Source organism: Rhodococcoides kyotonense, from assembly GCF_900188125.1.
GTDB classification, from domain to species: Bacteria; Actinomycetota; Actinomycetes; order Mycobacteriales; family Mycobacteriaceae; genus Rhodococcoides; species Rhodococcoides kyotonense.
The window spans coordinates 1-50,580 of record NZ_FZOW01000030.1; the positions used below are offsets into that span (position 1 = coordinate 1).

52 protein-coding genes and 1 tRNA gene are annotated in these 50,580 nt (G+C 63.5%); 28 read left to right on the top strand and 25 right to left on the bottom strand.

Annotation, left to right across the window (positions count from 1 at the left end; all coding sequences use genetic code 11):
* Positions 1–1,002: 1,002 nt before the first annotated feature.
* On the bottom strand, positions 1,003–1,578 hold the full coding sequence (locus CHB96_RS27805) for a hypothetical protein (RefSeq protein WP_089252468.1): 576 nt from the start codon (positions 1,576–1,578) through the stop codon (positions 1,003–1,005).
* Positions 1,579–1,819: 241 nt separating this feature from the next.
* Between CHB96_RS27805 and CHB96_RS27810 the strand changes: the two genes are divergently transcribed.
* The 10 genes from CHB96_RS27810 to CHB96_RS27855 all read left to right on the top strand — a co-directional run bounded on the left by CHB96_RS27810 (position 1,820) and on the right by CHB96_RS27855 (position 9,871).
* A complete protein-coding gene (locus CHB96_RS27810) occupies positions 1,820–2,215 on the top strand; it encodes a GntR family transcriptional regulator (RefSeq protein ID WP_089252551.1) in 396 nt (131 codons plus the stop codon).
* 1 nt (position 2,216) lies between these two features.
* Complete coding sequence (locus CHB96_RS27815; RefSeq protein WP_089252470.1) at positions 2,217–3,053, top strand: ABC transporter ATP-binding protein; 837 nt, start codon at positions 2,217–2,219, stop codon at positions 3,051–3,053.
* Positions 3,053–4,096 (top strand): ABC-2 membrane transporter-related protein, encoded by a 1,044-nt coding sequence (locus CHB96_RS27820; RefSeq protein ID WP_089252472.1) that lies wholly within the window; start codon positions 3,053–3,055, stop codon positions 4,094–4,096. Before CHB96_RS27815 ends, CHB96_RS27820 begins: the two co-directional genes overlap by 1 nt.
* A gap of 92 nt (positions 4,097–4,188) precedes the next feature.
* Positions 4,189–4,518 carry a hypothetical protein gene (locus CHB96_RS27825; RefSeq protein WP_089252474.1) on the top strand — a complete coding sequence of 110 codons (330 nt, stop codon included), beginning with the start codon at positions 4,189–4,191 and terminating at the stop codon, positions 4,516–4,518.
* A 286-nt stretch (positions 4,519–4,804) separates the two neighbouring features.
* Entirely contained in the window at positions 4,805–5,368 is a 564-nt protein-coding gene (locus tag CHB96_RS27830) for a hypothetical protein (protein ID WP_089252476.1), read from the top strand.
* 312 nt (positions 5,369–5,680) lie between these two features.
* Complete coding sequence (locus CHB96_RS27835) at positions 5,681–6,613, top strand: ATP-binding cassette domain-containing protein (RefSeq protein ID WP_089252478.1); 933 nt, start codon at positions 5,681–5,683, stop codon at positions 6,611–6,613.
* A gap of 70 nt (positions 6,614–6,683) precedes the next feature.
* Positions 6,684–7,415: an ABC transporter permease subunit gene (locus tag CHB96_RS27840; RefSeq protein WP_176444537.1), complete on the top strand. Its 732-nt coding sequence runs from the start codon at positions 6,684–6,686 to the stop codon at positions 7,413–7,415.
* A gap of 420 nt (positions 7,416–7,835) precedes the next feature.
* Positions 7,836–8,321 (top strand): TIR domain-containing protein, encoded by a 486-nt coding sequence (locus tag CHB96_RS27845; RefSeq protein WP_245866272.1) that lies wholly within the window; start codon positions 7,836–7,838, stop codon positions 8,319–8,321.
* A complete protein-coding gene (locus tag CHB96_RS27850) occupies positions 8,318–9,211 on the top strand; it encodes an HIT domain-containing protein (RefSeq protein ID WP_089252484.1) in 894 nt (297 codons plus the stop codon). Before CHB96_RS27845 ends, CHB96_RS27850 begins: the two co-directional genes overlap by 4 nt.
* Positions 9,212–9,289: 78 nt before the next feature.
* Positions 9,290–9,871, top strand: coding sequence for a toll/interleukin-1 receptor domain-containing protein (locus CHB96_RS27855; protein ID WP_089252486.1), 582 nt, complete (start codon positions 9,290–9,292; stop codon positions 9,869–9,871).
* 421 nt (positions 9,872–10,292) lie between these two features.
* Here the strand turns inward: CHB96_RS27855 and CHB96_RS29890 are convergent, their stop codons facing one another.
* Positions 10,293–10,559 (bottom strand): hypothetical protein, encoded by a 267-nt coding sequence (locus CHB96_RS29890; protein WP_176444538.1) that lies wholly within the window; start codon positions 10,557–10,559, stop codon positions 10,293–10,295.
* Between the two features lie 15 nt (positions 10,560–10,574).
* Between CHB96_RS29890 and CHB96_RS29895 the strand changes: the two genes are divergently transcribed.
* The 4 genes from CHB96_RS29895 (at position 10,575) to CHB96_RS27875 (ending at position 12,886) form a co-directional block, all read left to right on the top strand.
* Positions 10,575–10,838, top strand: coding sequence for a hypothetical protein (locus CHB96_RS29895; protein WP_176444539.1), 264 nt, complete (start codon positions 10,575–10,577; stop codon positions 10,836–10,838).
* A gap of 81 nt (positions 10,839–10,919) precedes the next feature.
* Positions 10,920–11,342, top strand: a complete 423-nt coding sequence (locus CHB96_RS30480) for a helix-turn-helix domain-containing protein (RefSeq protein ID WP_176444540.1) — start codon at positions 10,920–10,922, stop codon at positions 11,340–11,342.
* The gene (locus tag CHB96_RS27870; RefSeq protein WP_089252492.1) at positions 11,339–11,776 is read left to right on the top strand and encodes a hypothetical protein; all 438 of its coding nucleotides are present in this window, start codon (positions 11,339–11,341) and stop codon (positions 11,774–11,776) included. Before CHB96_RS30480 ends, CHB96_RS27870 begins: the two co-directional genes overlap by 4 nt.
* Positions 11,777–12,259: 483 nt before the next feature.
* Positions 12,260–12,886 carry a hypothetical protein gene (locus tag CHB96_RS27875; RefSeq protein ID WP_089252494.1) on the top strand — a complete coding sequence of 209 codons (627 nt, stop codon included), beginning with the start codon at positions 12,260–12,262 and terminating at the stop codon, positions 12,884–12,886.
* A gap of 198 nt (positions 12,887–13,084) precedes the next feature.
* On the opposite strand, the gene CHB96_RS27880 is transcribed toward CHB96_RS27875, so the two are convergent.
* The gene (locus CHB96_RS27880) at positions 13,085–14,362 is read right to left on the bottom strand and encodes a hypothetical protein (RefSeq protein WP_089252496.1); all 1,278 of its coding nucleotides are present in this window, start codon (positions 14,360–14,362) and stop codon (positions 13,085–13,087) included.
* A gap of 40 nt (positions 14,363–14,402) precedes the next feature.
* On the opposite strand from CHB96_RS27880, the gene CHB96_RS29900 reads away from it, so the two are divergent.
* A complete protein-coding gene (locus CHB96_RS29900) occupies positions 14,403–15,437 on the top strand; it encodes a DUF6924 domain-containing protein (protein WP_176444541.1) in 1,035 nt (344 codons plus the stop codon).
* Positions 15,438–15,563: 126 nt separating this feature from the next.
* Here the strand turns inward: CHB96_RS29900 and CHB96_RS27890 are convergent, their stop codons facing one another.
* Together CHB96_RS27890 and CHB96_RS27895 are read right to left on the bottom strand one after the other, a co-directional pair.
* Positions 15,564–16,724: a site-specific integrase gene (locus tag CHB96_RS27890; protein ID WP_371829062.1), complete on the bottom strand. Its 1,161-nt coding sequence runs from the start codon at positions 16,722–16,724 to the stop codon at positions 15,564–15,566.
* A 436-nt stretch (positions 16,725–17,160) separates the two neighbouring features.
* Positions 17,161–17,235: transfer RNA gene (locus tag CHB96_RS27895), tRNA-Thr, on the bottom strand.
* An 89-nt stretch (positions 17,236–17,324) separates the two neighbouring features.
* On the opposite strand from CHB96_RS27895, the gene CHB96_RS27900 reads away from it, so the two are divergent.
* Positions 17,325–18,812, top strand: coding sequence for a threonine/serine exporter family protein (locus tag CHB96_RS27900; protein ID WP_089252498.1), 1,488 nt, complete (start codon positions 17,325–17,327; stop codon positions 18,810–18,812).
* On the opposite strand, the gene CHB96_RS27905 is transcribed toward CHB96_RS27900, so the two are convergent.
* Positions 18,809–19,063: an MbtH family protein gene (locus CHB96_RS27905; protein ID WP_068425313.1), complete on the bottom strand. Its 255-nt coding sequence runs from the start codon at positions 19,061–19,063 to the stop codon at positions 18,809–18,811. The two genes, CHB96_RS27900 and CHB96_RS27905, sit on opposite strands and share 4 nt — an antisense overlap.
* A 107-nt stretch (positions 19,064–19,170) precedes the next feature.
* Positions 19,171–19,980 carry an alpha/beta fold hydrolase gene (locus CHB96_RS27910; RefSeq protein ID WP_089252500.1) on the bottom strand — a complete coding sequence of 270 codons (810 nt, stop codon included), beginning with the start codon at positions 19,978–19,980 and terminating at the stop codon, positions 19,171–19,173.
* A gap of 114 nt (positions 19,981–20,094) precedes the next feature.
* Here CHB96_RS27910 and CHB96_RS27915 point away from each other — a divergent pair, with 114 nt between their 5' ends.
* Positions 20,095–20,640 (top strand): prolipoprotein diacylglyceryl transferase, encoded by a 546-nt coding sequence (locus CHB96_RS27915; RefSeq protein ID WP_089252557.1) that lies wholly within the window; start codon positions 20,095–20,097, stop codon positions 20,638–20,640.
* Complete coding sequence (locus tag CHB96_RS27920) at positions 20,637–21,275, top strand: hypothetical protein (RefSeq protein ID WP_089252502.1); 639 nt, start codon at positions 20,637–20,639, stop codon at positions 21,273–21,275. Before CHB96_RS27915 ends, CHB96_RS27920 begins: the two co-directional genes overlap by 4 nt.
* Positions 21,276–21,319: 44 nt before the next feature.
* Here the strand turns inward: CHB96_RS27920 and CHB96_RS27925 are convergent, their stop codons facing one another.
* Positions 21,320–22,282: a GlxA family transcriptional regulator gene (locus tag CHB96_RS27925; protein WP_176444542.1), complete on the bottom strand. Its 963-nt coding sequence runs from the start codon at positions 22,280–22,282 to the stop codon at positions 21,320–21,322.
* A gap of 71 nt (positions 22,283–22,353) precedes the next feature.
* On the opposite strand from CHB96_RS27925, the gene CHB96_RS27930 reads away from it, so the two are divergent.
* Positions 22,354–23,139: an NAD(P)H-dependent oxidoreductase gene (locus CHB96_RS27930; RefSeq protein ID WP_089252504.1), complete on the top strand. Its 786-nt coding sequence runs from the start codon at positions 22,354–22,356 to the stop codon at positions 23,137–23,139.
* A 13-nt stretch (positions 23,140–23,152) separates the two neighbouring features.
* On the opposite strand, the gene CHB96_RS27935 is transcribed toward CHB96_RS27930, so the two are convergent.
* Positions 23,153–24,922: an ABC transporter ATP-binding protein gene (locus tag CHB96_RS27935; protein ID WP_089252506.1), complete on the bottom strand. Its 1,770-nt coding sequence runs from the start codon at positions 24,920–24,922 to the stop codon at positions 23,153–23,155.
* The gene (locus CHB96_RS27940) at positions 24,919–26,613 is read right to left on the bottom strand and encodes an ABC transporter ATP-binding protein (RefSeq protein ID WP_176444543.1); all 1,695 of its coding nucleotides are present in this window, start codon (positions 26,611–26,613) and stop codon (positions 24,919–24,921) included. Before CHB96_RS27940 ends, CHB96_RS27935 begins: the two co-directional genes overlap by 4 nt.
* Before the next feature lie 166 nt (positions 26,614–26,779).
* On the opposite strand from CHB96_RS27940, the gene CHB96_RS29905 reads away from it, so the two are divergent.
* Both CHB96_RS29905 and CHB96_RS27945 read left to right on the top strand, forming a co-directional pair.
* Complete coding sequence (locus tag CHB96_RS29905; RefSeq protein WP_176444544.1) at positions 26,780–26,953, top strand: hypothetical protein; 174 nt, start codon at positions 26,780–26,782, stop codon at positions 26,951–26,953.
* A 35-nt stretch (positions 26,954–26,988) separates the two neighbouring features.
* Positions 26,989–28,449: an alpha,alpha-trehalose-phosphate synthase (UDP-forming) gene (locus tag CHB96_RS27945; RefSeq protein WP_089252508.1), complete on the top strand. Its 1,461-nt coding sequence runs from the start codon at positions 26,989–26,991 to the stop codon at positions 28,447–28,449.
* 26 nt (positions 28,450–28,475) lie between these two features.
* On the opposite strand, the gene CHB96_RS27950 is transcribed toward CHB96_RS27945, so the two are convergent.
* Both CHB96_RS27950 and CHB96_RS27955 read right to left on the bottom strand, forming a co-directional pair.
* The gene (locus CHB96_RS27950; RefSeq protein WP_089252509.1) at positions 28,476–28,955 is read right to left on the bottom strand and encodes an Rv1363c family protein; all 480 of its coding nucleotides are present in this window, start codon (positions 28,953–28,955) and stop codon (positions 28,476–28,478) included.
* Positions 28,952–29,578 carry an Rv1363c family protein gene (locus tag CHB96_RS27955; protein WP_089252511.1) on the bottom strand — a complete coding sequence of 209 codons (627 nt, stop codon included), beginning with the start codon at positions 29,576–29,578 and terminating at the stop codon, positions 28,952–28,954. The genes CHB96_RS27950 and CHB96_RS27955 overlap by 4 nt, the downstream gene beginning before the upstream one ends.
* Positions 29,579–29,747: 169 nt before the next feature.
* On the opposite strand from CHB96_RS27955, the gene CHB96_RS27960 reads away from it, so the two are divergent.
* A complete protein-coding gene (locus CHB96_RS27960; protein ID WP_089252513.1) occupies positions 29,748–30,689 on the top strand; it encodes an alpha/beta hydrolase in 942 nt (313 codons plus the stop codon).
* Between the two features lie 3 nt (positions 30,690–30,692).
* Here CHB96_RS27960 and CHB96_RS27965 read toward each other — a convergent pair whose 3' ends face one another.
* From CHB96_RS27965 to CHB96_RS28010, 10 genes are all read right to left on the bottom strand, one after another.
* Positions 30,693–32,126, bottom strand: coding sequence for an MCE family protein (locus CHB96_RS27965; protein WP_089252515.1), 1,434 nt, complete (start codon positions 32,124–32,126; stop codon positions 30,693–30,695).
* Positions 32,123–33,316, bottom strand: coding sequence for an MCE family protein (locus CHB96_RS27970; RefSeq protein ID WP_089252517.1), 1,194 nt, complete (start codon positions 33,314–33,316; stop codon positions 32,123–32,125). Before CHB96_RS27970 ends, CHB96_RS27965 begins: the two co-directional genes overlap by 4 nt.
* Positions 33,313–34,509: an MCE family protein gene (locus CHB96_RS27975; RefSeq protein WP_089252519.1), complete on the bottom strand. Its 1,197-nt coding sequence runs from the start codon at positions 34,507–34,509 to the stop codon at positions 33,313–33,315. The genes CHB96_RS27970 and CHB96_RS27975 overlap by 4 nt, the downstream gene beginning before the upstream one ends.
* A gap of 1 nt (position 34,510) precedes the next feature.
* Positions 34,511–35,566 (bottom strand): MCE family protein, encoded by a 1,056-nt coding sequence (locus tag CHB96_RS27980; RefSeq protein WP_089252521.1) that lies wholly within the window; start codon positions 35,564–35,566, stop codon positions 34,511–34,513.
* Entirely contained in the window at positions 35,553–36,581 is a 1,029-nt protein-coding gene (locus CHB96_RS27985; protein ID WP_089252564.1) for an MCE family protein, read from the bottom strand. Before CHB96_RS27985 ends, CHB96_RS27980 begins: the two co-directional genes overlap by 14 nt.
* Positions 36,578–37,726, bottom strand: coding sequence for an MCE family protein (locus CHB96_RS27990; protein WP_089252523.1), 1,149 nt, complete (start codon positions 37,724–37,726; stop codon positions 36,578–36,580). Before CHB96_RS27990 ends, CHB96_RS27985 begins: the two co-directional genes overlap by 4 nt.
* A 7-nt stretch (positions 37,727–37,733) precedes the next feature.
* On the bottom strand, positions 37,734–38,585 hold the full coding sequence (locus tag CHB96_RS27995; protein ID WP_089252525.1) for an MlaE family ABC transporter permease: 852 nt from the start codon (positions 38,583–38,585) through the stop codon (positions 37,734–37,736).
* Between the two features lie 11 nt (positions 38,586–38,596).
* Positions 38,597–39,361 (bottom strand): MlaE family ABC transporter permease, encoded by a 765-nt coding sequence (locus CHB96_RS28000; protein WP_089252527.1) that lies wholly within the window; start codon positions 39,359–39,361, stop codon positions 38,597–38,599.
* 99 nt (positions 39,362–39,460) lie between these two features.
* The gene (locus CHB96_RS28005; RefSeq protein ID WP_089252529.1) at positions 39,461–40,387 is read right to left on the bottom strand and encodes a 3-oxoacyl-ACP reductase; all 927 of its coding nucleotides are present in this window, start codon (positions 40,385–40,387) and stop codon (positions 39,461–39,463) included.
* Positions 40,388–40,421: 34 nt separating this feature from the next.
* Positions 40,422–40,610, bottom strand: a complete 189-nt coding sequence (locus tag CHB96_RS28010; RefSeq protein ID WP_089252531.1) for a ferredoxin — start codon at positions 40,608–40,610, stop codon at positions 40,422–40,424.
* Positions 40,611–40,768: 158 nt separating this feature from the next.
* Between CHB96_RS28010 and CHB96_RS28015 the strand changes: the two genes are divergently transcribed.
* Genes CHB96_RS28015 through CHB96_RS28025 form a run of 3 tightly spaced genes read left to right on the top strand, consistent with a single transcriptional unit; the run spans position 40,769 to position 44,602 of the window.
* Positions 40,769–41,950, top strand: coding sequence for an acyl-CoA dehydrogenase family protein (locus CHB96_RS28015; RefSeq protein ID WP_089252533.1), 1,182 nt, complete (start codon positions 40,769–40,771; stop codon positions 41,948–41,950).
* A 16-nt stretch (positions 41,951–41,966) separates the two neighbouring features.
* Positions 41,967–43,049 carry an acyl-CoA dehydrogenase family protein gene (locus CHB96_RS28020; RefSeq protein WP_089252535.1) on the top strand — a complete coding sequence of 361 codons (1,083 nt, stop codon included), beginning with the start codon at positions 41,967–41,969 and terminating at the stop codon, positions 43,047–43,049.
* On the top strand, positions 43,049–44,602 hold the full coding sequence (locus CHB96_RS28025; protein ID WP_089252537.1) for an AMP-binding protein: 1,554 nt from the start codon (positions 43,049–43,051) through the stop codon (positions 44,600–44,602). The genes CHB96_RS28020 and CHB96_RS28025 overlap by 1 nt, the downstream gene beginning before the upstream one ends.
* A 251-nt stretch (positions 44,603–44,853) precedes the next feature.
* Here the strand turns inward: CHB96_RS28025 and CHB96_RS28030 are convergent, their stop codons facing one another.
* Positions 44,854–45,087, bottom strand: a complete 234-nt coding sequence (locus CHB96_RS28030; RefSeq protein ID WP_176444545.1) for a hypothetical protein — start codon at positions 45,085–45,087, stop codon at positions 44,854–44,856.
* Between the two features lie 232 nt (positions 45,088–45,319).
* Here CHB96_RS28030 and CHB96_RS28035 point away from each other — a divergent pair, with 232 nt between their 5' ends.
* Complete coding sequence (locus tag CHB96_RS28035) at positions 45,320–46,237, top strand: glycosyltransferase family 2 protein (RefSeq protein ID WP_245866274.1); 918 nt, start codon at positions 45,320–45,322, stop codon at positions 46,235–46,237.
* A 9-nt stretch (positions 46,238–46,246) separates the two neighbouring features.
* On the opposite strand, the gene CHB96_RS28040 is transcribed toward CHB96_RS28035, so the two are convergent.
* Complete coding sequence (locus CHB96_RS28040; protein WP_089252543.1) at positions 46,247–47,362, bottom strand: NAD(P)H-dependent flavin oxidoreductase; 1,116 nt, start codon at positions 47,360–47,362, stop codon at positions 46,247–46,249.
* Entirely contained in the window at positions 47,363–48,997 is a 1,635-nt protein-coding gene (locus tag CHB96_RS28045; protein ID WP_089252545.1) for an acyl-CoA synthetase, read from the bottom strand.
* A 57-nt stretch (positions 48,998–49,054) separates the two neighbouring features.
* Between CHB96_RS28045 and CHB96_RS28050 the strand changes: the two genes are divergently transcribed.
* Both CHB96_RS28050 and CHB96_RS28055 read left to right on the top strand, forming a co-directional pair.
* Positions 49,055–49,864 carry a crotonase/enoyl-CoA hydratase family protein gene (locus CHB96_RS28050; RefSeq protein ID WP_089252547.1) on the top strand — a complete coding sequence of 270 codons (810 nt, stop codon included), beginning with the start codon at positions 49,055–49,057 and terminating at the stop codon, positions 49,862–49,864.
* Between the two features lie 109 nt (positions 49,865–49,973).
* Positions 49,974–50,552 carry a hypothetical protein gene (locus tag CHB96_RS28055; protein ID WP_141136593.1) on the top strand — a complete coding sequence of 193 codons (579 nt, stop codon included), beginning with the start codon at positions 49,974–49,976 and terminating at the stop codon, positions 50,550–50,552.
* Positions 50,553–50,580: the final 28 nt, after the last annotated feature.

The following is a 50,580-nucleotide window of genomic DNA, read 5'->3' on the forward strand; positions in this document are numbered from 1 at the left end:
CGACTACGAAAACGAGTACCGTCAGCAGTGCTCGGCAGCCACCTCCGATCGCGAGGTGGCTTGAACCAGGTCTCCATCAGATCCAGGACGGTTCAGTTGTGCCGCAATATTTCCGACGCCTGCCAGCACCGCCGAAGGGATCGGAACTACACCACTTGGCCCGATACCTGCCCTGTATAGGCATCAGTACTGTTCAACTTCTCGTGCACGGCTGTCCGGCTCATGCCACATAGAGGGTCATGGAAACTCGTCGGTAGTGCGGCACGAGATCACGCCGGTAATCGATATCTCCCGCTCCGGTCCTGCCGTGGGCATGGTTGCAGCGAAACTAACGCTCCCCGAACCGTTGTCGTAGTCAAGGTGCACCGTCAGTCGATCTTGCGTGTGAAGTGTGTGGTGCACTCCGTCGCCTGTAACGTAGGACAGCCACACAGCATTGGAAGGCTGGATGCTCGACTGGTTCCGCGTCGCCGACGCACCGGGTGCGCCTGCGATGTACAGCTCGACCGAAAAGTCCTCGCCTGGGCGGATGCTTCCTGCGTCGAACTGCGAAAAGTCACTGGTGACTGCCTGATATGAGCGCGAACCGGAGGCCGGATTATTTCTGCACACCACCGATTCGTCCGGAGCCGTAAGCAGAGGTGAGCCAGCGCGACCGGTTTCGAACTTGACGTACGTGCGCTGCTGAGTCGAATCACCCAGATCAGGAACGGGATACAACGCGCCGGGCCCGTCGGCGGCGGATGTCGATGAGACAACTGTAGGAGTCGGTGTCTGCGTCGCCAGGGTTCGTGATTCGTTGCCGTCGCCATGAATCACACACGCGGACAGGGGAAGTGTCAGGAGCACCGTCACCGACAGCCATCGGCGACTCACCGCGCGAGCACCGAGCATTCCGATCCCTCCTCGATGCTGTGTTGCGAGCCTGCCACTGCTGTCTGCTGTAGCGCTGTCGGATGTCTTTGCCGTCGCCGATCTTTCACACGACCTCACGAGCTCAGGCTACAGTCCGACTGCCGAAACGAACTTTCGAGTCTCTTGTACATACGTCAACGTACCGCCCACGAGGATTGCTATCCCCAGACACGCCACACTGATTGGGGCGCTCCAGATACCGAAAACAGCGTCGGAGGCCGAATAGTTATTCGTTGCCGCCTGCGCGGCAACTATGCCTACCGCAGCGGCCAGAACACCAGCCGCACACACCTGCCACGAGCGTTCGCGTAGACCGAGTACGAGGAAACCGGTTCCGAGCACGGTGATCCCGCCTGTGTGCGAGGTGAGAACCGGTAGCCCAAAGGGCAGAGCGAGAATCGACGCAGCGAAGACCAAGGCGTAGCTTTTCCTGAGGCCTTGCGGATCATCACGTGCGCCGTGCCGATACATCACGATGCACAGTGCGCCGAAGCAGGCCGGGATCGTTGCAGCGGACAGCATCAGCCAATATACGCTGTCTCCCAATGCTTCCCACGCCGCCGCGTACATCACCGTGGTAAGGCCGAGACAGAACAGGTTGGCAGAGTCGGGGCGTCGGAGCCTCACACTGCGGTGGTCGGCGCGCGGCGCTCGGTTCCTCATGTCGGTGGTCTGTCGAATTCGGACATCAATACACCTTGTAGTGAAAGGCCAGCTCTCGTCAACAGCGTGCGCACGCGCGAGGTGGGTTGGACACCGCCCGCGCGGGTCGGACACGGACAGGGTCACCAACCCTCTACGGGCGCCGACGTGCCGGACCGAATGGGGCCAGCAGTCAGAGTCCTGTTGACTTCCGAACCAACGTCTGGCACTAATTACCTACAACCTTAGTGAAAGGGTGTTGGTGATCGAGTTCAGGATCGACCGGAAGTCGGGTATCCCGACGTACGTGCAGCTCGCACTGCAGGTCAGACACGCGCTCCGGCGCGGTGACCTGGCTGTCGGCGACAAACTGCCGACAGCGAAAGACGTCGTATCCACCCTCGCGATCAACCCCAACACCGTGCTCAAGGCATACAAGGAGCTCGAGCACGACGGGCTCGTCGAGGGCAGGCCCGGTTTGGGCACCTTCGTCGTCGGCTCGCTCGCCAAGTCAGGAATGGCCGAGAAGGCCGCTCTCGCACACGAACTCGATGCCTGGGTCGGTCATGGCGCAAACGCCGGGCTTGCCCGTTCCGATCTCGAAGCGCTCGTCGCTGCTGCGTTAGACCGCGAATTCCCCGAACCGGAAGGACAGTGACGTGACCGAAACAGTGCTCGACGCGTCGGAGGTGAGCAAGTCGTTCCGCGGCAAGACAGTCCTGGACGCGTGCTCCTTCTCGCTTCAGCGAGGATCGATCACCGCGCTGGTCGGATCCAACGGCGCAGGCAAGACCACCTTGATGTCGGTGATGGTCGGCCTGCTGAAAGCCGATTCGGGAGCAGTGACCGTTCTCGGTAGCACTGTAGGAGAACGCGGGATTGCACCTGGCCTGTCCTACCTCGCTCAGCACAAACCACTGTTCACACGTTTCACCGTCGCCGAGATCCTCCGCTTCGGCCGCGCCACCAACGACCGGTGGGATCACGCATACGCGTCGAGCATCGTCGATGACGCCGGTGTCTCGCTGTCCAGCAGAGTGAAGACGTTGTCGCCGGGTCAGCGGACCCGCGTTGCCATTGCTCTTGTGCTGGGACGACTTCCGGAGATCGTTCTGCTCGACGAGCCCCTCGCAGACCTCGACCCCGTCGCCCGACGCGCGGTCGCTCGAACCTTGATGCTCGACGCCGCCGAACGCGGCACGACCATCGTGCTGTCTTCGCATGTACTGGCCGAGTTGGTGGATGTCGCCGATCGCCTCCTGTTGTTGCGAAGCGGCCGTATGCAATTGGATGGGGAGACAGAGCAGATCGTGAACGACCACTACGTCGTGACCACCGCAGCACGCTTCGACGCAAGCGGCGGCGAGATCGTGGGGTACACACTGGGATCGAAGTCGAACACCTACGTCGTACGTGGACCACGGCCAGCGGGCTCGCACGTATCCCCGGCCACCCTGGACGATGTCGTTCTCGCTCACCTCGGCGAGGTGAGCTGATGTTCTGGGCAACGTATCGCCAGTTCCGTACAACTCTTTTCGGCGCTCTGGCGGTCATCACGCTGGTCGCCGTCGTCACATTCCTGGCAGCGTGGACCCTCCGCAATGTCTCGTACGCAAGCTCTTTCGGAACATTCGATCTGTGCTTCGGAAGTCAATCGTCGGCGTGCATCACCCAAACAGCCTTGACTGCAACGACATTGCTGACCGTCGCGTTGCCGGTGTTGATCGGACTGTTCGTCGGCGTTGCGGTGTTCGCACGCGACATCGAACGTGGGACACACGTACTGTCGCTGTCTCAGTCCGTCGGCCGGCTCCGCTGGTACTTCTCCCGAGTGCTGGTCGTCTTCGTCCCGGTGATACTTGCGATGCTGGTGCTCGGCATCGTCTTCACCGCATCGCGCTCCCTCAGCAATGCATGGTGGCAGACGTTGTCCGGATATGGCGACTCGCGCTTCGCCTTTCCGATTTTCGAGACTTCGGCCCTCATGCCGGCTACCTACACCGTGCTCGCGCTGATCATCGGAAGCTTGTTCGCGTTATGGGTGCGCCACACCATCGCGGCCATGGTCTTGACCTTGGTCACCGTTGTCGGCCTGTTGGTTCTCGTGTCGGTGGGCATCCGACCGCACTATGCAGCGCCGCTCGTCCAAGTCAGTCCCCTGTACGACGTGGCCGGCACCGGTGAGTACATCGGTGGTTCCGCGCGCTGGATCGTCGATGCCAACTACGTCGACGCCGCCGGAAACAAGTTGACCATCGACTACTCCCTGTGCGACGGCGGAACGTACTGGAACGAGGCCGAACAGCGCCCCGACGAGACCTACGCCGAGTGGCAGGTGCGCTCCGACGCGATCAACCAGCGGGAAATCACTCGGTACTCCGAATGCATTGCCGCCCAAGGCGCCGACCGCTTCGAAACCGAATACCACGAGAACAATCAGTTCTGGCGATTCCAGTGGACCGAGGCGGCATTACTGCTGTCGGTGTCCGCCCTGGCACTCGGCGCTTCGACCCTGGTGGTACGACGACTCAGGCCGTGACCTTCGCGCGACCCGCCCTACTGGCTGCGACCAGTCAGCAGAACGTGCAGCGACAACGTCATAGTTTACAGACCCTGCGGTACGGTCAGGGGATGATCATCGTCGCCGTTGTCCTGCTTGTTGCCGGGGCTACGTCCGCGACAGCGTTCAACACTCGGTTGTCGATACTCAACCGCGGTCACCGACTTCCGTGGCTGAGCGGCAGATACCCAGTCGCACCGCCCCTGCGTGTGCGCGCCTTGGCCGGAGCGGCCACCGGAGCGAGCCTGCTGGGTGCGCTTATCGTCTCGCTGCACGCCGAGGCGTCCGGTCCACTCGCAGCGGCGGCAGTCAGCGGCATCGTCACGGTAGTGCCACTGTTGCTACCGCACGTCGCGATTACGTTCTGGCACAACAAAACCACACGTGCCGAGGCGTCATGACGGAGCCGACAACACCCAGGACGCTCGAGAACAACCAACACCGAGAAAGCTGGCAGACTCGAAAAATCGAGGCGGGAAGACGGACTGCAGGACCGTACCCCCGTCGAAGGGCGCTGCGACACCAAGCGGCGGCCGCGAAAACTCCTGTACCCGCATTTTCGGCAGGCGGTCACATGGTCATCGTCGAGCGCGGATCGAGACCGAAAGCGAGAAACATTCTGATCGACAACATGGTTCGCACTCGTGGTCGGGGCATCAGCGCCACCCTCAGCGAAAAATTCGCCCGGTGAGTCGTCCCACGGTGGGCGGTCGGCGCCGCATCATCGCCACCGTTGCGGCACTGACTGCCACGATGCCCGGTATTGCGTCCTGTTCCCTGACAGGAGACGTCGCCGTCGATTCGACATCATGCAGCACTCCGGCGACCGCGCCGTACACCCACTACGTCGATACCGAAACGCGGCCACCGTGGGCGACGAACTGGGCGCCGCCGATTCAGGGAGCAAGCGGCGGCGTCGAAGCCACAGACGGCGAAGGATCCGATGACACGTTGTTCCGTCTCACCTTCGAATGTGCAGGTTTGACCGATCTGCACTGGATAGACCACACGGATACGGACCGCCGACATCAACAGGCCGAGGTGGTCGTCGGCGTTCAGCGGTACCTCTACCGGACTGCCAACGTCCCGTCGGACGGCAGCGGATTCGTTATCGCAGTGGCGATTCAGCGAGCAAGCGACACGTCCGCACGGTTCGGCGTACTCGCATTGCACGTCCACGGAGAATTCTCTCCGGTACCACCCGACGGAGCAGACGTGGTGCAATCACTTAGAAGTCACGGCCTGCTGTGACGGGCGCGCGAGCTGCTCAGATGGACCGGGGAGCGCGTGAGCAGTGCACAGTATTTCGGCATCGCAGTCCTTGCCACCCGGATCGTTCGGCAATAGGCGGCGGCGCGAGCGTGACCTTTGGCAGACGGTGTTTCAGCTTGTATCCGATGCCAGAGCGGGCGATGGGTTCCAGGACAACACTTGTCGTCCTCGACAACGCGACTTTTTCGTCCTGGGTCTCATCCACAGGGATCACCCGGACAGTGCATCGATTGCGGTGCGGTCCGGAAACGTTCAACACTCATGCAGCACTGATGATAGGAGGGCGACGCCGTGATCGAGGCTCACCGGCTGACGAAGCGGTATGGATCAACGCTTGCTGTCGACGATCTGACATTCACCGCTCGCGAAGGCCGCATCACCGCGCTTCTCGGTCGCGTGGGAGCAGGTAAGTCGACGATCCTGCGGATGCTGCTGGGACTGGCGCACCCCACAAGTGGTCACGCATTCATCGATGGCCACCATCCAGCGGACCTGGCATTGCCAGCAACGACAATCGGAGCACTGCTCGATGCGGGCTGGGTGTATCCACATCGGTCCGCCCGCACTCATCTGAGGTGTGCGGCCCTGTCCGGCGGGCTCCCCACGCGAAGCGTGGACGAAGTTCTAGAGCAGGTTGATCTCGGGGATGCCGCCGGCATGAAGATCGCTGCCTTCTCCAGTGGGATGCTGCAACGTCTCGGCATGGCGGCGGCACTTCTCGGAGACCCACCGATGGTCGTCGTCGACGAACCTTTCAACGAAGGCGAGCCCGCAGATGTTGCGTGGACCCGTGGAATGTTGGCCCGACTCGCCCGCGACGGGCGGACCGTGCTGGTGGCCAGCCGTTCAGCATCGGAGATCGCGCTGCTGGCCGACGATCTGGTGATCATCGACGATGGTCGCCTTCTCACACGGTGCACGAGCGAGGAGTTCGTCGCACTGACAGGTGGCACCATGCTGCATATCCGGTCACCACAACTGTCGAAACTCGAAGAAGCACTACTGGCCAAGGAAATCCCCACGTCCAGAGACAGCAGTAGACACACCGAGCGTGGCACAGAGCAGGTGCCAAGTCTGTTGGTAGCAGCTGCCGAACGTCGAGAGATAGCCATGATCGCCGCGTCACACGAACTCGTGCTCTCAGAGGTCACAACCGACCGTGGTTCCTTCGAGGACGTATTTGTGAATCTGATCAGAGATGCTGCGGGAGCAACACATGATTGACAGTCGAATCGGAGACTTGAGAGGTGTAGTGCTGCGCATGGTGGCAGCTGAACTCCTCAAACTCATCTCGATGCGATCCACCCGATGGTGCAGCACCCTGATCGTGGCCGTCGCAGTCGGCCACGCACTGTTGTGGGCAGACCTCAATCGCCTCGCATCGGATCACAACATTTCCCGGTCGGCCATTGCATCCCAGATCGGACTTGTTCCCGGCTTCGTGCTCATCGTGATCATCGCAGTCCTTGCCGCTACGGCCGAATACCGAACCGGAACAATACATCTCACCCTCCAAGTTGCGGACAATCGGACCGCGGTCGTACTCGCCAAGGCCGCGGCCGTCTGCGTTCTGGCCTTGCTGATCGGCGAAATCGCCTCCTGGCTCGCCTATGGAACTGCCGCACTCGTTCACCCTGGCGGCGTCGAGTCAATTACAGACGGTGCGCAGCTGCGTGTCGTCGCAGGTTCGGGACTGATCTATATGGTGGGCGCTGCGGCCGCCGTAGCGGTCGGAATGATCGTACGAAACACAACTTCGGCAATAGCGCTCATCGCGTTCTACGCCTTGATCGTCGAGAACTTCGTCGCCGATATCCCTGCCGTCAGTTCTGCCATTCAGCCGTGGATGCCCTTCACGATGGCTACGCAATTCCTGCTCGACGGCGGAATCGAAGCATCCACGGCGCTGCCGTGGCTGGACACCGCAGCGGCCCTTCCGCCCTGGTGGGCACTTCTGTACCTCACAGCCATCGCGACAGTCCTTACTGCAACCGCAGTACTCGTAGTCAGAAAGCGGGACACATAGATTGCGGGCGAGGTTTGAGCCGAGCCAGACGTTCCGGCCGCCACCGAATCACGGGGTACATGGCTCCACCGGGGCTCGGGCGTGCACCGGTCAGGGCGGTTCGATCGCGTTGGCTGACCGAAATAGGGCGTCGAGTGGGACGCCCGGGTCCATATTTTGCGTAGCGCTGAGGGGGTGCGGGGCAGCGCACACGCCATCGCCGACAAGTTCCATACAGAAAGTTTGGCAGTTGGTCTACCTAGCCGGGTCCGAACTGCCTTCGATCTAAGGATGCGGACTTCTAGGTCAAGCAACCGCGCAGGTATGCAACTAGAGGTACTGCCCCGAGGTGGCTCTCGCCTGCGTTACTTGTCGGTGGCCACAGGTACGCTCCGAGCGACAGATGCAGAGCTCACCGTTACTGCCGACACAGGGGGCACCGTGGCCAAGACCGTTTTCTATAGTTTCCACTACACCCGAGATGTGCACCGAGTGCAGCTGGTCCGCAATGTGAACGCTCTGGAGGGTCAGCCTCTGCTCAATGCCCAGGAATGGGAACAGGTCAAGGGTCGAGGCGACGGGGCGATCGAAAACTGGATCGACGACAAGATGAAGTACAAGCGAGCAGTCGTCGTTCTTGTCGGTCAGGAGACTGCTGATCGGCCATGGGTGCGCTACGAAATCAGCAAGGCATGGCGTGACTGCAAGCCGCTGCTCGGGGTACGAATTCACGGGCTGTCGGCGATGGGAAAGATCGATCGCGCCGGTTCCGATCCGTTCAAGGCAGCAGGAATTACCGACACGGTTCCAATCTTCGATCCGACCCGACTCGACGGTTACGGCCGAATCGACTCCCAGCTGACGTACAACACACTGCGCAGCAACCTCCAAGCCTGGTCTGAACGCGGTCTGTCGAGACGTTCGTGAGCAACGACGGACCTGACTGTGCGTTCTGCGAGATCGTGGCGGGCAATGATCCGAACGTGCGGGAGGTGTACCGAGACGATCGGGTGGTTGCATTCTTCCCTCTAGAACCTGCTACGCGCGGACACACCCTGATCGTGCCGCACCGGCACGTCCCGGACGTGTGGGGTCTCAAATCCTCGGAGACTGCTGCCCTGTCCGAGTCTGCGATTTCGATAGCTCATGCGCTGCGGGGGGCTCTGTCACCGGACGGGCTCAATCTCATCCAGTCCAACGGCCACGCCGCGACCCAAACGGTCCCGCACGTACATGTGCATGTCGTGCCACGCTGGGACGGCGACAGGATGCCCGCGCTGTGGCCGACTGGATCCACGGAAAGCGCGAGCTCGCTGGACAGCGCCGCACGTGCGATTCGGGAAGCGCTCGAAACCGACTCCACACGCACCCCGCCCTCGGCGGAGGACCGCCGCCAGCATCTGTCCTTCATACAATCGGTCATCACAAGGATGTCGCAAGCTTCGGCAACTGCAAAAACGTGGGCTCTGCCGATCGTGACCGCAACATATGGATACGCACTGACCCAAAGTTCACCTCTCGTCGCGATCGTGGGCATATTGGCTCTGTTGGTGTTCGGGATCCTCGACGCGAATTACTTGAAACAAGAACGTGCATTCCGCACGCTTTACGACGAGGTCGCATCCGGCGACAATGTGCCTCTGTTTTCGATGAACCCCGCACTTGCCGGTACCGAGGGCCGAAACAGAAATTACTGGCCGGATCGCCGCGATATCTTGTCCTGGGCCGTAGCGCCAGTGTACGGGCCGCTTCTACTCGCCGGCCTCGGAATTGTGCTTACGCCGTGGCTCGCGAGCCTCATCTCACGATGTTCATGAGGACAGCCCACTACCCGCGCACATGTCGGTCCCAAAATTCGTTCCCTGTGGAGAAAATGCGCCAGTTATGGTCGAATCATGCCCTCCTACTACACCGAAGCCGAACTGTCGGCTGCATCCGGACTGCGCACAGCCAGCGACGCCTCGGCACGCCTGAACCAGTTTTCGAAATCGTTGGTGGGGCCGATCGACGTCTTTCTCAGCCACAGTGTGCTCGACGCCCGCGTGATTCTAGGACTGCATTCTCTCCTTTCATCGCAGGGCCTGCGGGTATATGTCGATTGGATCGATGATCCCCACCTTGATCGAGCCGCCGTGTCACCCGCCACCGCTGTCAGGCTTCGAAAGAAGATGTCCGATTCTCGGAGCCTTATCTACGCGACGTCGAGGGCTGCCAGCGCATCGAGATGGATGCCGTGGGAGCTCGGATACTTCGACGGACTCCGAAACAGCAATCGTATTTCGATCCTGCCGATCGAGAACCCCTCCAACAATGCGTTCGTAGGACAGGAATATCTTGGCTTATACAGGACTATAGAGAAAGTGCTGGACGGCGGACAGTACGCGCCATTCGCAGTGCGACACACGCGAACTCACGGAGAGGCTTTAGGGTCCTTCGCCAGGGGACTTGGTCAGTTCGTACAACTGACTCAAACGTAGATCGCTCTTCAGCGGCGAGGACCGACGCCGACGCCGACGGCCAGGCGCAGCTTCTTGACCCAAACGGCCGTCGGCGCGTTCTTCGACTCCATCTTTCCAATAGATGTGTGCACACTGTCTGACCCGACGTGGCCGATTCATTCGATCGGCGACATGTGTCACAAGTCAGGACGGGCCGAACGAGCCCCCCCGACACCCGCCCGCTTCACGGCACACGAACGTCCCAACCACCGCGAGCAAGACCGCTGCTGACGCATACGCAGCGAGTAGGTTCCGCCACCGCTGCGACCGACCGGTGGCCACACTGGTTCCACGCAATGCGCACTACGCGCCACCTCAGGCCATATGGGGCCTGAGATAGTGTCTCCGCAACGGGCTCGGACGGGCCGGTGCCTGGAACCTCCCAGTCTGCGAAGGGACATCAGCGGTGACGCAGCAGCGCAGACACCGCATTGGTGCTGTCCCTGAGCATCTCAGAGTCAGCCGAATCCACACACCCGGTTGCGATTGGGACTTCACCGACGCATGCAAAGCTGAACTTGCCGAGCTGAAAGCCACCGACGCGGATGCCTACGAAGTGCTCGCTGCACTCATCCTCGACGCCTTCGAGATTGGCCTCGATGCAGACGATAATGGGGGCAGCTCCTATCTCGTGCCAGTCGGCCAGGCGGTCGATCAGCGCAGGCACTTCACTCGCAAGTCCATGCCGTGGCTGGGCGAGTTGAAGGCAGAAGGCACCCGCGGACTCACGCCGCAGGACTTTCGCCTCTACTTCCTCGAAACGACATCCGCCCCGAACGAAGTGACCACTCTCATCCTGGCGTCGTCCCTCCCTACGGCAGGTAAGGGCGTCGCGGGCGCGTACGACAAAGCTCAGCAAACCGAACACATGCGCGACGCGATGTGGCGAGGTATTCACTGGTGCGAGAGGTACCAGCCTGCGCGATACTGGCGGACCTGGAACTAAACGACTGCTATCCTTGCGTTATAAGGCAAGGATAGCAGCGCAAACTGATACGAGGTGGTGGCAGCAATGATTATTCCCGGCATGGAGACCGCCGATGCAACCGAGCTTCTCGGCGTCGACCTTGCGCGCGCTCAAAATGAGCTGGTGCGCCAGCTGCGAAACCGACGAGTCGAGCTCGGCCTATCCGGCTCGCAAGTAGCCGCACGCATGAACGTCGACGCGAGTGTGGTGTCGAGATTCGAGCAAGGCGGCACCAACGCCACCCTTGCCACCATCAGACGTTACGCAAAAGCGGTCGAAGCAATGGTGACCTACGACGTATGCTCTCGGACGGAGCATAGGAAAAGGACGGTGGGCGCAAGGGCAGACGCTTTCATGGCCACTTGGACAGCGGCCGAGTCGCCGGAGCCTGACTCTAGAGCGACTACTCCAGTCCCGTCGGCAACTGTTCTGCGGCGGCAGTTCTCAGCCCACTCCTTCTCTACCGCGGTCTCGACAGCATGACCGTCAAGCTTGCCGCTCTGGCTCTGCGCCACATAGATCCGGTGAAGCTCCTACTCGAACGCGACTACCCGCACGTTGATTCGTCTCCTTCCTGGTATGAGGAAATGTCCGAAGGTTCGGCGACGGTGCGCGGATGGACCAACGGTACTGTCCTTGCAACGCTAGAGACTCGTTTTCATCGGCCGGACCTGATGTACGTCGGGGTCGCAGTGACAGGTCTTTACGCAAACGAGCAGCAGGTCGAGCAAGGCAATCAAGGCGATCTGGACTCATCGACGCTCGACGAGGCCACCGACGAGGAGAAGTCGGCGTTCATCGAAGCAGCTTTGATCGATCTTTACCCGGCACTACGCGCTGAACTGCAGATTCTGTCTGGCCGATTCAGTGGGATTCCAGGTATTTCGCTGCAGCCGACCCCATCCCTCAACAGCTGACGACGTCCAACCCTAGCTGTCGGCAACGGTCCGCCCGAAAGCGTCGCTGACGATGTCGCGGTTGGATTTACGCGTGACTGCCGACGTCGCGCCATACGGTCTGATACTGGAGGCAACGAGCAAATGTCTCATACTAGGTGCCACCCTTGCGCATCGCGACCTAGCTCGTTTTGGACTTCGATGCCGTAACCCGTTGTCTTAGTATAAATTACGTTCGGTTACTGGCGAAGGTGCAATATTCGAACCTGCAGTATTCCCACGACGCACGACGTCCCGCCCGGCGGCTAGTCCTGCAGAGTGAAGGGGCACTTTCGCCCGACCCAACCGGTTCGGCATTCGTTGGACGCCGTACACGCAGACTTGTGAGCGACTCGGGACGTGGACGCCCGCAAATGATGCTGCGTAGTGCCAGGATTTCCGTGTGCCCGTTCATGGGAGGATGTCACCTAACTTGCGGACAGCCACCAACTTTGACGGGACAGCATGAACAACGCGGGACCGCGTAGGTCTGCATCGGCCTGGTCGACAGCAGGAGTTATCGTCGCTGTCGTTGCCGTCGGCATCGTCGCGGGAGGTCTACTGAACGATCCGCAGTCGGATCCCGAGACAATCCCCGGCTGCGATGAGGTAGTTCAGCCCGACGCCACGCACCACATCGACTATGCATTCATCGAGGACAAGCGCTACGCGAATCCCGATTACGGATGGTTCTCGGAAACGAAGGCGCTGACAATGACGGATGCTCTCCGCGCGGCACTACCGAGAACCACGGAAGTCCTCCCCTACTCGCTCCACACCCCGCTGCAATTTCAACCATTCGGAAGCGAGACCACCGCACAGGGACTCGTATCGTTCGGTGGCGAAGAGGGCAACCTGACCGTCGTCGTGCAACAGTCCACCGAACGGGCAGGACCATGCATCATCGGGTACGTGGACGAACGCCACGTGCTCGACGATGGCACCGTTGTCGACACCTCCGATGGAGGGCACGGACGCCGCGCACGCGCGTATACCCCAGACGGAAGTCTGATCGACGTTTCTATCACCGGTGCATTCACAGTGGAGCAACTGGCCGACATTGCATCAGCGCCCGGGCTTCGAACCGGATGAGTGGAGTCTCGCAAACGACTGACCCGGTTTACGGAACACCGCATAGCCTGGTCTCGAACCAAACTTTCTCAAACCCGTTGCTTGTCAGTGCATTCTGATCACTCTACTGGTGAAGGTGCAGTATTCGAATGTGAGGTATTCGTCTGACGCTGCGCGGCCACGGTCGGCCGTCCGTTGGTGTCGCCGATGAGCAGAGTGCTAGGAACTGAAGCTGGCGCGTTGACCATTCGTCGCGGTCGGCCTCGCCGTTGCCACACCGGCGACCACGATCGCCAGGGTCGCGATGAGGATACCGATCGGCAGCGGGGACACCGCGGCCACGACCGGCAGCTGCGGCGAGCTTTCTGCACCGTTACTCCAGTAGAACGTCGCAGGTGTGGCTGGGGCAGACACCGAGAACAGCGCTACCGACAAGGGGATCGTCGACCCGAATACGGCTGCTGCCGTTCCCTTGGGCACCGACGATGCGGCGGAGTATCCCACCGCGGCAGGGAACACCACCGCGTACGCGATGGTGGGGATGATGTCGAGCGAGGCGCTACCGGTGAGCAATCCGCTGATCGTCACTGCTGCCAACAGGAGAATCCCCAGCCATGGGCGCCGCGTCCAGTTGGCGACGCAGATTCCGGCTGCGAGAGCGGCCACGCCGACTACGACGACCCACCAGGAGCCCTGGTTCCATGCCAGCCCGCTGACTGACGCGGCGGCAACCCCGAACCCTGTCCACACAACTGTGCGGTCCCGCACGGGAAGCAACCTGGTTGCCACCGTCGTCGCGGCACCGACGACGATTACGCTCACGATCCACACCGGCGTCGAGGACATCTTCGAACCCAGGAAAACGTAGACGAGAAGGAAAACGCTGGACACAGCGAGCAGCCCAGCGATCGCCCGTCTGTCCGGACCGACGACTCCGATGTCGCCGCGACGAGCTGCAAGTGCGATGGCTACTGCGGTGAAGGCGAGAATGATCGGGTGGACGGCGGCATCGACAGGACTGGGGCCTAGCGTGACCATCCACCGGTTTTCGTCGGCCGGAATGTGCTGGTGGATGGCGCCCCAGAAGAGCACTCCACTGAAAACACCGACGATCACGCACAGTTGTGTACACCGGTTCGCTACCGCTACCAGCGTCGATGCGGCCAGCAGGAGGCCGCTGCCGGCAGCCGTTACGGTCACCGCTTGGTTCGCCATGATCGGGACCACGGACGGCATGGCGATGACAGCCGCGCCAGTGAGTGCGGCTGCAATAGGAAGTCGGCGCCCATTGTTGTTCCGCTGCAGGAGAATCGCGAGTAGTGCCGTTACGACAACGACGAATCCAGACCACTGTGGGGTGACGAAATGCTTGAACCACAGGTCGCTTTGCTCGATCTGGGTCGAGTCGTAGCCCAACGACAACTTGGACGCCACCACTGCAACGAAGCTAGCCAGCAACACCGCCGCTGCGGATCCATAACGATCGAGAACGTTCACCAGTCGACGTTATCGGAAGGGCCGCAGTACTCTTCGACTCATGTCCAATGCGTTGCCCCCGGGGCAGTCTCTGCTCGTCCGGACCGACTTTTCCAACGAGAGCACGTGGCAACAGGTCTCGACGGATGTGCAGGCTGAGCAGCGTCTGCCAGACGGAGCGCGGGCGCAGGGATTCTTCACCGTGGTCGACAACCGCGCCTACGAGCGGACGACACCGGAAGATCTCCTCGCTCTCGCGTCTGCCCCGGTCAGCTACATGTTCATCGTCGACGAGCTGACAATTACGCGACCTGAGCATCCAGTACTCGTAGTCAGGCCTGGACGAACCGGAAGCGCGGAGGACGAGGCGATAGTCAGTTTCCGCGCCGTGCCCCGCGAACTCGCGTCGATCGAGAACAATCTGTCGATCGGCAACCTCGATTTCAGTGACTACCAACCGCACCTCGACAACGAGGGGATCTATCGCGGCCTGCCCACCCCACCTCGTCAACGTTTCGTCGGAATCGTCGAATTGGTCGAAGCGGCTGCCACGAACGTCTCGACGACTGCGCTAGCGCGGTTCCATCAGACACTGATCAAGAACAGCGCAACACGCCAACACCAGGTCACCGAAGTCGGCGATGTGCGCGAACTACATGACGGCGTGCGTGCCAACGACTACAGCAAGGTTCACGAGCTCCTCGGTCGTGACGAGTTGCTCGACGTGACCGAAGCCGGGGGCCCGGCCCTGACACTTCATTTGAACGTCACCCGGGGCTACTGGTCCGCGGTCCTCGACCCTCAGACATTGGTCCCGCGAGCGGCGATGCTGGTGCAAGGGGCGCTTCCAGATCCCGAGCCCCGCACGACCGTTGCCACCGTCCGTTCTTGGCACACAGAAGGCAGATTCGGCGTTCTCGATGCGCCCGATCTTCCAGGCGGGTGCTGGGTGTTCTTCCACTGCATCGTCGACGTCTACGGAACGAGCAACTTCGAACTGCGCGAGGGCCAACAGGTCGAGGTCGACTTCGTCGCCAGCACCAGTGCCGGCATCCCGAACCCGTTCAGAGCGGTCGAGGTCCGCCTTCAGAGCTGACAGCACCAATAGACACCGCATTCGATTCAGCTGCAGGAGAGGGGTCTGCGCCTTCAGCCTGCAGAGGGTGTCTCGGTCAGAACTGTTGCACTGGCGTATCGAACGCAACTCCGCCTAGTTTAATTACTACAGGCCGATCTCGGTGACCGCATTGCCCACTAGTGGTGCGTGTTCGCGGCGGTAGACCTCGATGGAGTCGAGGCGGGTGTGTCCGGTCTGGCGCGCGATGGCGGTGCTGTCGGCGCCGTTGCGGGTGCTCTGGGTGACGAAGCCGGCGCGGAGGGAGTGCCCGCCGAGCTTGGTGAGTGCGGCGGGGTCGTATCCGGCGTGTTCGGCGCGGCGACGGATGGTCTTGTGAATTGCGGCCCCGGACAGCGCCGTTGCGCCGAGGTTGCCGTTCTGGGCGATGGCCCGCAGCAGTGGCGCTCGGGCGGCGGTGCGGGGCACTCCCCCACGGCACGCATGTTCGATGAATGGCTCTCGCTTACGCAGGAGCCGGATTACGGACGGCCGGCCCCCGATGTCGTAGGCAGCGACGACCTGCACCCACCGGACGTACGCGCAGGGCGGGCAGGTCTCGTGGGAGTCGGTGTACGGCAGCGCTTTCACCGCACCCCGGCCTTCCTGGTCGGTCTTCGACTTCCGCATTCGAATGTGCAGGCCGTCGAGGCGATGGAGAGTCACATCCCCACACAGCAGCTCGGACAGTTCGCTGCGGCGGAAGGCGCCGGCGAAGCCGAGCAGCAGGATCGCCGAGTCCCGACGTTCGAGGACATCGTCGGCCCAGCCGCGGCACCGCTCGCGCGCGGTGTCGACGAGGACCTTGATGTCGTCGACCAGTAGCGGGGCTCGTCGGTTCTGCGGGCGCTCCCCTGCGGTCGCGTATTCGCGGCGGATGCCGGACAGGGTTGCGGTGACGAGTTCGTGCGCCGTTGGGGACAGGTGCCCGGTGGTGCGGTGTTGATGGTTGATCGCGGCGATCCAGGTGCCGAATGTCGCGGCGGCGTAGGCCCGCTCCCCCGTTTCGGTGCGGGTGTCGGCGGCGTCGACGAGGTACGCGGCGACGGTGACCGGGTGCGTCGGCAACGAGGCATGGCCTTCCCGCTCGCACCAGCCCGCGAAGCGACGCCAGCCGGCGGCATAGGTGCGTCGAGTCCCCTCGGACCGGGACGACTCGACCGCCTGCGCGATCCGCTTGGCGACGGCGGGCGGGATCTCGGGTTCCACGGCCGTCGATACCTGCGCTGGATTGCCTGCCGCAGGCATTCGAGCTGGTGGGAAGTCCATGTCGGCAGCCTAGCGCAGGTGACCGACAGATCTCCGGACCAAAAACTGTGCTGAACTGGCGTTTCAGCCACGCTGGTACGGAAAATGCAATTTACGTCGCCGACTTCCGAATGTCCGAATTCTCTTCTCGTACGGACTCGAGTAGTCGCCCGAGGCCCTCGGCTGTCGTACTTCGACCGCGACGCAGTTGCAGTTGCCGCTGTCAAGTGCGACCGACAATCTGCAGCCTGGACGGTCCGTCGACAATTACGGCCTCTAGAGGCTGCCCAGATCCCTGGTTCGTCCGCACAAACTCGGCCGAGTTCGCGCGCGTCCAGACACCCGCTCAAGAGTGAGTTTTCAGTGACTTGTGACATTCTGTGACACTGAGCCACTTTCCGGCAATGGTTGTCATGTTCCAGAACCAGAAAAACCCCTGCTCAGCAGGGGTTTTTGGTGGAGCCCCCTAACGGGATTGAACCGTTGACCGCTCGCTTACAAGGCGAGTGCTCTACCGCTGAGCTAAGGAGGCGTTGTGCGTCAGCCACTATATCCGTTCACAATGCCATCAGTGTCAGCAGGTACCTTGAGCGTGGATCACACCAGCAACAGAAAACGGACATGACCTTCCTGCACGACTTGACGGCCTCGCTCAGCCGTCTCACCGGTGAGCGCCGCGCCACCATCGATACTCCGACTGCAGCGCCGTCGCCCCTGCAGCCGATCGACCTCACCGACGATGCCGTCGTCGCCGAGGTTCTCGACCTGGCTGTACGCGTCGGCGAGGTCCTTCTCGCGTCGGGGACGTCGGCGATGGATACGACGACTCAGGTGCAGTTCATCGCCGCAACCTACGGTCTGGCTCGTTGCGACGTGGACGTCACGTACAACTCGATCACCATCAGCGCCCACCGCGGCCCGACGCGTCCGCCGTCGACGACGATGCGCATCGTTCATTACCGCTCGATGGACTTCACCCGATTGGCGGCGGTGGACCGTCTGATCCGCGGCATCCGTATGAAGATGATTCCGCCACCGATCGCGCGCGAGACGTTGGACAGCATCACCACCGCCCCGCACCCTTACAACCGGTGGATCGCGACGTTCGCGTGGGCGGGCATGGCCGCATCGATCGGCGTGCTGCTCGGTGGTGGCGTGCTGGTGGCCGTCGTGAGCTTCTTGACGACGATGGTCATCGACCGCATCGGCCGCGTGCTCAACCGCGCGGGCCTTCCGTTCTTCTTCCAGCAGGTCGTCGGCGGCTTCGTCGCTGCGACGCCTGCCATCACGCTGTACAACTTCCAGGATCAGCTGGGCATCAACATCTCGCCGTCTCAGGTCATCGCCGCGGGAGTGACGGTGCTGCTGTCGGGACTGTCGCTGGTCGGCTCGGTGCAGGACGCCATCACGGGAGCGCCGATCACGGCGTCGGCCAGATTTTTCGAGGTCCTGATGATGACGGGCGGCATCATCGCAGGTGTCGCGACGTCGTTGAAGATCGCTGCGATCATCGGCAGCGATCTGCCCCTGATCAGCAACACACCGCCGCCGGACATCACCGAGGTGCCCACGAAAGTCCTGGCAGGTGCGGCGGCCTCACTGTTCTATGCGCTGGCCTGCTACGCCGAGAAGCGTGCACTGACGGCGGCATTCCTCGGCGGTTTCGCCGGAGCCCTGGTGTACCTGGTGATCCAGACGCTCGCGACTGGTCCGATCATTGCGTCGGCGTTCGCTGCTACGGTGGTCGGCTTCGCGGGTGGTCTGATGGCTCGTCGAGCACTCATTCCGCCGTTGATCGTCGCGGTCGCAGGTATCACGCCGCTGCTGCCCGGTCTGTCGTTGTACCGCGGCTTGTACGCAATGCTCAACGACCAGCTTCTGATCGGCTTCAGCTCGCTTCTCGCGGCCTTCGGCATCGGCTGCGGACTGGCCGCAGGCGTGACTCTCGGTGAGTGGGGCGCTCGAACGCTGCGTCGTCCGCGCATCCTGGCCCGCACCGAGGAACTGCTGCGTCCGACGCTTCGGCGCAAAGAAGAACCGCGCCGCCCGACGGTTCGTCGGCGACGCGGTTCTCTGGAAAAGGCCACTCCGAAGGAGCGCCGGGCCTAGGCCTCGGGCTTGCCCTCAGCGGACTGACGTGCGGCTGCGTCGGCCTCCATTGCTTCGCGGAGGCTGCGCGGACGCATGTCGGTCCAGTTCTTCTCGACGTACTCCAGGCATGCTGCGCGGCTGTCTTCTCCGAAAACGACTCGCCATCCCTGCGGGACGTCGGAGAACGTCGGCCACAGCGAGTGCTGATCTTCGTCGTTGACCAGCACGAAGAAGCGTCCGTCTTCGTCATCGAATGGATTGGTGCTCATCTCGCCTCACTCGTCACAAACGTCTTGTTTATCGGCAGTCTTCTGTGTGAAGTGCCCCCCGACCCTAGCAACGCACAGTATCGCACCGGGGGACCAGCTTTCTCAGCTCAGCTGCGCAGAAAGTCCAGGATCGCGTCGTTGATGGCGTCGGGCCGCTCGAGATAGCCGTAATGACCGACGTCGGGGATCTCGACGTACTGGGCGCCGGGGATCGATTTCGCCAGCTCCGCACTGAGGTAGGCCGGGATCATCCGGTCGTGCTCGAAGCCGACGGACAGGCAGGGCACGGTGATTCTGTTGTAGACGGTGCTGCGGTCGAATCGATCGTTCATGCCGAGCTGAGCGCGCACACCGGGCGTTGTGGGTGCCGTCGAGAATTCGAACAGGTCGAGCCAGTCGCGCGCGGACCGGGAGTCGGCGAGGGTCGTCGGCGACAGGTTCATCACTGCGGTCACGGCGGCCGCGTATTGCGGCGGCAGCGCAGTCTTCGCGTCGGCGAGCGCGCGCTCGCCGTCGCCGAGGGTCTTCTGGAACTCGTCGAGACGAGCGTGCCCGGCCAGGAAAACGGCCTTGCGCAACAAGTCGGGACGCGTCAGGGCAAGCTCTTGCGCGACGCGCGCACCCATCGACGTTCCGACGACGTAGGCCTTCTCGTCGCCCTCACGCACCAGTTCGATCAGTGCTGCGGTGTCGGCGACCATGTCGTCGATGGAGATGCCCTGTGCGCTCTCGAACGACGGAGCGATCCCGCGGTTGTCGAAATAGCAGACGCGATAACCGGCCTTCACGAGAGCAGGGACCTGATGCAGCTCCCAGACACGGCCCGGGCTACCCGTGCCCATGATGAGCACGACCAGGTCGCCGGTTCCCTTCACCTGGTAATTCAGCGAGATCCCGTTCACGGTCGCAATCGGCATGAAACTCCTTCGTCTGTCTGGTGTTGCTCGCGAAGAGCTTACGGCGGGTTTCCACCGTCGACCACGGGGTAGTCCTGCCCCGACCGGATCGCGAGTATGCGAGGAGCAGCCCAGATGACCGAGGACAGAGCATCCGACCAGGCCCGAAAGAGCCTGTTCGACGCGGCCAAGGGGAAGGCCAAAGAGGTAGTCGGCGCAGTCACCGGCAACGACGAGCTCACCACCGAGGGCCAACTGCAGAGCGCACAGGCACGCGAACGCAAGGAAGCGAAGGCGACCGAACTGGCCGCCGAGGCCCAGGCGCAGGACGCCGCCGAGAAGTTGGCGTCGGCGAAGAACACCGCGGACGATCAGCGGGAAGCAGCCAGCGACAGCGCGGAGGCAGTCGAAGAGAATGCGCGACGCGTACAGCAGCGACAGCATGTCGCGGCCGAGCAGGAAAAGCATCGGGTGATCGCCGACGAGGCCGCCGACGCCGAGGTCGACGCTCGAGCCGAACAGGTGGAAGCCGTCGCCGAAGGGCAGTCCGACGCCGCCGAGGCGACCCGGGACGAACTGAACGCCATCCGCGAGCACAGCGAGGACATCGCCGACGCCGACGCATTGCGAGCCGAAGCCGATCGCGCGCGGCGCACCAGCCGACAAGGAGATCTTCCATGAATGCACTCAGCATCCCGTTGTCCATACTTCGGTTGCAGTACAAGATCGTTCGGATTCCGTTCCAGCTGTTCGAGACCAACGTCGTTCAGCGCAGGGATGCCGAGGATCCGGCGCGGCTGGCGTACGAGCGAACCGTCGGGACGCTCGAGAAAGTGATCGGCGGAGTTCTCGGCGATCCCGACGTCGAACATCGAGGCAAGGCCCTCGTCGATCGCGCCGAGGATCTGGAACTGGCGCGCACACTCGATGCCGCCGCCGACGAGAACGAGAAGCAGGCGGACCAGAAGCTGACTGCGGCCCGCGAAGCTGCGCACAAGGAACGCGCGGCGGCAGCGGAGGCAGCCGACGAGGCGGCGCGTGAGGCGCGTCAGGACGCCGAGGAGCGTAAGCAGCAGGCCGCCGCCGACGCCGAACAACGCGCCGAAGCCGAGAAGAAGCGGGCGGACGAGGTTGCCGAGGCCCGAACCGAGCAAGCGCACGTCGCCGAGCAGAAGCAGCACGACGAGATTTCGAAGGTCGAGGACATCGTCTCTGCGCCAGCCGAATCCGAGCTCGCCGACGCCGCCGAGCGTCAGGAGGAAGCGGAGGCGAAGAAGGACGAGGCCGAGCGGATCGAGAAGTTGTTCAGGCAGTAGTGCGGCTGCGCCACCCGTGCGTGGGTAGTTGGTCTCTTGTGTAACTATGCACGCACGGGTGCCGGAGGCGCATTCCACGTCGCGCGATAGGCGCTCGGCGAGACTCCGATCTCCGCCATCATCTGCTGTCGCATCGACGTCGCCGTCCCGAACCCCGCTTCGGCGGCGACGCGATCGATCGTGTGATCGGTGTTCTCCAATAGTTCCTGCGCACGGCGAAGGCGCTGTGATGCAATCCATTTCGCCGGCGACACACCGACTTCCGCGGTGAACCGCCGCGTGAAGGTACGGACGCTCATCGCTTGCACGCCGGCCAGGGCACTGATGGACAACGGCTGATGCAGGTTCCCCAGTGCCCAATCCTGCGCAGCTGCAATCGAGCTCGCCTTCGCACGCGGCACCGGCGTCGCGATGTACTGCGCCTGTCCGCCGCTGCGATGCGGCGGCACGACGGTTCCGCGAGCCACCCGGTTCGCGACGGCGGCACCGAAGTCGTGGCGAATCATGTAGAGACACAGGTCGATACCCGATGCCTCCCCCGCGGCCGTCAAGACGGTGCCATCGTGCGTGTACAGAACGTTCGGCTCGAGAAGCACCTGCGGATACAGCGCGCGGAACTGGTTTACCGAGGCCCAGTGCGTCGTCGCTCTCCGACCGTCGAGCAACCCCGCAGCGGCGAGCACGAAGGCCCCGGTGCAGATGGAGGCAATCCGAGCACCCTTCGGAACGTTCTCGAGAAAGGCCGTGTCCGCCAACGGGTTCGGTCCGTAATCGAGATCCGACGCGGGGACGATGACGGTGTCCGCGTCGGCCAACGCGTCGAGACCCCGTGACACATGGATGGGCACGTCGGCGTCGGTCCGCACGGGCCCGGGCGTCGTCGTACAGGTGACGACGTCGTACAGCTTGTCGCCGTTGTCCGACGTGGCCTGCCCGAACAATCTGTGCACGGATCCGAACTCCATGCCGAGCAATCCGTCGCGGACGAATACCACCACCGTGTGCATGGCCGAATTCTTTCACATGTTGACCGATCGGCCACTGTTTCTGCACTACCGCAGGTGACAGGCTCGGAAGCATGAACATTCTCTGGGTTTTCGCTCATCCCGACGAGCGCTCGTTGAACGGCTCCCTCCGCGACTCGGCGCTGGCATCGCTGGCCGAGGCAGGCCATACCGTCGAACAGTCCGATCTCTATCGCATGGGGTGGAACCCCGTCGTCAGCGCAGAAGATTACGGCCACGATCCTGCACAACGGATGCAGGTGGCCACCGCGTCGTCGACGGCTCTGCGGAACGGCACGCTGGCGTCGGACATCACGGCGGAGCAGGCGAAACTGCATCGAGCAGATGCCGTCGTACTCCAGTTTCCGTTGTGGTGGTACTCGATGCCCGCGATCATGAAGGGCTGGGTGGACCGGGTGTTCATCGAGGGTTTCGGATACAACATCCGGCGCGAGACCGGCGGCACCCGACGCTACGGCGATGGTCTGATGGCGGGTAAGCGCGCGATGATCGTCACCAGCATGGGTGGCAGCGAACACACCGTGTCACCACGCGGAATCAACGGCTCACTCGACGAACTACTGTTCCCGATTCAACACGGATTCTTCTGGTACACAGGCATGTCCGTGCTTCCGCCGGTGCTGATACCCAGCGCCGATCGATTGACCGACGAGGACTTCGTGCTGGCCGAGAAACAGCTGAACGACCGGCTGAAGACCCTCTTCACCGACGACACCATCCCGTTCCGCCATCAGCACGGCGGCGAGTACGACGAGAAATTCGTACTACGCCCCGAGCATGCTGCCGGTGAATCGGGTGTGCGGGTGCATACGCGCTTCGCGCCTGTGCGCGGAAAGTAACAGCAGAGACGAACTATGCACGCACGGGCGGCGGAGCCGCACTCTCCCACGCCGACCAGAGTTCCGCGTAACGTCCACCTGCAGAGACCAATTCGTCGTGCGGGCCCTGCTCGATGATCTTGCCGTGTTCGAGCACGACGATGCGGTCCGCGGCCGCCGCTTGCGTCAGACGATGCGCGACGACCAGAGCACTGCGTCCGCGAGTCGCGGCCGCGGCTGCCGCTTCCAGATCACGCGCACCCGAGCTGCCTGCTTCGGCCGTCGCCTCGTCGAGCACGGCGACAGCCGGGTCCGCGAGCACGAGCCGCGCGAGCGCAAGTTGTTGCGACTGAGCCGAAGTCAGCGCATGTCCGCCTTCGCCGACGACGGTGTCGAGCCCGTCGTCGAGTGCGTCGGCCCACTTGTCGGCACCGACGGTCGCGAGCGCGGCGCGGGCGTCGTCACGCGTCGCATCGGGAGCAGCCAGCAACAGGTCGTCGATCAGACTGCCCGAGAACACATGTACTTCCTGGCTGACGATCGCGATGTGGCGGCGCAGGCCGTCGGCACCGAGATCGGTGAGCGTCTCGCCGCCGATCTTGATGGTCCCCGACGTCGACGCGATGGAGCCGGCCGCGATGGCGGCGATGGTCGACTTACCCGCACCCGTCGAGCCGACGAGCGCAACCGTCTCTCCTGCACCGATTTTCAGGTCGATGCCGTGCAGGACTTCGTGCCCGGTGTCGTACGAATGCCGCAGGCCCTTTACTTCGAGGCTGCCGTCGACGGGCTTCGCGCCGGTGCCCGGCGAGCGCTCGTCGGGAATGTCGATGACGCCGACGAGACGTGCGAGGCTGGCGCCTGCCGATTGGACATCGTCGAACGAGAACATCAGCATGCCGATGGGATTGAACAGCCGATGGAACAGCAACGCGGCGGCAGTGACCTGGCCGACCGTGACATAGCCGTCCTGCACGAACAGAAATCCTGCGGCGAGAATCACCGACAACCCGACACATTCCGCGCGATTGCTGCGCGCACCGAAGCGCGTGAACAACCGGAACACCGTGATGCCGATGTCCCGCGCCTTGCCCGACGCGGCGTCGATCTCGGCGAGGTGCGACTCCTCGAGTCCGTACGCACGGACGGTCCGCGCACCCTGCATGCTGCTGATCAACGCCTGCGAACGCTCGCCCATGGCGACACGCTCGGCCGCGTACAGCGGCGCCGACCTGGGCAGATACCACCGTAGCGCCATCACGTACATCGGAATCGCGACCATGCCCGCGAGGCCGAGACGCCAGTCCAGGCTGAGCATTGCGACGACACTCAGCGACACCAGCAGCAGCGCCGAGACGATGTTCGGGATGACTTCGCCGATGGATTTCGCCATGACCGCGACGTCGTCGCCGACGCGCGAGAGCAGATCGCCCTTGCCGACGCGTTCGAGTGTGCTGACCGGCAGGTGCAGCGACCGGGACAGCACACGTTCGCGCAGCGTCGCGAGTATGGCTTCACCGAGCTTGCTGATGAGATACGTGCTGAGTGCGGTGAACACGCCGCCGACGATCGCGGCCACGGTGATGATGACGACGACCGTCACGATGGTCGACGTCGGCGCACCCTCGGTCACGCGATCGACGAGCACACCGAACACGTACACCGGGATCAGCGACATGGCCGCGGCGACGGCGCTGACCACGACCGTCAGCGCCGCGAGGCCGCGTCGGGACCGCAGTTCGTTCGACAGATAAGCCCACGACCGTTTGCCCGTGGCGATGGGGAGCAGTTCCGGGGTGGTCATCGGAGGACCGTCTCCTTGTAGCGTTCGTCGCCGACGGCGAGATCGTGATGGGTGCCTTCCGCGACGACGCGGCCGTCGTCGATCACCAGGACTCGATGCGTGACGGCCAGCAGCGCCGGACTCGTGGTGATCAGCACCGTCGTCTGGGCGTGTGTCTCGGAGTGCCGCAGTTCCTTGATCCCCGCTGCGATGGCGTGCTCGGTGACGGCGTCGACGGCAGTCGTCGGGTCGTGCAGGACCAGCACGGGCGCGGACACCGACAGTGCCCGAGCGAGCGCGACGCGTTGGCGCTGGCCACCGGACAAGCTGGCGCCGCGGTCGGTGACGGCGTGGTCGAGCCCACTCTCGTGCATCTCGACGACGTCCGTCGCAGCCGACGCGGCCAGGACTCGATCGAGATCCTGCCGACCGCTTCCGGCCGCGATGTTGGTCCGCAACGTGCCTGCGAACAGGTCGGTGTTGTGTGGTTCGACGAGGACGGTCCTGCGTACCTCGGGCAACCCGAGCCCCTGGACGTCGAGGCCGCCGATGGTGAGGGAACCGCGGTAGTCGTCGGCGCCGACCTGTCCGGACAGCACGGCCGCGAGCGCCTCGCCGTCCTGCGCCCGCAGTGCGACGACGCCGAGCAGCTCACCGGGCGCCGCCGACAGGTCGAGGCCGTCGAGCGAGCGGTACGTGACACCCTTGACTGCGACGTCGGTGGCCGTCGGCTTCTCGGAACCACCCTCCGCGAGAACATGATCGGCACCGAGAACCAGCGCGAGCCGATCCGCAGAACCACGCACGACGGCGGCGACACCCGGCAACCGCGACATCGTCGTCAGCGGTTCCATGATGAACTGCGACAGGCCGACGACCGTGATCAGTTCACCGACGGAAATGCGCCCCTGCAGCGCGAACAGGCCTGCCGCACCGGCGATGCCGACCGACAGCAGTGCACTGACCGTCGTCGAGAATCCCAGGTAGGCGCTGTTGGCCTTGGCCATCTTCATCGTCGCGGTCAACGCGGTCCTGCTCGACGCGTGGAACCGCGTCGCCGCCGCGTTCTCGGCACCGATGCCGCGCAACGGACGTACGCCGCTGACCAGGTCGGTCGCCATCCCGGACACACGCGCGACGGTCGCCTGCTGTTCGGTTGCAGCGCGCGTCAACAACGGCGCTGCCCGCTGCAACAGGAACATGATGACCGGCGTGCCGATGAGTACGGCTAGCCCGAGCGGAATGTCGATGACCAGCAGCGCGACGGCACACACGATAGCCGCCGTCGACGCCGCGACGGTCCTGGCGATGACGTCGAGAATCCACGAGGTCTTCTCGGCGTCGGACGTCGACACCGACAACAGCTCGCCGGATACCAGATCGGTGCGCACTCCCCGCGGATGCAGGACCTTGCCCGCCACCTCGACACGCATGAGATGAGCCTCACGTTCGATGCCGACGACGATGATGCGCGCACCGAATCGATAGGCGTACGACAGCACCACGAACAACCCGGCCAGCCCGAACAGCGACACGATCATCGCCTTGCCGTCGCCGGTGTCGATGGCGCGGCCGACGATCAGACCGATCGCGACCGGCACCATCGTCTCGCAGAACTGGTGAACGCAGAAGAACAAGGACGAGATGATCAGTCGCGCTCGCTGACGCCGAACGCTCCTGCGCAGAATCTCGCTGCCTGTGGACACGGCCATCACGCCGCCGGGTGGGAAAAGTGCATTAGCAGACCCTATTCCATCGGGGTGACAACGTGTTCGTGCCCGAAAGTGGCGAGGAACCGGCGGATTTACATAGAGTCGTGGCGCGACGAGCACAATCAGCTCGTCCGATGCATTGCAGCCAACGAACACGGAGATCACCATGGCCGCCAAGACGACCACCGACAACGACATCGCCGACGACGAACTCGAGCCCTTGGCCGACGAGACAGCGAGCCAGGCACAGCGCGTCGTCGCAGCGTATGCGACCGACGCGGACGAGTGCCGCATGCTTTTGTCGATGTTGGGTATCGAACCCACTGCAAAGGTCGACTGACACATCCGCGATTCGCGTAAACCGATAGGACAGTAGTGGCTGACGCCTCACAGGGCTCGGAATTCGTCGTCGTAGCCAACAGGTTGCCTGTCGACCTGGAGAAGCTTCCCGACGGCAGCACGCGGTGGAAGCGCAGCCCCGGTGGGCTCGTCACCGCGCTCGAGCCCATCCTGCGGGCCAACAAGGGTGCGTGGGTCGGCTGGCCAGGCGTGCCGGACGTCGACGTCGAACCGTTCTACGAGGACGGTCTCGAGCTGTGTCCCGTCGGTCTCAGCGAGAAGGAAGTCGCCGACTACTACGAAGGCTTCTCGAACGCCACGCTGTGGCCGCTGTACCACGATGTGATCGTCAAGCCGGTGTACGACCGGTCGTGGTGGAACGCGTACGTCGAGGTCAATCGACGTTTCGCCGAAACCACGTCCAAGGCCGCCGCGCAGGGGGCGACCGTCTGGATCCAGGACTACCAGCTGCAACTCGTCCCCAAGATGCTGCGGATGCTGCGCCCCGACCTCACTATCGGGTTCTTCCTGCACATCCCGTTCCCGCCGGTCGAGCTGTTCATGCAGATGCCATGGCGTACCGAGATCGTCGAGGGTCTCCTCGGCGCCGATCTCATCGGTTTCCACCTTCCCGGTGGTGCACAGAACTTCCTGTATCTCGCGCGACGGCTGGCCGGGCAGGTCACCTCCCGCGGAACCGTCGGCGTTCGGTCGAAGCTCGGATCCGTGCAGGTCGGCTTCCGCACCGTGCGCGTCGGCGCGTTCCCGATCTCCATCGACTCCGGGGATCTCGACGAGAAGTCACGCTCGAAGGCCGTCCGGGATCGGGCCAAGCAGATCCGCAAGGAACTGGGCAACCCGAAGCGCATCATGCTGGGCGTCGACCGCCTGGACTACACCAAGGGCATCGACGTCCGCCTCAACGCGTTCCGCGAACTGCTCGAAGAGGATCGCGTCGACCCGGTCGACAACATCATCGTCCAGCTCGCCACGCCCAGCCGCGAACGGGTCGAGAGTTACAAGGCGATGCGCGGCGAGATCGAACAGCAGGTCGGCCGGATCAACGGTGAATACGGGCAGGTCGGGCATCCGGTCGTGCACTACCTGCACCGCCCGATCCCGCGCGACGACCTGATCGCGTATTTCGTCGCCGCCGACGTCATGCTCGTCACCCCCCTGCGCGACGGTATGAATCTGGTCGCGAAGGAGTACATCGCGTCCCGCAGCGATCTCGGCGGCTCACTGGTCCTGAGTGAATTCACCGGTGCGGCAGCCGAATTGCGGCAGGCGTACCTGTGCAACCCCCACGACCTCGACAGCGTGAAGGATGCCATCGTCTCCGCGCTCGAACAGCAGCCCGAGGACGGCCGTCGGCACATGCGCGCGATGCGCAGGCAGGTGCTGGCGCACGACGTCGACCGGTGGGCCCGGTCGTTCCTCAATGCGCTGTCGGAGCCGGCGGAGGGCGCTCCGCGCCATGTGCACGAAAATACATAGCCCGCTATGTATTTTCGTGCACATGGTCAAATCGGCTGAAGACTACTCGTCAACCAACGGCCGTCGATCTTCTCCAAACTCATACGAACGCGGCTCCCGCTGCTGGCGGCCTCGGGGGCATCCGAGCTCGTGGTGATCTGATTCAGGAACAGCAGTACCGTCGCGGAGTCAGGAGCCGCATCGACGACGGCAGCACCCTGCACCGTCACCTGAACCGTCAATGACTTCTCCTTCGCCCCCGGTGCGATGACACCCGTGACGAGCGTGGTGTATTCGTCCTTGAAGTCACCCGTCAAACCGTCTGCAGCAGAGGCTAATTGCTGATCGACTCCGCCGAAGTCGTACGCCAACATCGCCACCGCCTGCGCACTCGCAGCATCGACGGCGTCGGTTCGCGCCTGCTCGGTCTCCGCGTTCTGCCGGTACTGATAGAACAGCACCCCGACACCCGCAGCCAAAGCCAGAACCACGACAACGGCCAACGCACGCACCACGATTCGGTTCACGGCACGAACTCCACTCTCGACGCGGTCATGACCCCGCCGTCGTCGACGACCGTGACGCGTAGCCGGAAGTCCCGCGGCTGCGGTTCGGCGGCGTCGGAGTTCTGCACCATCGCTCGGGCCGCGACGAGTACGTCCGCGGAATCATCAGTGGCGCTTTCCATTCCGGCTTCGATGATCTGCCCGTTCGAATCGACCCGAGCCTGCTGGACGACCTGCACGAACGGACCCTCCCTGCCCTCGAATTCGGCCTTGAAATCACCACTGGCCCCGGCGAGAAGTCGGTCGACGTCTTCCTGCGCCGAATCCGGGTGAATGGTCGTCAGATTCAACACGGTCTGGCGGGCGGTCTGCACGAAACGCTCGGTGCGCGCATCCTCGGCACTCGCCGACCGAAGCCCGAAGGACAGATAGATCGCCGCCGCGAGCAGTGCCACCACCGCGACGACGAACACCGACAGCAGTACGACGCGTCGGCGTCCCGTTCGTGGAGTCACCGTGGGCTTCGGAGGCTCGGCAGGCTTCTTCTCCAGCACCGGTGTCGACGTCGCACTCGACACCGGACCCGCCGGGCGGACAGCGCGACGACGCGGACGCCGCGGCGCCGGGCCCTCGTCCGATTCCATAACGACCTTCCTCGTGATGATGCCTGATCGAATGCTAACTAGAACATGTTTCCAGCGTGCATCGATCGGCCGATTGCATGCCACAGGTTTCGAGGCCCCTACGATCTGGAACTCGTTCTTCGTGCTGATAGCCTCGATCGTTCGGGGTACGGCGAGAGGATCTTCCGATATGGCACACACGCTCACCTGGCACGACGACGTCAGTCGCCAAGCCAAGATCCTGTCCGCCGCCGTGCGGTTGACGCTGAAGCCTGCGTTCACGATGTGGCCGCTCACCGACGGCGGCATCAGAGCAATCGGCCACCTCGACCGTGCCGTGGACAGACTGCCGAAGCCGCGACGCGTGCAGATCGAGCAAGTTCGACTCGGCGGCGTGCCCTGCGAGAAGACGACGCATCCTCGCGTCGCCACCGGTTCGCTGACGGGCGCGACGGTGCTGTACTTCCACGGTGGCGGATTCGTGTTCTGCGGCTTGGCAACTCACCGCAGCGCCTGCGCGACGATCGCAGCCCGCGCCGGTCTTCCGGTCTATTCGGTCGAATATCGCCAGATCCCCCACGGCGGCATCGGAACATCGATCGCCGACGCGATGCATTCCTACCGCGCCGCGCTCGAGGTCGCCGCCGACCCGTCGAAGATCATCGTCGCAGGCGACTCGGCCGGCGGCTATCTCGCGATGAAGGTCGCCGAGATCGCCGTTCTCGAGGGCCTGACGCCTCCCGCAGCGGTACTCGGGTTCTCGCCGCTGCTCAATCTCGACCTGAAGAGCCACCCCCGCAAGTTCATGAAGAAGGACGCTTACCTGCCGATGAAGCAGGTTCTGGCGCTCGAAGACCGCTGGCTGAACGGGCCGGATGCCATTCCAGGGGCCGCGTCGCCCATCGATGCCGACCCGTCGGTGTTCCCGCCGATCTTCCTGTCCACGGCCGAATACGAACTCATGCGTCCCGACGTCGAAGCCATGACGCGCACGCTCGCGCTGGCGGGCAAGACCGTCGAAACCCATGTGTGGCGCGGTCAGGTCCATGCGTTCCCCGTCATGGCCGGTGCGTTGCCCGAGGGACGCACGGTCCTCGACCTGGCCGTCGCGTTCGCGGCGCGGAACCTCTGACACTCACCCCACCCCCTGCTGGCCCGCCATGAGGCCTTCGAGATCGTCGACGCCCCCGAGACCGGGCTGGCTGTAGGCGGTGCCGTCGGGCGCGACGTATGTGCCGGTCTGTGGGTTGTACGGCCGTGCCGAGGCAGGAGTGGAGCCTGCGGAATGACCAGATGATGACGCGGGTGCGAGACTGCTGTCGCCGCTGGGGAATTCGGTGTACGACGGTTCGCCCTGCTCGATCGGGCCGTAGGGCGGGTTGTTCCCGAGTGGTACGTAACCGGTGTCGCTGCGGCAGATTTCGGGCGTCGGTGCGCGTCGACCTGGCACTTCCATGCACGGCAGATTTCGCGCCCCACGCACGGCCGTGCTGTCGTTCTGGTCGACCTTGCAGAACAGGTCCGGTGGTGTGTCGGGAATGGACACCTCGTTCGGGTCGCGTCGTTGGTCGGGTGGGAGGAATCCTGTTGTGCAGGCGGGTGGATCGTTCACTTCGAGTTGGAAGTCGACTATGGCACCCTCGTCGGGCGGACCGCTGCCGGCGGCAGTCACCAGTGCGGCGGTGATCGGTGGGTACAGCACCAGAATCTGCTCGATGCCTGCGTTGTAGATGACCCCGACTTCTCCGACGCTGACGAGGTTGGCCAGCAGGATCGGGAGCGTCGGCCGCAGGTCCTGGAACAGCTGGTTGGCCGTCGCCGCGGCATCCGGGCCTTTCTCGATCACTGCGCGCAGATTAGGATCACTGGCTCGTAGCTGATCGGTGAACGTCGCGAGATTGCTTGTCCACGAACGAATTGCGTCGCTGCTGACGACCTGGCCGTCCAGCAGTGGGCCGGCCTGGTCCAACAGCACCTTGGTTTGTTCCGAATTCGCGTTCGCTTCCTGGACGAAGAGCCTCGTGGAATCGATGAACTTCTGCAGATCGGGACCGGTTCCGTTGAACGCCTTGAACGACTCGTCGACGACGGTCTGCAGGCGTGTGTCGGAGATGCTGCGCAGCAACGCATCTGCTTGATCCAACATCGGCCCGACGTCCTGCGGCACCGACGTGCGGTCGACGGGAATGACGTCACCGTTCTGAAGACTCGCGCCTCCGGAGTTGGAGGGAATCAGGTCGACGTACTGCTCACCCACGGCCGAGACGCTCTTGACTTGGGCGTCGACGTCCGCGGGAATCTGCCAACCACTGCCGATGGACAGGGCCGCGTCGACGCCGTCGGGTGTCAACGACACCGTCTCGACCTCGCCGACCGTGGTGCCGCGGTAGGTGACGTTCGCGTGCGGGTACAGCCCTCCCGTCGTCGGTAATTGCACTGTGACGCCGTAGGTTCCGATCCCGACGAGCGCGGGGAGCCCGACGTACCGGGTGGCCATGACGACGAGCCCGACGACGGTGAGTATCGAGAAGATGATCAGCTGAATGCGTACGAATCTGGTGAGCATCATGGCGGCGGCACCAGGCTGGGAAGCTGTACCGGAGGCAGGCCAGGGATCTGAATCGTGGGAGGTGCGAGAGGCGCCCGCAACGGATCGTTCGCGATACCCGCCGTCGGCGCGGCTTGTGTTCCGAGTGCGCCTTCGAGTCCAGCGAGCCTGCCCGCCAACGGAGTTCCGGTGAGGAAGTTGGCATCGAGACGCGGGAGCGACAGGTCGATCGTCATCGCGAGGTTGGCGTAATCGCCACGGATTGCGTTGTCGATACCTTCCTGTGGGAACGGGTAGGTGAGCAACACCGACAGGACGTCGGTCAGTGCGTTGCCCGAATCTGCGAGTGCCTGAAGTACCGGCGTGAGGCTCGCGACGTTGGTCTGCAGATCGGCGCCCGAGGTGTCGATGACGCGCGAGACGACGTCGCTCAATTGTCCGAGCGAGGTGAACGCCGCGGTGATGTTCGGTCGCTGAGCCGTCAGTACGTCGAGTGCAGGCGGCACTTCGTTCAAGGCCTTCGTCAGTGTGGCACTTTGATTCTCGACGTTGACCGACAGCCGGTCGATGCCCTCCATCGCTGCGATGATGTCGCCGCGTTGGGTGTCGAGACTCGTGACGAGTTCGTCGAGACGCGGCAGCAGATTGCGTACCGAATCCTCACGGCCACCGATCGCATTGTTCAATTCCGTTGTGATGTCCTGGATCTGCGCCAGACCACCACCGTCCAGCACGACGGACAGCGACGACAGCGTCTGCTCGGTCGTCGGGTATGCGCCCGCCCGGTCGAGCGGAACGACGTCGCCGTCCTCGAGCTGACCTTGCGGGTCCTCGGGAGCGATCAGCGCCAAGTGCTGCGAACCCAGCAGCGAGGTCTGACCGATCTTGGCCGTCACGTTCTCCGGGAGCTCGACGCCATCGTTCAGCGAGACCGTGACGAGTGCGTGCCAGTCCTGTACCTCGATGGTGTCGACACTGCCGACGGTGACGTCGTCGACCATGACCGGTGAATTCTGGGACAGTGTCGTGACATTCGGCATCTGGATCTGGACTCGATACGCATTCTCCCCTCGACCTTCGGTTCCGGGGAGTGGCAGTGAGTTCAGCCCGTCCCACTGGCAGGCGGCGAGCGTGAAGACGAGCGCAGCCGCAACGATCCCCCGTGACACACATGCATATGCATGTGCGTGGCGAGAGGCTGAACGGTTCATCGTGCACCCCCCATGAGATCACCGAGGGACGGGGCGGGAGCAGATTGCTGCAGACCGGGCTCGGTGTACACGATCTGGTCGGGGAACGCGTCGACGCCCATGACCGGATTGGCCAGGAACGCCGGGTAATTGAAGACCAACGTGCTCAGGACCGGCCCGAGGTACTGCTTGCACAGGTCGGCGCTGCGCTCACTCGTCGCATTCTCGACGCCAGCGACCGCGCCGCAGATGAAGTTGATCGGGTTCCCGAAGTTGTTCGCGGCGATCGCTCCGGTCAGCGTTCCCTGCGCGGGCTGGTAGATGTTGTTGAAGTTCGCGAGCGCGTTCGGCCCGGAGTGCAGGATTCGTTCGATCTCCGGCCTCTTGGTGGTGAGCACCTGCGTCGCGTCGGCGAGCCGGCCGACGCTCTCTACCAAGGCCGACTGGTTGTCGGTGATGAACCTCTGCACCTCGCCGATCGCGACGTCGAGATCGGACATCGCCGTGCCGAATTCGTCGGAACTCTGCGCCAGCATCTCCGACACCGACGCGAGCCGACCGCCGAACTGCACGATCTGTTCGTTGCTGTTCGACAGCGCAGAGACGAACGTCTGCAGGTTGCGAATGGTCGCGAACAGATCCGTACGGCCGTCCGAGAGCACACGCATCGTGTCGGACAGTTCCGTCAACGTCGCCTTCAGCGATTCCCCGTTTCCGTCGAGATTGTCGGCGGCAGTATCGATGAAGCGGCCGGCAGGCCCCTGATCGTCGACGCCGTCGGGTCCGAGGGCCGTCGACAGTTTGGTCAGTTCGGTCTTGATCTGGTCCCACTCCACCGGAACCGCAGTCCGTTCCATCGGAATGGTCTCCCCATCCTGCAGCGTCGGCCCACCCGAATACACCGGTGTGAGCTGGACGAACCGCGCCGACACCAGACTCTGCGCGACGATGACTGCTTTGGCGTCGGCGGGGATCTCGACGTCGGAGCCGATGCGCATCGTCACGACGGCGTCGGCCTCCTGCGGGTCGATCGATTCGACCTTGCCTACCGTGACGCCGAGGACTCGCACGTCGTCACCCGCATAGAGACCCGTCGTCGACGAGAAGCGTGCGACGACGGTCGACGTCGTCACGTTCCGATACACGGCGTACCCCGCAACGACGAGGGCCACGACGAGTACGACGGCACCGGCGAGGAGAAGTAGTTTCTTCATGTCACTGCCCCGGCGGTTTCAGGATCGGAGGTGCGTTCTTGGGCAGCAGATCCTGCAACGTCTGCGGCAATTGTTCGGGCGCGACGACACTGTCCACCACAGCTTTCCACCACGAGCTCGGCAGGATGTTCTGAATGTAGGCGTTGAAGAACGGTCCGCTCGCGACCGATTCGCCGAGGGCGCTGATGTACGGGCCGAGACCGTCCAACGCCGCAGCGATGTTGTCGTTGTTCTTCTGCAACACTGCGACAACGGAATTCAGTTTCTCGAGCGTAGGACCGATCTGCCCTTGGTTCTCCTGCACGAATGCCGTCAGTTGCCGTGAGACCTCCGAGATGTTGGTGATCAACTGGCTGATGGCCGTGCGTCGCCGATCCAGCTCGCCGAACAGCTCGTTCCCGTCGAGAACGAGTTGATCGATCTGGCCGCTGCGGTTCGCGAGAATGCCGGTGACACTCTCGGCTCGTTCGAGCAGTTGTTGCAGGGTCTCGTCGCGAGAATTGATGCTCTCGGACAGCCGGGTGATGCCGTCGAGCGCGGTGCGTAGTTCGGGTGGCGTGTCGGCGAACGTATCGGACACGACGTTCATCGCATCGCCGAGCTGGGTGGTGTTCAGGTCCGACACGGTGGTGCTCAGATCACCGAGCGCGTCGGTGAGAGAGTACGGAGAACTGGTGCGCGACGACGGAATCGTGTCGTGGACGTCGATCGCGCCGGAACCTTCGGGCATGATCCTCAACGACTTTCGGCCCAGAATGGTGTTGGTCTTGATGTCGACCCGCGTCGCGTCACCCAGCGGAATGGTCTCCTGCACCGTGAATTCGACGCGTACCTCTTGGTCGGCCAGGGCGATGTCCTCCACCTTTCCGACGGTCACGCCCGACACGGATACGTCGTCGCCGACCATCAACCCGCCCGCGTCGGTGAAGAACGCGGAGAACCGTGTGCCGCCGGACAGAAACGGCAGCTTGTCGTACTGGAGCGTCGCCAACACGACACACACGGCGAGGACGATGCCGATGATGCCCACCTGAACGAAATTCCTAGTTCTCTCCATTGATGTTCGCGCACCTCCCCGTGTCCTGCTTCGCCGTCGGAACGAGAAGCGTGGTGCCGTCGGGCCCGGAGAGCTTGAAGGTGTTGGAACACAGGTAGAACTGGAAGAAGCTGCCGTACGATCCGACACGGATCAACTTCTTGTAGTCGCTCGGCAGCCGCGTGAGTACGGCGTCGATGTTGTCCTTGCCCAGATCCAGTTGTGTCGCAGTACGATTGGCCTGCGCGATCATCGACTGGATGTCCGGACGCGTCGCCTGCAGCAAACCGGCGAGACCGCCTGCCGCACCGTCGATGCGGGGAATGGCGTCGCCGATGGGGTCCTTGTCCTGCGCGAGCCCGCTGACCAATTGTTGCAGTGAATCGATGGTGGTCCCGAATTGCTCGCCTTGCCGGTCGATGGTGCCGAGCGTCGTGTTCAGGTTGGTGATGACGTCGCCGATCAGTTGGTCGCGGTCCGCGAGAGTGTTGGTGAACGAACTGGTGCTGCCGAGCAGTGACACGAGGGTGCCGCCCTGACCTTGCAGGACGTGCAGCAGCGCCGCGGACAGGTCGTTGATCTGTTGCGGATCGAGCCCGCGCAGAAGGGGTTTGAAGCCGCCGAGCAACAGATCGAGGTCGAGTGCAGGCGAGGTCTGTTCGACGGGAATGGTTCCACCACCATCCAATTCGTCGTTCCCACCTGCCCCCTCCATCAATTCGAGATATCGATCGCCGACCAGATTCTCGTAGCGCACCGTCGCAGCCGTGCTGGTGAGGAGCGGATATTTCGCGTCGACGTCGAAATCGACGTCGGCCAGATTCCCATCGCCGACGCCTACGCCCGTCACGGATCCGACCGGCACGCCCGCGATGCGCACCTTGTCGCCGGACTTCAGCCCCGACGCATCGCTGAACACCGCGTGGTAGCTCTCGGAACTGCCGAATCTGTACTGGCTGAACACGAGTGCCAACGCAGCGAAGATCAGCGCCATGACGAGCGCGAAGATCGACAACTTGATCGTGTTGCCCCTCATGGCCATGCTCCCGCGAACAGGTACTGGAAGATGGTGGGCACGTTGACGGCAGGCTGAGTGGACGGGACGTACGGCACCTGTCCGGTATCGGCAACGACGAACGGCGCAGGCCCCTGCTTCGGATCGAAATCGGGCAACCCGTAGCAGTTCGGGCCGCCGCTCGCCGCGACCTTCGGGAGATCCCGCGGGACGGTGTACGCCGGATCCCCCAGCAGGAAACTGGAACTCAACGAAATCGCGGCCTTGTCACCCGCACCCGCCAGCGGCCCGAATGCCAAGCGCCCCTTGTTCAGACCGACGATGAAACAGGTGAGCTCGGGCGAATACTCGTCGAGCAGAGTCGTGGTGTCGGTCAACGTGCTGAGCGCTGTCGCGAGCGGCTGCTCGTTCTCGGTCAATACCTGATCGGCAGTGTTCGCGAGTCCAGTGACGTTCATCAACAGAAGATCGAGGTTGGCCTGTTCGGACACGATCGTCGCGCTCGTCGTCGTCGCATTGTCGAGCACCCTCATAAAGTCGGGTGTCGCGTCGGCATAGACGTTCGTGACGACCGCCGCCGATGCCAGATCGCGTTGCAGGGCAGGCAGACTCGGGTTGATCGTCGTCAGATAGTCGTTCGATTCCGTGAGTAGTTCACCCAGTTCTTCACCGCGCCCGCGCAGCGCCGACGACACCGCACCGAGCGTCGCGTTCAGTTTTTCGGGTTCGAGTTTCTGCAGTACGTCCGAAAGATGTTGGAACAGTGTGTTGAATTCGACGGTGACATTGTCCGCCGAGACGACGGCGCCGGGCACGAGACTCTGATCCGACGGATTCGCCGGGATGACGAAATTGACGTATTTCGCGCCGAAGACCGTCGTCGACTTTATTTCCACGCCTGCGTTGGCCGGAATCATCGACAGCGACGACGAATTCATGTCCAAGGCGAGCTGCGCCATGCCGTCGTGCTGCGAAATCGATGCGACACGGCCGATTTCGACGCCCCGCAGTTTCACCTTCGCCTGTGGGTCCATGACGAGACCGGCCCGTTCGGACGTCACGGTGACGGGGACCGTCGAGCGGAATCCGCCGGAGAAGATCGTCAACGCGACGACGACGATGGCGACGAGACCGAGGACGAGACCGGCGGCGGCAAGTTTCTTCATGACGCGCCTAGCCCGACAGGTTGAAATTGCCGGAGCTGCCGTAGATGGCAAGCGAGATCAACAGTGTGACGGTGACGACGGCGATCAACGACGCACGCACCGCATTGCCGACGGCGACTCCGACGCCGACCGGACCGCCGCTCGCGGTGTAGCCGTAGTAGGTGTGAATCAGCATGACCGCCAACGCCATGACGATCGCTTGCGCGAACGACCACAGGATGTCGGTCGGTATCAGGAACGTGTCGAAATAGTGATCGTAGACACCGGGTGACTGCCCGTAGATGATCACCGTGGCGAATCGACTCGCCATGAACGACGCGATCACCGCGAGCGAATACAGCGGCACGATCGCGACCATCCCCGCCAATACCCGAGTGCTGACGAGATACGGAATGGACGGTATGGCCATCGATTCCAGCGCGTCGATCTCCTCGGAGACACGCATGGCACCGAGTTGCGCAGTGGAGCCTGCACCGATCGTGGCGGCGAGTCCGATGCCCGCGATGACCGGAGCGGCGATGCGCACGTTGATGAATGCGGCGAAGAACCCGGTCAGCGCTTCGACGCCGATGTTACCGAGCGACGAGAAGCCCTGTACGGCAATGGTTCCGCCGGCGAACAGTGTCAGGAACCCGACGATGACGACGGTTCCGCCGATGACGGCGAGCGCACCGGAGCCCATACTGATTTCCGCGACGAGCCGCAGCGTCTCTTTCTTGTAATGCACTGCAGCGCGCGGAACCGACCCGAGCGCGCGGCCGTAGAAGATCGCCTGCTCCCCCAACCGGTCGACGGCACGCGACGCGCCGGCCAGTCGCCGGCGCGTCAGTGTGAATCGACCTGCTGCAGCGAGGGCCATTCAGCGCCTCCTCATCCGGCCGTCAGCTTGATGCCGACCGCCGTGACGACGACGTTGACCACGAACAGCGCCATGAACGCGAAGACGACGGTCTGATTCACGGCGTCGCCGACGCTCTTGGCGCCGCCCTTGACGTTCAGGCCGAGGAAGCAGGCCACGAGGCCGGCGATCATGCCGAACAGACCGGCCTTGACCTGCGAGACGATGAGTTCGCCGAAGCCCGTCAGCAGCGTGATGCCGTTGACGAACGACCCGGGGTTGACGCCTTGCAGATAGACCGAGAACACGAATCCGCCGAGGATGCCGATGGTGCACACCAGGCCGTTGAGGAGCAACGCGATGACGGTGGACGCAAGTACTCGTGGCACGACGAGCCGGTGAATCGGATTGATTCCGAGCACGCGCATCGCGTCGATCTCTTCGCGGATGGTTCTCGCGGCGAGGTCGGCGCAGATGGCGGTCGCGCCTGCACCCGCGACGATCAGGACTGTGACGATGGGACCGACCTGCGTGACGGCACCGAGTGCAGCGCCCGCACCGCTGAGGTCCGCGGCGCCGATCTCGCGCAGAAGGATGTTGATCGTGAAGCTGACGAGAACGGTGAACGGCACGGCGACAAGGACAGTGGGGACCATGGACACCCGCGCGACGAACCACGCCTGATCGACGAACTCGCGACGTTGGAACGGCCGAGAGAACACCGCACGCAGCGTGTACCAGGACATGTCGAAGAACGCACCGACCGCGCGAAGGGGGACGACGAGAAGGTCGTTCATCAACCCTCCTCGGGTAGTTCGTGACCCAGGCTCAGAAAACTAGAACACGTTCATCTTCGTACGCTTCGCCTGTCGGCGGGGTGGAAACGAGAAAAGCCGCTACGTGGCCGTGACCTGCGGCGAATCCAACTGCAGCGCATCGGCTGCAGAGAACGTGCGACTCGGATCGCGGCCGGAGAAGTAGGCCCCGAGCTGCGCACCGAGCCCGTCGGGCGTCCATGCGGTCGCCGCCGCGTCGAAACGCTGTTCGACGACGGGAGCAGCCATGAGCGCCACCATCGGGCCGTAGACGACGAACACCTGACCGTTCACGGCGTCCGCGGCGGGTGAGGCGAGGTAACGCACGAGCGTCGCGACATGTTCGGGCGCAAGCGGATCGACGTCGCCGTCGGGCGCGTCTCCGAACACAGCGTCGGTCATCGCGGTCCGAGCGCGCGGACAAATCGCGTTGGCGCGCACGCCATATCGGGACAGCGCACGCGATGCGGACAGTGTCAGTGCAGTGATTCCCGCTTTTGCCGCAGCATAATTCGCCTGCCCCTCGGGTCCGAGCAGACCCGCCTCGGACGACGTGTTGACGATGCGGCCGTACACCGGCTCACCGGCGCGCTTCGATTCTGCACGCCAGTGGGCGCCGGCATTGCGCGTCATCAGAAAATGACCACGGAGATGCACATGGACGACGGCATCCCAGTCGTCGTCGGACATGTTGAACAGCATGCGATCTCGGACGATACCGGCATTGTTGACGACGATGTCGACGCGACCGAATTTCTCCAGCGCGGCGGCGAACATCGCATCGGCTGTGGAGCGTTCACCGATGTCGCCCCCGACGAACACGGCCTTCGCGCCCAACTGCGTCACCAGGTCGATGGTCTCGTCGGCGGACGAGACGTCGCCGAGCACGATATCGGCGCCCGATCGTGCCAATCCGACGGCCTCGGCCTGCCCCAGTCCCGCCGCGGCGCCGGTGACGAGAGCTACCCGGCCGTCCAGTCGAACAAGTTCGTCGCTCACGAGGGACAATCTAGAACGTGTTCTCGATCGAACGCAAGGACCGTCAGTCCGACCATCTGAGCGCCGCGCGCGGACACGACGCGATCGCGACCTCGATCATGCTGCGATGCTCGGGGCGATCAGCGGCGTCGGATATGGACAGCTCGTCGTCGTCGCTCAGGTCGAACACGTCCGGGACCAGCCCGACGCACACTCCGTTCGCCTCGCACAGATCGACGTCCACCTCCACCATTGCTTCCTCCTCGATGCGGCTGCGCCACCCGTGCGCGGAAAGTTTGCCTCTGGACCAACTACGCACGCACGGGCGCCGTAGGCGCAATACTAGAACCTGTTCCACTTCGTGTGCAATGATTCGAGAGCCCTGATCGTGCCCGCAGACGAAAGGCGCCGATGCACATCACGTACACGGAGGACCAGATCGCACTCCGCGAAGAACTGCGCGCGTATTTCCGGACGCTCATCACTCCCGAACGACGCGAGGCACTCAGCTCGACGTCGGGCGAGTACGGCGAGGGCACCGTCTACCGCGACGTCGTCGAACAGATGGGTCGCGACGGCTGGCTCGCATTGGGCTGGCCCGAGGAATTCGGCGGGCAGGCCCGATCGGCGATGGAGCAGCTGATCTTCACCGACGAGGCCGCCATCGCTGGCGCACCCGTGCCGTTCCTGACGATCAACAGCGTCGCGCCGACGATCATGGCCTTCGGCACCGACGAGCAGAAGGCCTACTTCCTGCCGCGCATCGCCGCCGGAACACTCCACTTCTCGATCGGCTATTCCGAACCGGAAGCGGGCACCGACCTCGCGTCCCTTCGTACGACGGCTGTGCACGACGGCGACGACTACGTGATCAACGGCCAGAAGATGTGGACGTCGCTGATCCAGTACGCCGACTACGTGTGGCTCGCGTGCCGCACCGACCCCGAGGCGAGAAAACACCGCGGCATCAGCATGATCATCGTCCCCACCGACGCCGACGGTTTCTCCTGGACACCCGTCCACACGATGGCAGGCCCCGACACGAGCGCAACCTACTACCAGGACGTCCGCGTCCCGAGAACCGCGCTCGTCGGCGAGGAGAATCGGGGCTGGTCGCTCGTCACCAATCAGCTCAACCACGAACGCGTCGCGCTGACCTCGGCCGGACCCTTGGTTGCCTCGCTCCGCGAGGTCCGCGAGTGGGCTCAGAACACCAAGCGGGCCGACGGCACACGCGTCGTCGATCAGGAGTGGGTGCAGATCGCGCTGGCCAGGGTGCATGCGAAGGTGTCGTATCTCGAGCTGCTGAACTGGGAGATCGCGTCGTCGCACAGCAGCGCACCGAGCCCGGCCGACGCGTCGGCGAACAAGGTGTACGGCACCGAACTCGCGACCGAGGCCTACCGCACGATGATGGAGATCCTCGGCCCGTCGGCGACGCTGCGACAGGGCTCCCCTGGCGCGCACCTCAGCGGACGTCTCGAACGCCTGCATCGCTCGTCGCTGATCCTGACGTTCGGTGGCGGCACCAACGAGGTGCAACGCGACATCATCGCCATGACGGCCCTCGGCCTGCCCGCGTCTGCTCGTTGAGGCAAAAGGAGAATTCATGGACTTCACGACGACCGAAGCACAGCGCGACGTCGCCGCCCTCACGCACGACATCGTCAGCCGATTCAGCACGAACGATGTTCAGCGACAGCTCGATTCGCAACCCGGTGACATCGACCGAGCACTCTTGCACACCTTGGCGACCTCCGGGATCCTCGCTGCGGCAACTCCGGAATCGGTGGGCGGCGACGGATACGGAATCCTCGAGGCCGCATCGATCGCCGTCGAACTGGGACGCGGTCTCGCGGCGGTGCCGTACGTCGCAGGGTGGACAGCGGCGTCCGCGATCGCACGATTCGGAACCCCTGCGCAACAAGCGGAGTGGGCTGCGCCTGTCGTCCTCGGCAGGTCGATCGTCGCGGTCGCGCTCGACGACGAACACGGCGACCCACTCACGCGAGCAGAACGCAGTGACCCAGGGTGGCGAGTGACCGGCACGAAGACCTGCGTCGACAGCGCCCCTGTCGCCGATGGCTTTCTGGTGACGACGACGGACGGCGTCGTTCTCGTCCGCCCGTCCGATCCGGGTGTCACGGTGACCCCACAGCACGGCGTCGACAATCGGAGCCTCGGACTGCTCGAATTGTCCTCGGTGTCGGTCGATTCGAGCCGGCGCATCGCAGATCCCGACGCACCGCAGTGGATCCATCTACACGAGACGCTACTGACCTGCGCGTATCAGGTGGGTGTCCTCGAGGCGTCGCTGACGGTCACAGCCGAATACGCCCGTGAGCGAGAACAATTCGGCAAACCCATCGGCAGTTTCCAAGCCGTCGCACAGCGGTTGGCCGATGCGTACATCGACGTCAAGGGCGCCCGCCTGACGATGTGGAAGGCCGCGTGGGCGTTGTCCGCCGGTCACGATGCCGACGACGACGTTGCCGTCGCGAAGTTCTGGGCCGCGGAGGCAGGCCATCGCGTCGCGCACACGCTCGTGCATGTACACGGAGGCGTCGGCCTGGACCGCGACCATCCGGTGCATCGCTATTTCCTCGCCGCCAAGCACGCCGAATTCCACGGTGGTGCCGCAACCACACAACTCCGACGCCTCGGTGCCGCGTTGGCTGCCGAACCCGCCTGATGAACACCGTCGCCGAGCTGCTCCTGGCCCGTCGCGACGACACGGACACGGCATTGCTGTTCGAGGACAGGCGAATTCCGTGGGCGACACACGTGACGACGTCGGCGCAGTGGGCCCACTGTCTGGAGAGCATGCTCGACGACGGCCCGCCGCACGTCGGTGTGCTGCTCGACAACGTTCCCGAGTTCTCGTTCCTCCTCGGCGCGGCTGCGCTCGGCCCGATCGTTCTGGTGTGCCTCAATTCGACGCGACCGCGGCCTGCCGTCCTGGACGACGCCCGGCGGACCGATTGTCAACTGATTCTCACAGACGCGTCGCACCGGCATCTCGTCGACGACGCGTCGGACATCACGGTCGTGGACGTCGGATCCGCAGCGTGGAGGGACTGTGTGAGGCGTGCGCCCTCGACGGTTCCCGATGCGCCGGGAGCCGACGACCTCATGGCCCTCGTGTTCACGTCCGGGACCGGCGGTGATCCGAAAGCGGTGCGCTGCACACAGAGCAAGATCGCGATACCTGGTTCGATGTTGGCCGACAGGTTCGACCTCGGCCGCGGCGACACGGTCTACGTGTCCATGCCGCTGTTCCATTCGAACGCGATCATGGCGGGCTGGGCCGTCGCACTGGCTGCCGGCGCCAGTCTTGCACTGCGACAGACGTTCTCCGCGTCCGGCTTTCTACCCGACATTCGGAAGTTCGGCGCAACGTACGCCAACTACGTGGGCACTCCGCTGTCGTACGTTCTCGCGACACCGCCGCACGCCGACGACTCGGACAATCCACTGCGCGTCGTGTACGGCAACGAGGCGACCCCCAGTGCCGCAATCGAATTCGCGCAGCGGTTCGGAGTGCTCGTCGTCGACGGGTTCGGTTCGTCGGAGGGCGGCATCTCCATCGCTCGCACTCCCGACACGCCGCCCGATGCGCTCGGCCCGATTCCCGATGGTGTCGAGGTTCTGGATTCCGATGGAAGAGCTTGTGCCACCGGCGTTGTCGGCGAACTGGTCAATACCGTAGGACCCGGGATGTTCTACGGCTACTACCGCAATGCCGAGGCCGACGCCGATCGGATACGCGGCGGCATGTACTTCAGCGGCGACCTGGCCTATGTCGATTCGAACGGGTTCGTGTACTTCGCGGGCCGTTCCAGCGGGTGGATGAGAATCAGGGGCGAGAACGTCGGCACAGCACCGATCGAGCGAATACTGCTGCGCCATCCAGGAATTCGCGCCGCATCCGTCTATGGCGTCCCCACAGACGGGCCGGGCGACGACGCCATGGCAGCCATCGTCGCACCGGAAGACATCATGGACGAGTTCGACGCGTTCCTCACGGCCCAGTCGGACCTCGCACTGCGGACATGGCCGCGGTGGGTTCGGGTGTGCACCGACCTACCCCGCACAGCCAGCCACAAGGTTCTCGCGCGCGAACTACGACGTCAGGGGCGTGACACCGACGATCCGGTGTGGTGGTCACCGGAACCGGGAGCACCGTACCGCCGCTACGCCATCGAGTTACCCGTTGAATCGACACTCATTCATAAGCGAAAGTAATGTTTCGGGCATTCCGGTCGGCTATTACTCGCGGTTAACGAGCGTGCAACATCGCACCCATACGTTCGTTGCAGCTCAAAAGAGCAGCGCCGCAAGGTGAATCGCAACGATGGAGGAATCACATGGGACTCGTAGCCGGCCTGATCACGATCGTCGGAGACACGCTTCACCTGCTGCTCGGCGGACTCTGATCCATCTTTCGCCGTAATCGAGCAGGGGCGCGGAGTCGGGGACGCGCCCCTTCGGTGAGATCAGTCGAACAGCGTCGGAGACTCGGGCTCGGCCGCCGACGGAGCAGCCTGTTGCGCGGGCGATGCCTTACGTACGACGGACAACGTCGTCGTACGGACGGACAGTCGATGTCCGTCGTGGTGCTCGAGCAGAGCGAGGCCCTGCCGGATCTCCAGCACCTTCCATGGGCCTGCGTGCCCACTGGCCTGGACCAGGTCGCCCACTGCGATCTCGGAAGCCACTGTTCTCTCCATTCACGTCGAACTTTTCGGTGACACCCAGCCTAGTGGCCGGATGGCGCCATACCAGGCACAACAGGCCCGACGACGTTTCGCGTCGCCCAGGACGTACCGATCGGTCTGCCAGGCCCGGATAAACGTACCGAGGCCCGGTTTCGGCGCGAATAACCTTCGGTTTCGTTAGTTCGTTTGGCTTACAACAACTTTCGTCTCGCGTCCAGACGCCGACATCCTCTACCATGAGGCGGTGCCTTCGTCTGTGACCCCCGCTGAGACCCTGTCCGTCATCGTCCCGGCCCACAACGAAGAGTCGTACATCGGCTTCTGTCTCGAAGCGCTCGTCGCGCAGGGCGACGATATCCACGAGATCGTCGTCGTCGACAACAACTCGACCGACCGCACCGTCGAGGTCGTCAAGGCCTTCATGCGCACCGAACCGAAGATCACCTTGATCTTCGAGACCAAGCCGGGCGTCGCACATGCACGCAACGCCGGATTCCGCGTCGCCAGCGGGGACGTACTCGGACGCGTCGACGCCGACACCCGCGTCACCGCAGGCTGGGCACGTGCCGTCCTGCGCTTTCTGTCCACCGAAGGCGCACACGTCGGCGGTGTCACCGGCCTCAACCTTCCGTACGACTCCCCCGTTCGTGGGCTCAAGGCATGGTGGTTCGGCCGTCACCTGAAGAAAGGCACCGTCGGCGGTGGTCGTCAGGTGCACAACCTGCACGGCGCCAACATGGCCATCCGAAAGGTCGCGTGGCACCGCGTCGAACATCAGGTGAGTACCGACCCGGCACTGCACGAGGATCTCGACCTGGCGCTGTGCCTCGGTGCTGCCGGAGTGGAGCTCGCTCAGCTGTCGGACATGAACGTCGACGCATCCCCACGGCGTGCGTTGACGCCGCCTTCCCAGTTCCACGAATACATCGATTGCGGTACAAGGACATTCGAGTACCACGACCAGATGACGAAGGCGAAGCACAAAGCGCTGCGCCTGCACTGGTGGTGGCACATTCTCGTGTTCGCCGTCTACCGCCCGTTCGATCCGCGCAAGAATCGATACTCGGTGCGGTACCTGTTCCGGCCCGTCGCGTCGCGCATGCTTCCGGTGAGCGCCGAGGGTGTCGTGACAATCGAATCCGCGACCCAGCGGGCCAGCTGACCCTGCTGTTCAACGCAGCTTGTCGAGCCTGCCCACGGCCTCGTCGAATCCGGTGACCAGCTCGGCGACGACGTCGGCCACCGGCTTGATCTCGTTCATCCGACCCACGATCTGGCCGACGGGCATCGCCACCACCTGCGGATTCGCGGCACTGTCGATCCGCTGATGGGCCTCGCTGACCAGGATGTTCTGCAGCGGCATCGGCAGTGGATCGGGTGCATCCGGCGCATTCCACGCGTCGGTCCACGCGGTCTTGAGCAGCCGGGCGGGTTTGCCCGAATAGATCCGCGTACGCACCGTATCGCTCGACGTCGCCGCCAGCAGGGCCTCCTGCATCGCCGACGGTTTGCCTTCCTTCCGGGCACCGAGGCGGTACTCCGCGGTGGTCAGCCAGGCCGAGCCCATCCACACGCCCTGCGCGCCGAGCGCGAGCGCCGCCGCCACCTGCTGTCCGCTCCCGATACCGCCGGCCGCGAGCACGGCCGCGGAGCCGTCCAGCGCGTCGACGATCTCGGGAAGCAGCACCATCGACCCGATTTCACCGGTATGACCCCCTGCTTCATACCCCTGAGCGATGACGATGTCGACGCCGTTCTCCACGTGACGACGCGCATGCTCGGCCTTGCCCGCCAACGCCGCAACCGGCACGCCGTGTTCGTGAGCCTGGGCGATGACGTCGTTCGGCGGCGACCCCAATGCGTTGGCGATCAACGCGATTCGATGATGCAACGCGACGTCGACGTGCGACCGTGCGACCGAGTGCAGCCAACCGAGCACACCGGTGTTGCGCGCCTTGTCCTCGCCGAGCGGAGGTACACCGAGACTGTCGAGAGTGCGGTCGACGAATGCCCGATGCTCCGGCGGGATCAATCGATCCAGATCGACCGCTGCCCCCTCGGTGGGGATCTTCGCGGGCATGACGATGTCGACGCCGTACGGTTTGCCGTCCGTGTTGTCGTCCATCCAGGTCAACACGGCGTCGAGTTCGTCCGCGTCGTTGAAGCGCACACAGCCCAGGACACCGAGACCACCGGCCCGGCTGATCGCCGCGGCGACATGCTCCGACGGCGTGAAACCGTATATAGGATAGTCGATTCCGAATTTCTCGCAGAGATCGGTATGCATTCAGCTGCCTCGCGTTGCAGTGGACAACGAGTTCGTCTCGTCGGCCGGGCGCGTCTCGGTCTGGCTCGACGCCCACCGGTAATCCGGTTTCCCTGCAGGAGAACGCTTGATCTCGTCGACGAACCACACGGCACGCGGAACCTTGTATCCGGCAATGACTGTGCGTGCGACCGCGTCGAGTTCGGCGAGCGTGGGCCGATTCTCACTGCGCGCCTGAACGACCGCTGCGACGGTATGGCCGAGCCGGTCGTCGGGAACGCCCACGACGATGGCGTCGAACACCTCCGGGTGCGACTTCAGCGCACCCTCGACTTCCTCGGGAAACACCTTCTCGCCGCCGGTGTTGATCGACACCGATCCGCGTCCCAACATCGTGACACTGCCGTCGGACTCGACCTGCGCATAATCGCCGGGGATCGAGTACCGAACGCCGTGAATTTCCTTGAACGTCGCGGCGGTCTTCTTCTCGTCCTTGTAATAGCCGAGCGGGATATGACCATGTCGCGCAAGCAATCCCGTCTTGCCCGACCCCGGTTCGACGGGATGGCCGTCGTCACCGAGCACCGTCGTCGACGCGTCGATCTTCACGCGCGGCCCACCGGTGTGCTCGGTTCCCTTCGCGACGACGCTGAGCCCACCGAAACCGGTCTCCGACGAGCCGATCGAATCGGTGATCATCCTGTTCGGCAACAGTTCGAGGAACTTCTCCTTGATGCTGGGCGAGAAGAGTGCAGCGCTGCTGGCCATGAGATACAGCGTCGACAAGTCGTACGGCGTGCCGTCGGGCTTGCCCTCGACGAGGGCGTCGAGCATCGGCCGTGCCATCGCGTCGCCGGTGATGAAGATCAGATTGATGCCGTGCTTGTCGACGAGCTCCCAGATGGCATGACCGTCGAAATCGGGGTGCAGCACGGTCTTTCCGCCGCCGAACAGGCTCTGGAAGGTGGCCCACTGGGCGCCGCCGTGGATCATCGGCGGGATCGGCATCCGCGTCATTGCGGGGTTCGCGGCACCCATCTTCGCGAGATCCCACTCGTCGTCTAGGTAGTCGCCCGTCATGAAATTGATGCCACCGCCGAGCACCCGCCAGACGTCTTCCTGGCGCCACATCACGCCTTTGGGACTTCCGGTGGTGCCGCCGGTGTAGAGCATGTAGATGTCGTCGGGGCTGCGCTCGCCGAAGTCGCGCTCCGGTGACGACTGCTCGAGCGCGTTCTCGTACGTCACTTGATCGCCGTCGCCGCCGATGACGACGGTCGTCCCGAGCAACGGGCACGTCGGCTGAACCGCGGCCACCTTGTCGCTGTATCTGGCCTCGTGGATCAGGGCCACCATGTCCGAATTCTGGAAGATGTACTGCAACTCGTTCTCGATGTACCGATAGTTCACGTTGACGACGACGGCACGAATCTTGAAGACCGCGATCATCGCCTCGATCGCCTCGATTCCGTTGCGGCTGTACACGCCGACCTTGTCGCCCGGCTCCACCCCCTGTTCTCGCAGGTAGTGTGCCAATCTGTTGGTGCGGTCTTCCATCTGCGCGTAGGTGATCTCACGATCTCCACACACCAGTGCGACCCGGTCGGGAACCAGGTCGATTGCATGCTCCACGAGGTCTGCGATATTGAGGGCCACGCATTGAAAATAGAACGTGTTACTGTTTCTGGCAATAGCCGACGATCGGGGATTTCGATGACTTCTACAGCGTCACCTACCGAGGCCGCGCATGCTCTCGTGGAAAAACGCGGACACGTTCTGATCGTCACGATGAACCGCCCCGAAGCGCGCAATGCACTGTCGGGCGAGATGATGGCGATCATGCGCGACGCGTGGGATCGCGTCGACTCGGACCCGGACATCCGCGTCGCGATCTTGACCGGTGCTGGTGGTGCGTTCTGCGCCGGCGCCGACCTGAAGGCGATGACGTCTACGCACCCCGGCGACAGTTTCAGCGGTGGCGGGTGGGACCTGTCGAAGATCGAGGCATTGCTGAAAGGACGCAGGCTGACCAAACCGTTGATCGCCGCCGTCGAAGGTCCTGCCATCGCGGGAGGCACCGAGATCCTGCAGGGCACCGACATTCGCGTCGCCGGTGAGAGTGCGAAATTCGGTGTGTCCGAAGCACGATGGGGCCTGTTCCCGCTCGGCGGATCCGCCGTCAGGCTGGTCAGACAGATTCCGTACACCGTCGCCGCCGATATCCTGTTGACGGGCAGGAACATTCGCGCGCACGAGGCACTGCAGATCGGGCTGATCGGACACGTCGTGCCCGACGGTCAAGCGTTGACTAAGGCACTGGAATTGGCCGAACTCGTCGCAGCCAACGGACCCCTTGCCGTGCAGGCAATCCTGCGCACCATCCGCGATACCGAGGGCATGCACGAGGAGAAGGCGTTCCAGATCGACGCCGAACTCGGTGTCGCGGTGTTCAAGAGCCAGGACGCCAAAGAGGGGCCACGGGCCTTCAGCGAGAAGAGGGCGCCGTCGTTCGAAGGGCATTAGTGCGGCTGCGCCGCCTGTGCGCGCAAAGTTTGCCCCTGTTGTAACTATGCACTCACGGGTGCCGAAGGCGCACTCGTTTCAGTCGGACCCCGGTGCCATCATGCCCGGCATGAACGACTGGCAAAGGCTCCTCGACGACCAACTCGGCCTCGTTGGTGCCGATCAACTACGCAAGTACGGCTACTCGCGACGCGACTGCTTTCATCGCATCGAGACGGGCCAATGGCTTCAGGTGCTGTACGAGGTTGTCTCCGTCACCAATGGGCCTTTGACCAGGCCGATGACGCTCAACGCGGCGCTTCTCTACGGCGGTGGTTCGGCCATTCTCAGCCACGACACCGCCGCGCAACAGTGGGGGATGATGCGGCCGACCATGGAACCCGAACCTGTCCATATCACCGTGCCGTACGGCAGGTCGGCGGTGAACCAGGAACCTACGATCCGTCGGACCACCCCACGACCTACTGCGACGATGCATGAACTGATTCATCCGGGTGTGGTGGTGCATCGATCTCGGGCAATTCGTCATTCGCGCGTCGACACCGACTTCCCCATGACGTCGACGGCCGATACGGTTCTCGACCTTGCGACTGCGGCACCGACTGCACGTGAAGGGATGATTGAACCGCCCCGGGTTTTCTGCCGCTCCTATGCTTGCGACATCTCCGGGTGGAGGGTCGATTCTTGACTGTAGTAGACCTGTTCGAACTCGTCCG

What these genes read in the sequence shown, in the direction of transcription:
- CHB96_RS28025 (WP_089252537.1), top strand. Translation starts at nt 43,049, where the DNA reads ATGAACACCGTCGCCGAGCTGCTCCTGGCCCGTCGCGACGACACGGAC.
- CHB96_RS28030 (WP_176444545.1), bottom strand. Translation starts at nt 45,087, where the DNA reads ATGGAGAGAACAGTGGCTTCCGAGATCGCAGTGGGCGACCTGGTCCAG.
- CHB96_RS28015 (WP_089252533.1), top strand. Translation starts at nt 40,769, where the DNA reads ATGCACATCACGTACACGGAGGACCAGATCGCACTCCGCGAAGAACTG.
- CHB96_RS27840 (WP_176444537.1), top strand. Translation starts at nt 6,684, where the DNA reads ATGCGATCCACCCGATGGTGCAGCACCCTGATCGTGGCCGTCGCAGTC.
- CHB96_RS27905 (WP_068425313.1), bottom strand. Translation starts at nt 19,063, where the DNA reads ATGAGCACCAATCCATTCGATGACGAAGACGGACGCTTCTTCGTGCTG.
- CHB96_RS28055 (WP_141136593.1), top strand. Translation starts at nt 49,974, where the DNA reads ATGAACGACTGGCAAAGGCTCCTCGACGACCAACTCGGCCTCGTTGGT.
- CHB96_RS27900 (WP_089252498.1), top strand. Translation starts at nt 17,325, where the DNA reads ATGACCTTCCTGCACGACTTGACGGCCTCGCTCAGCCGTCTCACCGGT.
- CHB96_RS27985 (WP_089252564.1), bottom strand. Translation starts at nt 36,581, where the DNA reads ATGAGGGGCAACACGATCAAGTTGTCGATCTTCGCGCTCGTCATGGCG.
- CHB96_RS27890 (WP_371829062.1), bottom strand. Translation starts at nt 16,724, where the DNA reads ATGGACTTCCCACCAGCTCGAATGCCTGCGGCAGGCAATCCAGCGCAG.
- CHB96_RS27825 (WP_089252474.1), top strand. Translation starts at nt 4,189, where the DNA reads ATGATCATCGTCGCCGTTGTCCTGCTTGTTGCCGGGGCTACGTCCGCG.
- CHB96_RS27995 (WP_089252525.1), bottom strand. Translation starts at nt 38,585, where the DNA reads ATGGCCCTCGCTGCAGCAGGTCGATTCACACTGACGCGCCGGCGACTG.
- CHB96_RS27970 (WP_089252517.1), bottom strand. Translation starts at nt 33,316, where the DNA reads ATGAACCGTTCAGCCTCTCGCCACGCACATGCATATGCATGTGTGTCA.
- CHB96_RS28040 (WP_089252543.1), bottom strand. Translation starts at nt 47,362, where the DNA reads ATGCATACCGATCTCTGCGAGAAATTCGGAATCGACTATCCTATATAC.
- CHB96_RS27955 (WP_089252511.1), bottom strand. Translation starts at nt 29,578, where the DNA reads ATGGAATCGGACGAGGGCCCGGCGCCGCGGCGTCCGCGTCGTCGCGCT.
- CHB96_RS27855 (WP_089252486.1), top strand. Translation starts at nt 9,290, where the DNA reads ATGCCCTCCTACTACACCGAAGCCGAACTGTCGGCTGCATCCGGACTG.
- CHB96_RS27925 (WP_176444542.1), bottom strand. Translation starts at nt 22,282, where the DNA reads ATGCACACGGTGGTGGTATTCGTCCGCGACGGATTGCTCGGCATGGAG.
- CHB96_RS28000 (WP_089252527.1), bottom strand. Translation starts at nt 39,361, where the DNA reads ATGAACGACCTTCTCGTCGTCCCCCTTCGCGCGGTCGGTGCGTTCTTC.
- CHB96_RS29895 (WP_176444539.1), top strand. Translation starts at nt 10,575, where the DNA reads ATGCCGTGGCTGGGCGAGTTGAAGGCAGAAGGCACCCGCGGACTCACG.
- CHB96_RS27805 (WP_089252468.1), bottom strand. Translation starts at nt 1,578, where the DNA reads ATGAGGAACCGAGCGCCGCGCGCCGACCACCGCAGTGTGAGGCTCCGA.
- CHB96_RS27960 (WP_089252513.1), top strand. Translation starts at nt 29,748, where the DNA reads ATGGCACACACGCTCACCTGGCACGACGACGTCAGTCGCCAAGCCAAG.
- CHB96_RS27975 (WP_089252519.1), bottom strand. Translation starts at nt 34,509, where the DNA reads ATGAAGAAACTACTTCTCCTCGCCGGTGCCGTCGTACTCGTCGTGGCC.
- CHB96_RS27930 (WP_089252504.1), top strand. Translation starts at nt 22,354, where the DNA reads ATGAACATTCTCTGGGTTTTCGCTCATCCCGACGAGCGCTCGTTGAAC.
- CHB96_RS27965 (WP_089252515.1), bottom strand. Translation starts at nt 32,126, where the DNA reads ATGATGCTCACCAGATTCGTACGCATTCAGCTGATCATCTTCTCGATA.
- CHB96_RS28050 (WP_089252547.1), top strand. Translation starts at nt 49,055, where the DNA reads ATGACTTCTACAGCGTCACCTACCGAGGCCGCGCATGCTCTCGTGGAA.
- CHB96_RS27940 (WP_176444543.1), bottom strand. Translation starts at nt 26,613, where the DNA reads ATGGCCGTGTCCACAGGCAGCGAGATTCTGCGCAGGAGCGTTCGGCGT.
- CHB96_RS27920 (WP_089252502.1), top strand. Translation starts at nt 20,637, where the DNA reads ATGAATGCACTCAGCATCCCGTTGTCCATACTTCGGTTGCAGTACAAG.
- CHB96_RS27990 (WP_089252523.1), bottom strand. Translation starts at nt 37,726, where the DNA reads ATGAAGAAACTTGCCGCCGCCGGTCTCGTCCTCGGTCTCGTCGCCATC.
- CHB96_RS28010 (WP_089252531.1), bottom strand. Translation starts at nt 40,610, where the DNA reads ATGGTGGAGGTGGACGTCGATCTGTGCGAGGCGAACGGAGTGTGCGTC.
- CHB96_RS27910 (WP_089252500.1), bottom strand. Translation starts at nt 19,980, where the DNA reads ATGCCGATTGCGACCGTGAACGGGATCTCGCTGAATTACCAGGTGAAG.
- CHB96_RS29900 (WP_176444541.1), top strand. Translation starts at nt 14,403, where the DNA reads ATGTCCAATGCGTTGCCCCCGGGGCAGTCTCTGCTCGTCCGGACCGAC.
- CHB96_RS27820 (WP_089252472.1), top strand. Translation starts at nt 3,053, where the DNA reads ATGTTCTGGGCAACGTATCGCCAGTTCCGTACAACTCTTTTCGGCGCT.
- CHB96_RS27875 (WP_089252494.1), top strand. Translation starts at nt 12,260, where the DNA reads ATGAACAACGCGGGACCGCGTAGGTCTGCATCGGCCTGGTCGACAGCA.
- CHB96_RS30480 (WP_176444540.1), top strand. Translation starts at nt 10,920, where the DNA reads ATGGAGACCGCCGATGCAACCGAGCTTCTCGGCGTCGACCTTGCGCGC.
- CHB96_RS27870 (WP_089252492.1), top strand. Translation starts at nt 11,339, where the DNA reads ATGACCGTCAAGCTTGCCGCTCTGGCTCTGCGCCACATAGATCCGGTG.
- CHB96_RS27935 (WP_089252506.1), bottom strand. Translation starts at nt 24,922, where the DNA reads ATGACCACCCCGGAACTGCTCCCCATCGCCACGGGCAAACGGTCGTGG.
- CHB96_RS28020 (WP_089252535.1), top strand. Translation starts at nt 41,967, where the DNA reads ATGGACTTCACGACGACCGAAGCACAGCGCGACGTCGCCGCCCTCACG.
- CHB96_RS27980 (WP_089252521.1), bottom strand. Translation starts at nt 35,566, where the DNA reads ATGGAGAGAACTAGGAATTTCGTTCAGGTGGGCATCATCGGCATCGTC.
- CHB96_RS27915 (WP_089252557.1), top strand. Translation starts at nt 20,095, where the DNA reads ATGACCGAGGACAGAGCATCCGACCAGGCCCGAAAGAGCCTGTTCGAC.
- CHB96_RS29905 (WP_176444544.1), top strand. Translation starts at nt 26,780, where the DNA reads ATGGCCGCCAAGACGACCACCGACAACGACATCGCCGACGACGAACTC.